Origin of the sequence: Alistipes muris, from assembly GCF_943193205.1 — a bacterium.
Classification (GTDB): Bacteria; Bacteroidota; Bacteroidia; order Bacteroidales; family Rikenellaceae; genus Alistipes; species Alistipes muris.
Window position 1 is genome coordinate 1 of the sequence record NZ_CALPDD010000011.1, and the last position, 57,671, is coordinate 57,671.

The window sequence follows — 57,671 nt, forward strand, 5'->3', positions numbered from 1 at the left end:
AAGATGAACGTTTTCGATAAGCTGAGAGCAAAGACGAACTCGTTCGGGCTTTGCCGAGGCGAGAAAACCTGCATGAAAATGAACTACGAAATCATGCGCATAGCGCTGCCGAACATCGTGTCGAACATCACGGTACCGCTGATGGGCATTGTCTCGACGGCGATAGCGGGCCACTGGGGCGCGGACTCGGCGGCGACGATAGGCGCGCTGGCCATCGGGGTGTCGATTTTCAACTTCATCTACTGGAACTGCTCGTTCGTGCGCATGGGCACGAGCGGCCTAACGGCCCAAGCCTACGGCGCGGGCAACCTACGCGAATGCACGAACATGCTGGCGCGGGCGCTGGTAGTGGCGGCGCTGATGGGAGCGGTGATGGTGGCGCTGCAATGGCCCGTGGGCGAACTGGCGCTGTGGGCGATGAACGGCAGCGCGATGACCCGCGACTACTTCTACGCCCGCATCTGGGCCGTGCCGGCGGGAATCCTGCTGTTCGGCCTCAACGGCTGGTTCACGGGGATGCAGAACGCCGTGATACCGATGTGCACGGCCATTGCGGTGAACGTGGTGCACATTCTGTGCAGCCTGTGGTTCGCATTCGGACTGGACCTGGGAATCGTGGGCATAGCCTATGCGTCGGTGCTGGCCCAATGGAGCGGCGTGGGGCTGTCGGCGCTACTGCTGGTGACGGAATACCGCGCGATGCTCACGAAAATAGACTGGCCGGAAGTGCTGGACCTGCAACCGCTGAAGACCTTTTTCGTCATCAACCGTGACATCATGCTGCGCACGCTCTGCATTGTGGCGGTCTACACCTTTTTCACGGGGGCGTCGGCCCGCATGGACGACCCGGCGCTGCTGGCGGTGAACACGCTGCTGCTGCAACTTTTCACCCTCTTCTCGTACATGAACGACGGCTTCGCCTATGCGGCCGAAGCACTGACGGGCCGCTTCATCGGAGCCCGCGACGGCGAAGCGCTGGGCAAGTGCATGCGCCGCTGCATCTTCTGGGGCACGATGGTGTCGGTGGCGTTCGTGGGAATCTATTTGGTGGGCTGGCGCGAACTGGTGGGCCTTTTCGTGGACGGCACAACCCCGGACGCCGCGAAAATCACGGAACTGGCAGGCCGCTACATAGGCTGGATAATCGTCATCCCGATAGCGAGCGCGATGCCCTTCATCATGGACGGAATCATGGTGGGCGCGACCGAGACGCGCGTGATGCGCAACTCGATGTTCCTCTCGACAGCGGCCTACTTCGGAATCTACTATGCGGGCTACCCGCTGATAGGCAACAACGCGCTGTGGATGGCGTTCACGCTCTACATGTTCCTGCGCGGGGTGCTGCAATACTACATGACCGGGCGGCTGCGGACGATAGAGAGAAAAGCGGGATAAGGGAAATTCACAATTCACAATTCACAATTCACAATTCACAATAAAAATTTCCGACGGGTAGAGCCACCACCGAACAACACCCGAAAAACAAAGCCAGTCTCCGATTCGGAAGCTGGCTTTGTTTTGAATGTCGGAACCGGACTATTTGGAAGTGCGGAACCAATCGACGTCGATCCACCCGGCGTCGTTCTTATGGACCTGGGCATCGGCGAAGTAACCGACCTTGGCGCCGATCCAATGCCCGGCCTCGGCGGTGAAAGCGTCGCCCAACTCGCGGAAGCGCTTGCCGTCGGTGCTGAACGAAAGTCTGCAAACCAGCCGCGGCGTAGCGTCGTCGTTCCACTGCTGCTCGAAACGGCACCGGAACCACACGTCGACGGGCTCGCCCGAAGCAGCGAACGGCAGCGAAGCGTCGGCAGTCTCGGGAGCGCCCTTTTTCATGGCGCGCTTGCAGGTGGTCCGCTCGACGAAGAGCCTGCCGTCGGCATAACGCAGCCCGATGGTGGCATAATCGTGGCCCATGACAATCAACCCGGCGCGGTCGCCCTCGTAGGAGGGATGGAAACGGAGCTTCGTAGTGGCGGTATAGGTCGGGGCGTTGATTTTCTGCAAGAGCAGATTGCCGTTGTCGGAGAGGTTGCGCCAACCCTCGGGGCGGTTGCGGCAATAAAGCCGAAGCTCGCCGTCGGAGGGATTGGAGAAGTACCAACCGAGTTGGGGATTGGCATGCCACTGCCATTGCAGCCCAAGCGTGCGGCCGTCGAACTCGTCGCTGTCGGCAGGCGTGCGGACGGCGCTTTTGACGCGGGAAGCAGGCTTGTGGAAAGTATCGACGGGCTCGCCGATGCCGTCGCCGTTGCGGTCGACGCCGACGATGCACCAGTCGTCGTCGGACCACGTGACGGGCTGAAGATGAACGACCCGCCCGTAGGCATACATGTCGACGAAGTGGACGAACCACGAATTGCCCTCGACGTCGTCGACCAAACCTCCCTGGTGGGGGCCGGGGGTCTTGGTATTGCCCTGGTGGAGCACGGTACGGCACTCGTAGGGACCCCAAGGCGACTTGGAACGCAGGACGATCTGCCAACCGGGCTTGACGCCGCCCGCGGGAGCGAAGACGTAATACCAACCGTTGCGCTTGTAGAACTTGGGACCCTCGACGGTGGGATGGTCGCCGTGGCCGTCGAAAATCAGAACGTCCTCGCCGATGAGCCGCTCGCCGTCGGGCGTCATTTCGCAGACGCTCAACACGCTTTTCAACCCGGCGCACGACCCGGCCCAACCGTGGACCAGATAGGCCTTACCGTCGTCGTCCCACAAAGGGCAGGTGTCGATGATGCCCAGCACCTTCTTGATGAGGAGGGGTTCCGACCACTCGCCGCGCGGGTCCTGCGTCTTGGTCATGTAGATGCCGACGTAGGGATTGCCCCAATAGATATAGTACCAACCGTCGTGGAAGCGGATGGAAGGCGCCCAGACCCCCTCGCCGTGGCGGGGCTTGTCGAAATGGTCGTAGGGCGGCTGCCGGGTGAAGACGGTGTTGACGATTTCCCAGTTCACCAAATCGGTCGAATGGAGAATCTGCAACCCCGGGGCGCAGTTGAACGACGAGGAAGTCATCCAGAAATCGTCGCCCGTGCGGGTGACGTCGGGGTCGGAATAATCGGCGTAGAGCACGGGATTCTTGTACTTGCCGTTGCCCAAATCGGGCGTCCAGACGGTCTGTGCCGAAACGGCAGCGGCCGAAAAAAGGCCGAAAAGCAAAAAGAGTTTTTTCATAGGTCGATGGATTGGAAACGGCCCGTCCAGTCGCTGCGGAACTGCTCGGAACCGGTCTTTTTGGCGAAAATATGCTCGGGCGTGTAGTCGGCGGCCTCGTCGTCGGAGAGCTCGTGCGACCACGCCACGCGGCGGCTGCGGTCGGCACCGGGGCCGCCACAGCGCCACTCGGCGTAGAACGAAGTGCGCTCGCGGGCGGGGTCGCGCCAGTTGTGCCATCCCTCGGGGCGGATGGCGGCGGGAAACTCGCACCGGAGCCACACGGTGCGTGCGGTGGATTTCCAAGGCCGCCCGAGGTAGACTTTCGTCACGCCGTCGGCGGCCGTCACGCGGCAATCGCGGAAGACATAGCCGTACTTGTTGCGCTCGGTGGTCGATGCGGCTGTAATGTAGCTGTCGGCCTTGCAATGGATCGCACAGCCGTCGAACAAGACGATGGAGGGACCGAAGATGAAATCGGTGGTACCCTCGATATACGTATCGACGACATGGACACGCGAGACATAACCCTTGGTGAAGAACGTATCCTGGTCGCCGATGAGCGCACACCGCTCGATTCGGATGCGGTCGCCGCGGGTTTCGAGCGCCACGGCCTGCCCCACCCTGCCGGCGTCGTTGGCGACGGTAAGCCCTTCGAGCCACACGTCGTCGGCCTGGAGGGACATGGTATAACTATCGTAGGTGGTCAGCTCGTAACCGTCGACGACCTTGCCCGAGAAGTCGCTCCAAACGATGCGCACGCTGTCGCGACCGCCCACGCCGACGATTCGGACCTTGTCCTTGTAGACGTCCAAGGCGACTTTCTCGCGGTAAGTACCGGGCATGATGCGCACGGTGCGCCACGCGGCGGGCTTGGAAGGCAACGCATCGAAGCACGCCTGCACGGAGGTGAAATCCCCGCCGCCGTTGCAGTCGACGACATACACGGACTTCTCCTGCGCCGCAACGCAACAGCCGCACAGCAAAGCGAAGAAAAGGAGGATTCGTTTCATTTTACAAAGATTCTTCGCTGACGCTCAGAATGACACGATACTGCGAAAAAGACGATTTTCAATTCTTAATTTTTCATTTTTAATCACAACGTAACGCCCGTCTTGAAGATGGCGATTTCCTTGAACCCGGTCTTCTCGTGGAGCAGATGCTCGCCGTTGGCCGTGGCGAGAACCTTGGCGATGAAACGCTCCAGGACGGCCTGCGGCTCCTCGTCCTCGACGAGCGTTCCGGCGTTGAAGTCGATCCAATTGGACTTGAATTTCGAGAGCTGCGTATTGGTCGAAATCTTCATCGTCGGCACGAAAGCCCCGAACGGCGTACCGCGCCCGGTGGTGAACAACACGAGCTGGCACCCCGACAAGGCGAGGGCCGAAGCGGCGACGAGGTCGTTGCCCGGAGCCTGCAAGAGGTTGAGCCCCTGCCTGCAAATGGGCTGCGTGTACTTGAGCACGTCGACGACCTGCTGGGCCCCGCCTTTCTGCACGCACCCCAACGATTTCTCTTCGAGCGTGGTGATGCCGCCCTTCTTGTTGCCGGGCGAGGGATTCTCGTAGATGGGCTGGTCGAACTTGCGGAAATAACCCTTGAAATCGTTGATCAGGCAGACCGTCCGGTCGAAAACCTGCCGGCTCTCGGCGCGGTCCATGAGGATGGTTTCGGCGCCGAACATCTCGGGCACCTCGGTCAGCACGGTGGTGCCGCCCTGCGCGATGAGCCAATCGGAGAAAAGCCCGACGAGCGGATTGGCCGTGATGCCCGAAAAACCGTCGGAACCGCCGCACTTGAGCCCCACGCGGAGGCAGGAAAGCGGCAACGGCCGGCGCCTGTCTGCGCGGGTCTTCTCGACGAGCTCGCGGCAAATCTCGAAACCTGCGGCGATTTCGTCCTCGACCTCCTGCGCGATGAGGAACTTCACGCGCTCGGCGTCCCACTCGCCGATGGTCTCCTTGAGGGCCGAAACCTGGTTGTTCTCGCACCCGAGACCCAGGACGAGGACCGCCCCGGCATTGGGATGCTTGACCAAAGCGGCGAGGGCCCGCTGCGTATTGGCGTGGTCGTCGCCCAACTGAGAACAACCGTAATTATGGGTATAGACCCGCACGTCGTCGAGGTGCGAACAATCGCACTCGGCCTTGACGCGCTCGGCGATGGCCTGCGCCTGCCCGTTGACGCACCCGACCGAGGGGACGATCCACAACTCGTTGCGGATGCCCATCGTACCGTCCTTGCGGAGGTAACCCATGACCTTGGCGTCGCTCTTGGGATAACCGACCTCGTAGACCTTGGGCGCATAGGCGTACTCCAAGTCGTCGCGGAGGTTGGTTTTGAGGTTGTGGGAATGAATCCACGCACCGGCAGGAATCGGCTCGGCAGCGTGGCCGATGGGATAACCGTACTTGACGATGTTCTCGCCCTCGGCGATGTCGCGCAAGGCGAACTTATGACCGCGGGCGACGGTCTCGCGCAGGGTGACCTGCACGCCGTCGACGTCGAACGACTCGCCGGCCCAAAGGTTGTCGGCGAGGGCCACGGCGACGTTGTCCGCGGCGTTGATTTTCAGAAACCGTTTCATGGCTCTATACTCGAAAAAAGGGGCGGGCACGCTCTTCCTGCGAAGAACACCCGCCCCGGATGAACGATGGGTCTACTTGCTGAGGAACTTGTCCAACGCCTTGGCCATACCCAGTCCGCGGATGTCGGCGAGGTAAGCGGCGACGGCGGGAACGAAGCCCGGCACCTCGGAGAAATCGACGGTGAAGATACCGCTTTCTTTCACGAACTTCGCGACGGTGGCCTCCAAGTCGGCGGGATTCCAGTTCTTACGAATGAAATCGACGAACTCCTGCGTATCGTCGGGCTGGAACCCGCTTTCGGGACCGTAGAGCGACAACAACGCGGCGAACGTGAAACACTCGTGCTGAGCGACGCGCTTGGCCTTGAACCAATTGTCCTTGACGGTGGGATAATTGCGGGCCTCCCATTTCGACAGCGAATTGAGCGAAATGGACTTGAGCATGTGCTTGATATAGGGGTTGTAGAAACGCTCCAGAATCCCGGCGGCGAACCGCTTCAGCTCGGCCTGGTCCTCCTCGATCATGGGAATCACCTCCTCGGCGACCATGTCGTTGATGAACTTCTCGATAGCGGGCGTATTGAACGCGTCCATGACGGTCTCGCAACCCATCTGCAAGGCGATGGGCACCATGCCGGTGTGCGACCCGTTGAGAATGCGCACCTTCTTGTCGCGGAACTGCTTGATAGAGGGCATGAAGATGACGTGCAGACCTGCCTTGTCGAGCGGCAGCTCCTTCATGACCTCCTTGTAACCGGGACCGCCGATAGCCCAGAGGTGGTACAACTCGGCCTTGACGACGAGATTGTCGTCGAAACCTAACTCCTCCTTGATCTCGTTGATGGTGTCGCGCGGGAACCCGGGGACGATGCGGTCGACGAGCGTATCGCAGAAGTGGCAGTTCTGCTCGACCCAGTCGATGAAATCCTGCCCGAGCCTGTTGTACTCGGCGTGCTTGATGACATACTCGTGGAGCGTGGAACCGTTGTTCTCGATGAGCTCGCAGCAGATGATGCAAAGCCCCTTGGAGGGGTCGCCGCCGAAGTGCTTGAAACGCTTGTAAAGCAAGGCGGTCATCTTGGCGGGGTACGACTTGGGCGGGCAGGCCGTGAGGTCGTCGCCCTCCTCGTAACGGATACCGGCCTCGGTAGTGTTGGAGATGGTGATCTTCAACTCGGGCGAGAGGAAATACTGCTCGTACTTCGCATAATCGACATAGGGATTGAACGAATCCATGACGCTCTTGACGAGCCGCACGTTCTTCTTGGGCTGCTTGTTCTCGATACCCTCCAGGTAGACGTGGTAGAGGTTGTCCTGCTTGTGGAGCATGTCGATCATGCCGAGCACCTTGTGCTCGGGGTCGAGGATGGGCTGGCAGATGGCCACGCCCGAATTCATGACGCCCTTCTCGTTGGCGATGTCGATCTGCCAGTCGACGAACGCACGGAGGAAATTGCCCTCGCCGAACTGGAGGATTCTGACGGGCCGCTCCGGCTTGGAGACGGCAGACTTATTGAGCTGCTTGATCATTGCAATTGATTTGAGATTACTTCAACACGATAGGTTTGTACTTGGGCACGAGGCTCTTCATGATGAACCACGCGAACAGGTAAGCCACGGCGCAGATGCAGAAGACGATCATGTAACCTGCGGGCTTGCCACTGAACCCGAAGAACGAGAACGCCTCGCCCTGGGCGGCGGAATAATCGAACAACATACCGGCCCCCTTGTTGATGAGGAACGAACCGATACCCCCGGCCATGGCGCCGATGCCCGTGATGGTGGCGATGGTCGACTTGGGGAACATGTCGCCGATGGTGGAAAAGAGGTTGGCCGACCAAGCCTGGTGCCCGGCGCCCGCGATACCGATGATGACGGCGGGGAACCAGACGGAAAGACCCTGCAACGGCTGTGCGAACAACGCCAGCAAGGGGAAGAAAGCGAAAATCAACATAGCGAGCATACGGCCCGAATAAGGCTCCATACGCTTCTGCTCGACGAAGAACTTGGGCAGGTAACCGCCGCCGATGGAGATGACGGTGACGATGAGGTAGAGCACGAAAACGAGCATCTTACCGGTGGTAGTCTCCATCGAATAACCGCACTCGGAGAAGTAGGCCGGAGCCCAGAAGAGGTAGAACCACCACACGCCGTCGGTGAAGAACTTGCCGACGATGAACGACCAGGTCTGCTTGTAACCGAAGCAACGGATGAACGGAATGGCCTTTTCGTCGTCTGCGGACTTGGTCTCGGCGGGCTGCCCGGCCTCGTCCTGCAACATGTAATCGAGCTCGGCCTGGTTGACGAACCGGGATTCGCGGGGCTTGTCGTACATGAAAATCCAAAAGAACATCCACACGAAACCGAGGGCGCCGATGATGATGAAAGCCATCTCCCAACCCCAAGCCGAAGCGAGGACGGGAATGGAGAGCGGAGCGACGAGCGCCCCGACCGAAGCCCCGGCGTTGAAGAGCGACGTGGCGAATGCACGGTCCTTCTTGGGGAAATACTCGGCGGTGACCTTGATGGCGGCGGGGAAGTTGCCGGCTTCGCCGAGGGCGAGGATGGCGCGGCAGACGAGGAACAACCAAACGCTGACGGTGGCGATGGCTATGGCAGCCTCGGTGCCGTACTCGACGGCGCGCATGGCTTCGAGCGAAGCGTAACCCTCGATGTGCATGGTGGCCCAACCGCAAACGGCGTGGAGACAGGCGCCGAACGACCAGATGCCGATGGCCCAAAGGTAACCTTTCTTGGTACCCATCCAATCGACGAACTTACCCGCGAAAAGGCAGGCGACGGCGTAGAAGATGGAGAAGAAACCCGTGATGGTACCGTAATCGGAATCGGTCCAATGGAACTCGGGGGCGATGAAGTCCTTCCAGGTGAGCGAAAGCACCTGACGGTCGAGGTAATTGACCGTGGTGGCGACGAACAAAAGCAGGCACATCCACCAACGCCAGTTCGTCATGTTTTTCTTGATATCAGTCATTTAAGATTTCCGGTTAAAAGTTTCGGTTGAATCGGGACGGCGGCAGCCGCGCGGCGAAGAACTTCCGCGCCCCTGCTGTCGGGACGCGGGAAGTCCCCGTCTACCCTACTTGCCCCTTACGGCGGCGATGACGCCGAGGGCGAAGCGGCATTTCTCGGTGATGGCTTTCCACTCCTTGGCGGCGATGACCTCCTTGGGGAAGAGCTGCGAACCCATGCCCACGCAGAAGACGCCGGCCTTGAACCACGCGGTGAGGTTCTCCTCGGTGGGCTCGACGGCGCCCGTAGCCATGATATTGGACCACGGCAGCGGCGCCTTGACGTTCTTGACGAACGACGGACCGCCGACGTTGCCAGCGGGGAAGACCTTGGTGAGGTCGCAGCCCAACTCCTGCGCCGTACCGATTTCGGTGACGGAACCGCACCCGGGCGTATAAGGCACGAGGTGGCGGTTGCAAACCTTGGCGACGTCGGGATTAAGGTAAGGACCGACGACGAAATTAGCGCCGTACTGCATATAGAGGGCAGCCGTGGGCGCGTCGACGATGGAACCGATGCCCAACACCATGTCGGGGCACTCCTTGGCGGCGAACTTCACCAACTCGATGAAGACCTCCGAAGCGAAGTCGCCGCGGTTGGTGAACTCGAAAGCACGCACACCGCCCTCGTAACAAGCCTTGAGAACCTGCTTGGCGATCTCGGCGTCGGCATGATAGAACACAGGGACCATACCGGTCTTGCCGATGGCCTCCATGACCTGAGACTTATTGAATCTTGCCATTTTTTATAAAGTGAAAGGTGAAGAGTGAAAGGTGAAAAGTGAAAGGCGATTTACATTCATGCGGGGAAAATACGTCCGGGACTGCCGGACATTTCGCTTTTCACCTTTAACTTTTCACCTTGATTGAACTTATCGCTGTACGCGCCCGTTGGCGTTGCCGCCGGCCAGGCTCTCGACCTCCTCGACCGAAACGAGGTTGAAGTCGCCGTTGATGGTGTGCTTCAACGCCGAAGCGGCCACGGCGAACTCGAGGGCCTCGCCCTGCGTGGGCTTGGTCAGCAGACCGTGGATGATACCGCCGGAGAACGAATCGCCGCCGCCGACGCGGTCGATGATGGGATCGATGTCGTAACGCTTCGACTCGTAGAACTCCTGGCCGTTGTAAATCATGGCTTTCCACCCGTTGTGCGTAGCGGAGAACGATTCGCGCAAGGTCGAAATGACGTACTTGAACCCGAACGTCTCGGCCATCTGACGGAAGATGCCCTTGTAACCCTCGGCGTTGGTCTCGCCGCCCTCGACGTTGGCGTCGGGCTTGAAACCGAGACACAGCTCGGCGTCCTCCTCGTTACCGATGCAGACGTCGACGTACTGCATCAGAGGACGCATGATGGACTGGGCCTTCTCCTTGGTCCAGAGCTTCTTGCGGAAATTGAGGTCGACCGAAACCGTGACGCCGTGGCGCTTGGCAGCCTCGCAGGCCAGGCGGGTGAGCTCGGCGGCCTTGTCGGAGATGGCCGGCGTGATGCCCGACCAATGGAACCACTGGGCCCCCTCCATGATGGCGTCGAAATCGAAATCGGCAGCGTCGGCCTCGGCGATGGCCGAGTGGGCGCGGTCGTAGATGACCTTCGAGGGACGCATCGAAGCACCCGTTTCGAGGTAATAGATACCTACGCGGTCGCCGCCGCGGGCGATGAAATCGGTCCTGACACCGTATTTGCGCAGTGCGTTGACAGCCGACTGACCGATTTCGTGCTTGGGCAGTTTGGAAACGAAATAGGCGTCGTGACCGTAGTTGGCGCAGCTGACGGCCACATTGGCCTCGCCGCCGCCGTAGACGACGTCGAACGAATCGGACTGAACGAAACGGGTGTTGCCGGGCGTCGAAAGGCGCAGCATGATTTCACCCAAAGTGACGATTTTCATAGGGTTATTGACGATTGATTAAAATTGAAAATAATTCTTGGCATTGCGGTAACATACGCCCTCGACGATTTCGCGGCCGATGAACTCGATTTCCGACGCGGGCAACAGACCCTGCTCGATGTCGTTGCCCAGCAGGTTGCAGAGCGTACGGCGGAAATACTCGTGGCGCGGGTAGGAAAGGAACGACCGCGAATCGGTGAGCATGCCGACGAAACGGCTCAAGAGACCCAGTGTCGAAAGGGCGTTCATCTGCTTCTCCATGCCGTCCTTCTGGTCGAGGAACCACCAACCCGAACCGAACTGGATCTTGCCGGCGCCGTAACGGCCGTCCTGGAAGTTGCCGAGCATGGTAGCGACGAGCTCGTTGTCGCAGGGATTGAGGTTGTAGATGATGGTCTTGGTGAGCTTGTCGTTGCGGTCGAGCATGTCGAAGAACTTGGACATGGCCTTGCCCACGGTGAAGTCGCCGATGGAATCGAACCCAGTATCGGGACCCAACTGACGGAACATGCGCGAATTGTTGTCGCGGATGGCGCCGTAGTGGAACTGCTGGGTCCAACCCGTCTCGTGGTCCATGACGGCGAATTCGACCATCATGGCCGTCTTGAACTTGCGGATTTCCTCGCGCGTGAGCTCCGTACCGCCGAACACCTTATTAAAGATAGCGTCGATTTCGGCCTGCGTGTAATCCTCGGCGTAGAACTCCTCGATGCCGTGGTCCGAAAGGCGGCAGCCCACCTGCTCGAAGAACTTGTGACGCACGCGCAGGGCGTCGATGACGTCGGAGAACTTGCGGATTTCGACGCCCGAGACCTCGGAGAGCTTCTCGATGTAAGCGCGGAAATTGGCGGGCACCTCGACGGCCATGGCCTTGTCGGGACGCCATGTGGGCAGCATCCGCACGGCGAAACCGTCCTCGGCGACCTTGATATGGTGCTCCAGCGAATCGACGGGGTCGTCGGTGGTGCAGACGACCTCGACGTTGTAGTGCTGCATCAGACCGCGGGCGAAGAACTCGGGCTTCTGCAACTTCTCGGTGCACTCGTCGTAAATCTTGCGCGCGGTCTGCGGGCAGAGCAGGTCGGTGACGCCGAACGCCGTCTTGAGCTCCAGGTGGGTCCAGTGGTACAAGGGGTTGCGCATGGTATAAGGAACCGTCTCGGCCCACTTCTCGAACTTCTCCCAGTCGGAAGTATCCTTACCCGTGCAGAACCGCTCGTCGACGCCGTTGGTACGCATGGCGCGCCACTTGTAATGGTCGCCCTCCAGCCAGATTTTCGACAGGTTGTCGAAGCGGTGGTTCGAGGCCACGTACCCGGGAATGAGGTGGCAATGGTAGTCGATGATCGGCATCTTGGCGGCGTGCTCGTGGTAGAGCCTTTCGGCGGCACGCGTCTGCAACAGGAAGTTGTCGTCGTTGAACTGTTTCATGATAGGTATTTCGGTTTGGATTTCTACGCGGTTTTCGGAATGTAAAATTAGCACATTATCGGGAAACGCCAATGCGAAAAATTACCAAATTAAGTATAATATTTGCCAGTCCGATATATTAATTTGTCTTTCGGGTTGGCACGGAAGCGAAAAAGTACGTAATTTTGCAGTACAACCAACGCAAACAGATTCAACATCATGATTCGCAAAATCATTCCGGGCGCCGCCCTGCTGGCGCTCGCATCCTGTACGCAGAGCGTGCAGATCGAAGTAAGCAACCCGACGCAACATGCCCGCGAAGCGCAGACCGTGGAAATCGCATGGACGGAACTGCGGGGCGTAAAGCCGGAAACGGTCGTGGTAACGGACGCGGAGGGCAAGCAGATACCCTCGCAGGTGATCTACGCCGGGCACGAAAAACCGCAGGCGCTGATATTCCAGACCGACGCCGAAGCCGGGCAGACGCTGCGCTTCACCGTCGCCGAGGGCGAACGCGAAGCCTACCCGTCGAAAGCCTACGGCCGCCAGGTGCCCGAACGCTACGATGACTACGCATGGGAAAACGACAAGGTAGCCTACCGGCTCTACGGCCCGGCGCTTGAGACCTCGCCCGAAAAACTCATCACCCCGGGCATCGACGTATGGGTGAAGTCGACCGACCGCCTGGTAATCGACGAACGCTATGCCCGCGGCCACTATCACCACGATTACGGCGACGGCATGGACTGCTACAAAGTGGGCGTGACGCTGGGCTCGGGAGCCTCGCTGCCGTTCGCGGGCGGCAAGTTCTGGATGATGGGCCACAACTACGCCGCGCAGCGCACCCTCGACAACGGCCCCATCCGCACGACGGTGGAACTGACCTACGCGCCGTTCGACGTGGACGGCAAACAAGTGTCGCTGGTCAAGACCATATCGCTGGACGCGGGATCACGCTTCTCGCGGATGGAAAACCGCTACACGGGAGCCGCCGAACTGCCGATAGCCGCAGGCGTGGTACGCCACGACGTCAAGGCGTTCGCGCAGGGCGAGGGCTGGTTCGCGCTGCGCGAAGCGGCTTCGGATTCGGCCGACCCGGCGAGCGACGGCGACATCTATCTGGCCATCGTACTGCCGGGCGCCGAAATCCTGCCCGACACGCTGGGCCATGCGCTGGCCGTGAAGACGGCGGCCGACGGCCAACCGCTGGTCTACTACGCAGGCTCGGGCTGGAGCAAAGGCGGTGTGGACGGCATGGACCATTGGACCGCGACCACGGCCGAAGCGGCGGCCGCGCTGCAAACACCGCTCGAAGTACGCATCGTCCGCTGACGAAAACCGACAACCGAAGAGACGACGAGGTCCGGGACCCGCTCCCGGGTCTTGCCGCAAAAAGGCACCGAGAAAATGGAAAACACCCGAAAAATAGTCACCTTCGGCGAAATCATGCTCCGGCTGACGCCGCCCGCGAACCGCCGTTTCGACCAAAGCCCCGTCTACGAAGTCACCTTCGGGGGCAGCGAAGCCAACGTAGCGGTGTCGCTGGCCAACTACGGCGTCCGCAGCGAATTCGTCACGTGCCTGCCTGCCAACAAGATAGCGACGGCGGCCGTCGAAGACCTGCGCCGCAACGGCGTGGAGACCGGCCGCATAGTCCGCGGCGGCGACCGCATGGGGCTCTACTACATGGAAAAGGCGGCGTCCATCCGCTCCTCGCAGGTGGTCTACGACCGGGCGGGCTCGTCGTTCGACGCGCTGCGGCCGGGGATGATCGACTGGGAGGAGACGTTCCGCGATGCGGGCTGGTTCCACTGGTCGGGCATTGCGGCGGCTGTGAGCGCCGACACGGCCGAAGTGTGCGCCGAAGCCATCGGCGCGGCGCGCCGGCTGGAGCTGACGGTCTCGTGCGACATCAACTACCGCAAAAACCTATGGCGCTACGGCAAGACGGCCCGCGAAGTGCTTGTGCCGATGATGGGCGAATGCGACGTCCTTTTCGGCACGGACGACGAATACGCCACGGTAGCGGGCATCGGAGTCCCGACGCTGAAAAACCGCGAAGCGAACGACAAACTCGACCCGGCGGACTACGAAGCGGCAGCCCGGGAGACGGCGGCACGCTTCCCGAACTGCCGCATGGCGGTATTCGCCCTGCGCAACGTACTCAACGCCAACCACCATACCGTATCGGGCACCCTCAGCACCGAGGGGCGCCTGCTGACGACGCGGGTCTACGAAATCGAACCTGTGGTCGACTGCGTGGGCGTGGGCGACGCGTTTGTGGGCGGCATCATATACAGCCTGCATGCGGGCCGCACGCCCCAACAGGCGCTGGACTTCGGAGCCGCGGCCTGCGCGCTGAAGAACACCGTACCGGGCGACTACAACCGCTTCACGGTCGAAGAAGTCGATGCCCTGGTGGGCGGCAGTGCTTCGGGCCGGATTGCGCGATAAGGAAATTTTTTGGGCCACAGAAACGGCCGCGCCACCGATCAGCGCCATACCCGCAAAAACGGCCGCGCCTGCGCGGCGTATGAAAAACCACCCTACGACGCCCCGAAACGAAAAGGCTGTCCCGACAATCGGGACAGCCTTTCTAACAAACGGCCGGACGGCCTACTGATTGGCCTGGGCCTGCTGGAACAAAGTGTTGTAAGTGTTGTACTTGTCCATGATGCCCTCCTCGTCGCGCAGACGGAAGCAAAGCTGCTTGAGCAACTGAATCGTCTCGAAGTGGTCGGGCTTGAGCTGGTGCGCCTTCTCGAAATAAGGCACGGCGGCGAGGTAAACCTCGGTCACGGCCTTCTGGTCGGCATCGTAGGCCGACTGGCTGTTGTAAGTGTTCTTACCGATGGCGTCGTTCATAGCGTCGCCCTTGACCGTGTACATGTAACCGAGGAAATAATAACCCTCGAACATCTCGGGCTGCAACTCCACGACCTTGGCGAACGAAGCGATGCTCTCGTCGTAGTTCTTCAACGCGAAGAACGTACGGCCGCGGCTGAACCACAAGTCGATATTCTCGGGATTCTCAGCGATGGCGCTCTCGATCATGGCCACCAAATCGGCCGGGTCGCCGACGTTGGGCTCCGAAGTGTAGAGCTGCATCAGCCCTTCGAGAATCCGCTCGTTCTTGGGGAACTTCTCGATACCGGTGAGCAACGCATCCTTGGCGCGCGTCACGAAAGCGGGATCGTTGTCCTTCTGACCGTAATAACTGTGGAAGAGGTAATAATAGATATTGCCCTCCTCGTCGGTATAACCCCGATCGAGCGCCATGTTGAGGTACTCGGAACCGAGCGCGAACGATTCGGGGTGGTTGGCGCCGTCGAACGTACGCAGGTAACCCGCATAGTAGAGCAGCACGGGGTCGGCCTGCCCGTAAGCGGGACCGGACTGCGCCTCGAAAGCCTGCATGTAAGCGTCGGCAGCAGCCGCGGAATTGCCCAGGTCGAGCTCGGCATTGCCGGCCATCGAACAATAATCGCTGACCTGCTTGAGTCCGGCCTTGACCTTGTCGCCCGCCTTGGGGTCGATTTCGTAAGCCTTGTTGTAAGCCTCGATGGCCTGCGGAACGGCGTTGTCGACAATCTGGCGGGTCTGCTTCCAGGTAGCGACCTTACCGTTGCGGATATAGACCGTGAAATAGGGATACTCCCACGCTTCGCAGGGCTGCCCGCCGATTTCGGCCGCACTCACCGCTTTCGGCTCGCCGACGGCCAGCTTGAGCATCGGAGCGTCCATGTTGGGGAAGAGGTTCTTGGTAGGCTCGGCAGCCGCCTCGTAGAACGCCTTGCCGCGGTTGATCCACGTCGAAGCCTTGCCGTTCTTCTTGGCGTCGGCGATGTCGGCATTGCTCTTTTCGATCTTGGAGCGGAAAGCCGATTCGTTCACTTTCTGGGCGTTCGCAACGGGAGCTGCCAGCATCAACGCTGCAAAGGCCATCCAAATCGTTTTTTTCATAAGTATGGAATTTAAGGTTTTACATAGGTATGAGACTATTCCTCGGCGGGCTGCTGACCCTCGGCCGCGGGAGCCGCACCGGATTCGGGAACACCGCCCTCGGCAGGCTGCTGGTCCTCGGCCGTTTCGGGCTCCTCGTCGGAAGCAGGCACGGCCATGACCGAAGCGATGGCGTCGCCCTCGCGGAGGTTGATGATGCGCACGCCCTGCGTAGCACGCCCGGCCAGACGAATCTGCCCGACGGAAGTACGGATGGTGAGACCCGAACGGTTGATGATCATCAGGTCGTTCTCGTCGGTGACGGACTGAATGGCAATCAACTTGCCGGTCTTCTCGGTAATGTTGATGGTCTTCACGCCCTTGCCGCCGCGGTTGGTGATGCGGTACTCGTCGAGGTCGGTACGCTTGCCGTAACCGTTCTCGCTGAGCACCAACACGTCGCGCTTGTCGTCGGGCTCGATGCAAATCATACCGACCACCTCGTCGTCGCCCTCGAGCGAAATACCGCGCACACCGGCGCCGACGCGCCCGATAGGCCGCACCGTAGCCTCGTTGAACCGGATGGCCTTGCCCTCCTTGGCGGCGATCATCACCTCGGCCGACCCGCTGGTGAGCTTGGCCTCGATGAGCTGGTCGCCCTCGCGGATGACGATGGCGTTGACGCCGTTCTGCCGCGGCCGCGAATAAGCCTCCAACTTGGTCTTCTTGATGGTACCGTCCTTGGTACACATGATGATGTAGTTGCTGTCGACATACTCCTGGTCGTCGAGCCGCTTGACGTTGATATAAGCGCGCACCTTATCGTCGGGCTCGATGCGGATGACGTTCTGGATGGCACGCCCCTTGGACGAACGCGCCCCCTCGGGAATCTCGTAGACCTTGAGCCAATAGCAACGCCCCTTCTCGGTGAAGAACAACATGGTATTGTGCATCGACGCGACGTAGATGTGCTCGATGAAGTCCTCGTCGCGCGTAGCGCTGCCCTTGGCGCCGACGCCGCCGCGATGCTGCGTGCGGTACTCGGCCAACGGCGTACGCTTGATATAACCCATGTGCGAAATGGTGATGACCATGTCGTCGTCGGCATAGAAATCCTCGGGGTTGAACTCCTCGGAAGCGTAGACGATTTCGGAACGCCGCTCGTCGCCGTACTTGGCCTTCATCTCCAACAACTCGTCCTTGATAATCCGGAACTGCAACGATTCGTTTTCGAGCACCTCCTGCAAATGGGCGATGAGCTTCATCAACTCGTCGCGCTCGGCAATGAGCTTGCCGTGCTCCAACCCGGTGAGGGCGCGCAGACGCATCTCGATGATGGCCGAAGCCTGGATGTCGGAGAGGTCGAAGCGCTCGATCATAGTCTGCTTGGCGGCGTCGGGAGTCTGCGACGAACGGATGATCTGCACGATTTCGTCGATGTTGTCCTGCGCGATCAACAGACCCTGCACGATATGCAGGCGCTCCTCGGCCTTGCGCTTGTCGAAACGCGTGCGGCGCACGACGACGTCGTGGCGGTGGTCGATGAAGTGCTTGATAAGCTCGCGCATGGAGAGCAGCTGCGGCCGCCCGTTGACCAACGCGATGTTGTTGACGGCGAACGACGTCTGCAACGGCGTATTCTTGAACAACGTATTGAGCACGACGCTGGCGACGGCATCCTGCTTGAGGATGACGATGATACGCAGGCCGTTGCGGTCGGACTCGTCGTTGATATAGGAAATACCCTCGATCTTCTTGTCGTTGATCATGTCGGCGATTTTCTTGATCATCTCCGCCTTATTGATCATGTAGGGAATTTCAGTGATGACGATGCACTCGCGGCCGCTGGGCGTATGCTCGATTTCGGTCTTGGCACGCATGACGACGCGGCCGCGGCCCGTGAGCATGGCCTCCTTGACCCCCTCGTAACCGTAGATGATGCCGCCCGTGGGGAAGTCGGGGCCCTTGACGTAGTCCAGGAGCTCCTCGCCCGTGATTTCGGGATTGTCGACATAGGCACAGCAGGCGTCGACGACCTCGGAGAGGTTGTGCGGAGCCATGTTGGTGGCCATACCGACGGCGATACCGCTGGCGCCGTTGACAATCAACAGGGGAATCTTCGTAGGCAGGACCGTAGGCTCGTCGATGGTGTCGTCGAAGTTGAGCGTCCAGTCGATGGTCTCCTTGTCGATGTCGGCCATCACCTCGTCGGTAATCTTGCGCATGCGGGCCTCGGTATAACGCATGGCCGCAGGCGAATCGCCGTCCATCGAACCGAAGTTACCCTGGCCGTCGACGAGCGGATAACGCATCGACCACTCCTGGGCCAGACGCACCATGGCGTCGTAGACCGAACCGTCGCCGTGGGGGTGGAACTTACCCAGCACGTCGCCGACGATACGCGCCGACTTACGCGTGGGCTTGTCGGAATAGAGGTTCAACTCCGCACTCATATCGTAGAGGATGCGCCGGTGCACGGGCTTCAGACCGTCGCGCACGTCGGGCAAGGCACGGGAGACGATGACCGACATCGAATAGTCGATGTAGGCCGACTTCATCTGCTCCTCGATGTTGATGGGGATGATGCGCCCCACCAACCCGGCATTCTTTTCTTCTTCAGTCAACATTTCGGGTTCTGGAATTTCATAGTATTCAACGAACAAAAATACGATTTATTTTCGTTCTGAGCAATTTTGCGCTGCAAAAATACGCTTCGCGGGAAGATATTTTTCCGGCAACACCCGTTTTTCGGCACTTTTCAGCCCGTTTGACGGCACAAAAAAAATTCCCCGACAGGGTGTCGGGGAAAACAAAACCGCGGGCAGGTCGTACAGACCTTATGGCGGATGAAAAAGCTACTCCTCCTTCACGAGGTTGAACTTGGTGGAAATCTCCTTCTGCTCGATGGCCTGCCGCAGATTGAAACGCTTCTTCTGCGCGATGTAACCCGGCTTCTCGCAGACAACCTCGATCTGCACGTTTCCTGAATTATTGAATGTCAGCCCCTTGACGTCGAACGTCTCGGTGGTCTCGTAAGGCGTGGAACCCACGTAGTTCTGATTGGTGTTCTTCACCTCGGAAGTCGACGAAACGATGCGGGTCGAGACATCGGCACCCTTGGGCGTCGAATCGACATACCACCGGATGACGGTCGATTCGAGCGCCGTATTGCCGGCTCCGGTCACCTGCTTGTTCTTTTCGAGAGCCGGCGAAGCGGCCCGCTTGAGGAAGAAAGCAATCCGGTCCCAGTCGATGTCCTTCAACGCATTGGCATAGGCCGTATTCAAGGCCCTGGCCCCCGCAAGAAAATCATTGCCGTTGCCGCCGAGGCTGGCACGGCCTACGGCCACAACGCTGGGATAGACCAACTTGCGATCCTGATCGTGGACCTCGACATTCAGCTGGACAGTACCCGACCAACCCACTCCCGAAAGGAAACCGAGGTTGAACTCGCGGACCGAAAGCGTCAGCATGTAGTCGGTCGCAACGTCGGAATCGAGGTTGAAACCCATCGTGCGCATATAACGGCGCGTGCTCTCCGAAACGAACGATACGATTTCGGGGTCGGTCTGCACCTGCGGAAGCGTGGTGGCACTGGCGTCGTACTTCTGAAGCACACGGCTGTTGGAACGCGCATCGCGCACGTTGAGCCGGACGCCGTAGTCGAGTTCGACATAACGGTTGGCCTGCGGCTCCTCCGTGAGCGCCAGGTTAATGATCCGAGGACCGGGAGCGACGAAGTTCTTCACGGAGGCGCACGAAGCCAAGCCCAGCAGCATGGCGGCACCCGCAATCCAAAAGACTTTCTTCATGGCTAACGGTCCGTTTTAAGTTTGATGATCTTAGCAGTAACGGTCGACTTGTAAGTGATACTGCGCGTACCGGTCTGCTCGACATTCGTGGAAATGGTCGGCTCGATGACCGCATCGGCGCCGTACTCGCGCGCCAGATTGACCAGTCGATAGAGAGCCACCCGACGGACAACAACCTCGGGCTGCGTGATGTCGGTAGTCGTTCCTGCGTAATCGTTTTGCAGATACCCCAGTCTCAGAATGCCGCTGTGCTTGCAGGCCAGGCCGAACTTGCCGGTCGTGAACTGCATCGAGAAGTCGCCGTCGGAATCGACGATTTCGGTTTTGGAACCGTCCCTGTCGTAGGAATAAACGACCGTGGCCTCGGCTGTAAGCGTATTGAGAATTTCGTAATCCGAACGTTCGAGATTCAGGTCGGCCAGCGGAGCCGTATCAATCGTGTTGACGGCCCGAGGCATGATGACACGCTTGATCGAACCGCAGGAAGCAAGGCAAACGGCGCAGCAAGCCAAGATTAAAAGTTTTTTCATTTTTCGAGTTTGTTTGTTCGTGATGATTATTTCCGAAGTCCTCGAATCGGAAGATACGGACAAACAAAAAGCGCGGACTTCTTCGCAAGATGCCGGATTCTGCGGTCTTCCACAACCTTGTCCCCGAACAACGGAATAAAGCCCACGCTGGGATACAGCATGGGCGTCAAACTTTATTCCTTCGGGGACATTCGTGATAAGTGGAAGTTTCAGAATCCCGAAATACAAGCTAACGCCTTTTGTTTATATGTCCTCGGATGTTATTGTTCCATAGGCAAAAAAATGATGAATTTTCGACGAAGATAAAGGAAAGCCGGCAAAAAACAAAATTTTCCGTGCGATTCGGTAAGACAAGCCTCGGGCTTGCTTACCGGAAGTCGATCCACTCGTAGTCGGGATAGGCGGCGCGGTCGAAAGTGCGGAGCGGCCCGTCGAACGGCCCGAACCGAAGAATCCGCACCGTAACCTGCCCGCCGTCGAAGTCGTAGACGATGGACTGCGGACGGAGGGATGCCGTCGCAACGACAAGCGTAATATTGCCTGTCGGAGCACCGCTCCCGGCCGCGGGTGTCAGCTGCACGGCCGTCGCGCCGTCGCGCTCCCACAACAGCGAGGGTACATATTCGCTGTCCAGAAAATCGAACGCCCGGACCGGATTGTCGAGCAGGCTGCGGCTGGCGGCGTCCGTCTCTCCGACGATGATTTCCCTGCGGCTGTTGCTGACCTCGAAACGGGTGCTGCCGTCGGCGAAAACCTCGTTATCGCCCATGACAAGGTAATAACTGTCGCCCGAGACGAAATAAGAGCCCGTACCCCGGTACTCCCCCATCGCCACCTCGAAACCGATTTCGTACCCTTCGAGCGCACGCATCTGCGCCGAGAGCGCCGCCACGACCTCTTCAGCCCGGCTCTGCGCCAGCACGGCCGGCGGCAACAACATACAGACGACGCCCAACAAACAAACAACGGCTTTTTTCATAGGTGCAAAATTAGGTTCTTCGCTGACGCTCAGAATGACAAAATTCGCTCGGAGCGGCAAAATCCGGTCAGAACACCCCCAGCTCCTGCAACTTGGCTTCGAGCGACGGGAGGTCGTGGTAGAGGATTTCGCGGGGCTTGGCGCCGATTTGCCGCCCGACGATGCCGGCCCGTTCGAGCTGCATCATGATACGCCCGGCGCGGTTGAAACCCACCTCGTAATTGCGCTGGATCATCGACGTGGAAATAGAACCGCTCTCCACGGCGCCGCGTGCGATGCCCGCGAAAAGCACGTCGTACTTGACCGGAGCCGAAGCCTCCTCGCTGCCCATCCCGCTTTCGCCCCCCTCGGGCACGTAGTCGGGCAACAGATAAGGCGCGGTATAACCCTGCTGCTTGGAAATGTACTCGACGATACGCTCGACCTCGCGCGTCTCGACCAACGCGCACTGAATACGCGTCAGCTCGCCGTCCTTGGAGAAAAGCATGTCGCCGCGGCCGATGAGCTGGTTGGCGCCGGGCTGGTCGATGATGGTCCGCGAGTCGATCATCTGCATGACGCGGAACGCGATACGGGCCGGGAAATTGGCCTTGATACCTCCGGTGATGACCTTGACGTCGGGACGCTGCGTGGCGATGATAAGGTGGATACCCACGGCGCGGGCTTTCTGGGCCAGCCGCATGACGGGCCGCTCGACCTCGCGCGCCATCATGATAAGGTCGGCGAACTCGTCGACGATGACGACGATGTAAGGCAGATAGCGGTGGCCTTTCTCGGGATTGAGCCGCCGCGCCGTGAACTTCTCGTTGTACTCGACGATGTTGCGCGCTCCGGCCTGGCTGCACAGCTCCAAACGGTTGTCCATCTCGATGCAAAGCGAATTGAGCGTGTAGACCGCCTTCATCGGGTCGGTGATGATGGCCTTCTCCTCCGACTCCATCTTGGCGAGGAAATGGCGTTCGAGCTTGGCGTAGAGCGAGAATTCGACCATCTTGGGGTCGATCATCACGAACTTGAGCTGTGCCGGATGCTTACGGTAGAGCAACGACGTGATAATAGCGTTCAGCCCCACCGACTTACCCTGTCCGGTAGCACCCGCGACGAGCAAGTGGGGCATCTTGGCGAGGTCGAACACGTAGTTCTCGTTCTGAATCGTGCGCCCGATGACCACCGGGAGCTCGGCCTTGGACTCCTGGAAACGCACCGACCGCACGGCCGAATACATCGACACGACCTGCTTGTCGCGGTTGGGCACCTCGATGCCGATGGTTCCCTTGCCGGGGATGGGGGCAATGATGCGGATACCCAACGCCTTGAGGCTCTGGGCAATGTCGTTTTCGAGACCCTGGATTTTGGAAATCTTGACCCCCTGCGCCTGCACGATTTCGTAGAGCGTGACCGTGGGGCCCACCGTCGCCTTGATGCGCTGGATGGGGATGCCGAAATACTTGAGGGTCTCCTCGATGCGCGACTTGTTCTCGAAAATCTCTTCGCTGCTTACCTCCGAATCGGAAACATAGTCTTCGAGCAGCGTCACGGCGGGTTTGCGGTAGTGGATCAGGTCCTTGAGCGGGTCGTAGCTGTCGGTCGGAATGGCCTTTTCGTCGACCAGCCGGGCGCGGTTGGTTTCGACCGTGACCACCACCCCCTCGGCCGGAGCTTCGGACGACGCAGGCTGTACCGGCTGCGCGGTCTTGGGCACGGTCACAAGGTAGGGTTCGCCGGGGTTCTGCGGCTCCTCCTCGACGGGCTCCGGTTCGGCGGCAGGCGCCTGCTTGGCCGCCATCGTTATTTCGGTGAACGGTCCGTGGACCACGGGCTTGGGCACCGCAGGCTGGTCGAGCTCGACCAATCCGCCACGGCCCATGACGACACGGCCCTTGCGCGAGAGGTCGAATTCGAGGAACTCATCGTCCCCGGCCACAAGAACGGGCCCGGCAGGCTCCTCGGGCACCTCCTCCGGCTCGGCGGGCGCATTGCGCACGATTTCGGTGAACGGGTCGTCGCTCTCCTCGGGCATCTCGGCCACGGACGCACGCCGCGGCTCGGCAGAGACGGGTTCGGCATACCGCCGGGCCGCCACCGGTTCGGTGCGCGGCGGAATCGTATAGGGGGCTTCCTCCTGCTGGTAAGCGGGCTCCTCCTGCGGAACATCGAACCACGGTTCCTCCTCCTGCGGCACAGGATTCTGCGCAGGAGCAGGGGTTTGCACGGGCTGCGCAGGCGGCAGGGGCGTATCGTAGAAAAACTCCTCGTTGTCGGACTGCGCGGACGAAGCGACCCTCTGCCGGAAACTTTCGACGAGCCGCTCGCCGCGGCCGACCACGGCCTGTCCGGCGGAATTGACCGTATTGATGAAATTGCGGTTGATGAAAACGCCGACCAGAATCCAGCACACCAACAGCAGAATGACCGTTCCGAAAGTACCGATGCGGCCGCTCAGCAATTCGGCCACCGCGATGCCGAAAGCACCGCCCCACCCGGTCGAACAACAAAGACTGCCGCGGGTTCCGGCCACGAAACCCAGGGTCAGCGAACCGAGAATCATGACCAGGCACAGCGCGAGCACCGAGTGGTTGAGCAACATGGGGCGCTGGCGGATGATGCGGATGCCCACGAGCATCAGCACGACGGGCACCAGGATGCCGCAGACGCCCAGCGAACGGTCGACCAGCAAGATGCCCAGCCGGGCCCCTGTGCCGCCGCACCAGTTGCGGACCGTCTCGCGAAACAGCTCGGGCTCCTCGCTCGACTTGCGGAGGATACTCTGGTCGGCCTCCCAACAAAAAAACGAAGAAAAGAGCGCCACGGCGGCGAACACCCCGACGCAGAGCAGCAACAAGCCGACGATCCAGCGGATGCTGTCGGTGTTGCTCCGCTGAACCCGCTGCCGTGCATTGGGCGAAGTGGTGGTGTTTCGGGATGCCATGACCTGACTGAGAATTCGACCGAGCGAAGGTAGCAAAAATTTTCGGATTTCCGGACCTGCAACGCCCGAAATCTGACGGAGGGAATCAGCCGCGCGAACCCATCGCTTTCATTTCCAGGCGCGAACGGTAGGCTTCGTCGGCGAAAGTGAGGAACTCGCAAGCGGGCACATGGTCCGCGGCGGCCCGAAGCCCGTAGCGGTCGAGCAACTCGGCGACGCGACGGGCGACGGCGGGCGACGGGTCGACGATGGCGACGCCGCGCCCCGCGACGATGCGCTCCAACACGGGCAGCAGGAACGGATAATGCGTACAGCCCAGCACAATCTGGTCGGCGCCGCGCTCCAACATGGGCTCGACGGCCCGGCGCACGCACTCCTCGGCTTCGGGCGTCGCTTCGCGGTCGCTCTCGACCAACTCGACGAATCCCCGGCCGGGAGCCGTGACGACCTCGATGCCCCTGCCGTAGAGCGCGGCCGTGCGGCGGAACAAGTCGCCGTCGAGACTGCGCTCGGTGGCCAGCACCCCCACCACCCCACTACGGGTGGCCAAGCAGGCGGGCTTGACGGCAGGCTCCATGCCGACGATGGGCATGGGAGCGTATTTCCCGCGCAGGAAGTCGATGGCGGCGGCCGTAGCGGTATTGCAGGCGACGACCACGAGCTTGCACCCCCGGGCGACCAACGCGGCGACCGCCTCGTCAGCGAGCCGGACAATCTCCTCGCGCGGCCGCGACCCGTAGGGGCAGTTCTTACCGTCGCCCAGGTAGAGGAGCGATTCGCCGGGCAGCGCACGCCGCACCTCGCGCCAGACGGTCAGACCGCCCAGCCCCGAATCGTAGATGGCTATGGGAGCGCTATTCATAATTAAAAATCGAGAATGAAAAATTAAAAATCTTTCGGCCGCAAGGGTCGGAATCCGCAGAACGTACCAGCCAGAACCGGGGACCCTGCCGATGAAGTCCGAAACGCCGCCGGGGCCGATTTTTCATTCTTCATTTTTCATTTTTAATTTTGCTTAATATGTTTTCCGCCACTTCGTCGTCCGACAAGGCGTCGCAGTCGAACACCCACCGGGCCTGTGCGTAGCAAGGTTCGCGCTCGGCGATGTCGCGGGCCATGAAGCCGACCAGCTCGCCGTCGGACAAACCCCGCAGGCGGGGCCGCTTCTGCCGTCCGTAGGGTGAAAGGCGCCGCGCGATCTGCTCGGCGGAGCGCCGCAGGTAGACCGTTGTTCCGGCTTCGTTCATCCGGGCCATGTTGTCGCGCCACAGCGGAAGCCCTCCGCCCGTGGAGACCACCCTCGTCGCGGGGTCGGCGATCAGCCGTTCGAGCACTTCGCGCTCGACCTCGCGGAAACGCTCCTCGCCCTCGTAGCGGAAGATGTCGGCGACGGTCGCTCCCTCCCGCTCCTCCACCGCCCGGTCGGTATCGACCGCCTCCACGCCGAGCCGCCGCGCAATCTTGCGCGCAAGGGTGCTCTTGCCGCAACCCATGTACCCGACCAAGAAAAGCGGACGCATAACCGTCGGAAGTCAGAACAAATCCAACTGCTCGGGGTCGATCACCTCGTCGGCATCGCCGCGGGGCCGTTCGACCTCGAAAGCCACTTCGTCGGAGACCGACGCCTGCGCAGCACCGGCCTGCGGCGCCGAAACCTCGGAATCTTCCGGCCCCTCACCGGCAAGCCCGGCATCTTCGGCAAGGTCGAAATCCGCCGCGGCCGTCTCCTCGTCGTCCGGCCCGGGTTCGGGCTGCGGAGGAAGCGCGGGCTCGATGAACCGCAGCGACGCGACCTCGAAAGTAGTCAGCCGCTTGCCCTTGGCGCGGTGGCTCTTGACCCCCACGAACCCGTCGACGTCGATTTCGTCGGCCGGGCGCGAAGCATGGGCCCCCTTGTAGGTTATCTCCAGGCGGGCGCCCGCGCGGTCGGTGACGCAGACGAAGTCGGACTGCCCCTCCTCGTCGAGGAAGAACTGCAACTTGTCGGTGGCTTCGGCCGTGAAACGCTTCATATAATAATAACCCTGCGCGCGGTCGAAGTAGCAGACGCTGTAAACGCATCCGGCCTCGAAGCGGTCGACCCGCACGGTCTCGTCGGGGAAGTGCTGGGCGAGGTCGTAACCGGTAATATAATATTGGTTCCTGGAGGTCCAGACAATCAGCTTGTCGTCGCCCTTGAACTCGCCGAGGAGCTTGCCGCGCCCGTCGGCGTTGAGCCGCCGCACGTCCTCGTCGAACCAGACGCTCTGGCCGCCGAGCGTCGAGACGCCGCGCTCCTTCAAGACGATTTTGTGGATGCCGTAGCGCGAGAAGAGGTTGCCCTGGCTCTGGCGCCCCTTGATGGCGAGGGTCGAGAAATCGAGGTCGACGATCACCTTCTTGAGCCGCGGACGGGGCTTGAAGTAGACCTTCAGCACCTCGGCCTCGCCGTTGGGGTTGACCGACATGTAGAGAATCTCGCTGCGCGGCGTCCCCTTGGTCATGTCGTATTCCTTGTCGCGCGTGACGGACTTGATGGCGCAGCGCTTCATCAGAATCGGACCATTGCGGCCGTCGCGGTAGAGCACGTTGTAGATGGTCCGCTCGTCGTTGCGCTTGAAGACGCCGATGTAATAGATGCCCTTGTCGAAGAACGCCTTGTCCGAGACCTTGGTGATGACGTAGCGGCCGTCCTTGGTGAAGACGATGACGTCGTCGATGTCCGAGCAGTCGCAGACGAACTCGGCGTCCTTCATCGACTTGCCGATGCCGAAGAAACCCTCGGCACGGTCGACGTAGAGCTTGGCGTTCGTGACGGCGACTTTCGTAGCCTCGATGGAATCGAACTCGCGCAGTTCGGTGCGGCGTTCGTGGCCGGCGCCGTATTTCTCGCGGATGCGGCGGTAGTAGGCCACGGCGTAGGCCGTGAGGTGCTCGATGTCGTGCTTGGTCTGCGCTATCTGCTCCTCGATCTGCTTGATCTCGTTGTCGGCCTTTTCGGTGTCGTAGCGCGAAATGCGGATGAATCGCAGTTCGGTGAGCCGCTGCACGTCGTCGATGGTCACCTCGCGGCGCAGCAGCTTCTTGAACGGCGCCAGCCCCTTGTCGACAGCGGCATAGGCCGCTTCGCGGGTCTTGCACCCCTCGATAAGCTGGTAGAGCTTGTTTTCGATGAAGATGCGCTCGAGCGACGCAGCGTGCCAAGCCTCGTTCAGCTCGCCGAGCCGGATTTCGAGCTCGCGGCCCAGCAGCCACTTGGTGTGGTCGGCCGAACGGCGCAGAATCTCCCGCACCCCGAGGAAATGGGGCTTCTCCTCCCAGATGACGCAGGCGTTGGGCGAGATGGAGACCTCGCAGTCGGTAAAGGCGTAGAGCGCGTCGATGGTCTTGTCCGACGATTCGTCGGGAGCCACCTGGATGACGATTTCGACCTTGTCGGCCGTGTTGTCGTCGACCTTGCGGATCTTGATTTTGCCCTTTTCGTTGGCCTTGATAATCGACTCCTTGATGGATTCGGTGGTGGTGGTATAGGGTATTTCGGTGATGGCAAGGGTGCGCTTGTCGATTTTCGAGATGCGCGCCCGCACCTTGACCGCCCCGCCCCGCAGACCGTCGTTGTAACGGCTCACGTCGGCCGTGCCGCCCGTGGGGAAATCGGGATAGAGCTCGAAGTCGCGCCCCTCCAGATGGGCGATGCAGGCGTCGATAAGCTCGTTGAAGTTGTGCGGCAGAATCTTCGACGCCAAACCCACGGCGATGCCGTCCGACCCTTGGGCCAACAGCAGCGGGAACTTGATGGGCAGCGTGACGGGCTCCTCGTTGCGGCCGTCGTAGGAACGCATCCACTCGGTGGTCTTCTTGTTGAAAACCACGTCGAGGGCGAATTTCGACAGACGCGCCTCGATGTAACGGCCTGCGGCGGCCTCGTCGCCCGTGAGGATGTTGCCCCAGTTGCCCTGGCAGTCTATCAGCAGCTCTTTCTGCCCCAGCTGCACGAGGGCATCCTTGATGGAAGCGTCGCCGTGGGGATGGTACTGCATGGTCTGCCCGACGATGTTGGCCACCTTGTTGTAGCGGCCGTCGTCGACGGTCTTCATGGCGTGGAGAATACGCCGCTGCACGGGCTTCAGACCGTCCTCGACATGGGGCACGGCGCGTTCGAGGATGACATACGATGCGTAATCGAGGAACCAGTTCTTGTACATGCCTGTGAGCTTGCGCACCCCGCCCTCCTCCTGCGTCAGACGGTCGTACTTGCCGCTCCTGGCCGGGGCGGCAGGCGCTTCGGCATCGTCCGCATCGGATGCGCCGGCGGGTGCTTCGGCAGCCCCGTCGCCGACGGTTCCGGACGCCGCGGGCTCCCCGTTGAACTCCTCTTCGGGATGGATTCTATCTTTATCTTGAGACATCAATTCTGAATTATGAATTGTGAATTATGAATTACGAAAGAGCCAGGTCCTGCTCCACGAGGTCTTCCTCGATGCGCAGGTTGTCGATGATGAAGCCCTGCCGCTCGAAGGTGTTCTTGCCCATGTAGAACTCCAGCAGGTCGTGGATGGGGTCGTCCTTGGTGATGCGCACCCGGTCGAGCCGCATCCCCTCGCCGATGAATTCGCGGAACTCGTCGGGCGAAATCTCGCCCAGACCTTTGAAGCGCGTGATTTCGGCGTTGGCGCCGCACTGCTTGAGCGCCTTGAACCGCTCCTCCTCCGAATAACAATAATGGGTCTCCTTCTTGTTACGGACGCGGAACAGCGGGGTCTGCAAGATATAGAGGTGGCCGCGGCGGATGACGTCGGGGAAGAACTGGAGGAAGAACGTGGTAATGAGCAACCGGATGTGCATGCCGTCGACATCGGCATCGGTGGCGATGACGACCTTTTCGTAACGCAGGTTGTCGATCTCCTCCTCGATGTTGAGCGCCGCCTGCAAGAGGTTGAACTCCTCGTTTTCGTAGACCACCTTCTTGGTGAGCCCGAAGCAGTTGAGCGGCTTGCCGCGCAGCGAGAAAACGGCCTGCGTACGCACGTCGCGAGACTTGGTGATGGAACCCGACGCCGAATTGCCCTCGGTGATGAAAATCATCGACCGCTCGGCCAACTCGCTCTTGTCGGTGCGGTGAATCTTGCAGTCGCGCAGCTTGCGGTTGTTGAGCGACACCTTTTTGGCGGTCTCGCGCGCCTTTTTCTGGATACCCGAAATGGCCTTGCGCTCCTTCTCGTTCTCGACGATTTTCTTCTGAAGAATCTGCGCCGTCTCGGGGTGCTTGTGGAGGTAGTCGTCGAGGTGCTTGGTCAGGAAATCCATCACGAAGTTGCGCATCGAAACCCCGGGCTCTATCTCCTTGGAACCGAGCTTGATTTTGGTCTGCGACTCGAAGACGGGGTCGGTGACCTTGACCGAAATGGCGGCGATGATGGAGGTGCGGATGTCGAGCGGGTCGTAGTCCTTGCGGAAAAACTCCTTGACGGTCTTGGCGATGGCCTCGCGGAACGCCGCCTGGTGGGTACCGCCCTGCGAAGTGTACTGGCCGTTGACGAACGAATAGTAATTCTCGCCGTAGCCCGTGCCGTGGGTGATGGCAATCTCGATGTCGTCGCCCGACAGATGGACCGGGGCATAGAGCGGGTCCTCGGTCATGTTCTCGTTCAAGAGGTCCAGCAGACCGTTCTTGGAGACGTAGGCCGTGCCGTTGAAATTGAACGTGAGCCCCAGATTGAGGTAGGTATAGTTGCGGACGAGCTGCTCGACGTATTCGAGGTTGTAATCGTAGGGACCGAACACCTCCTCGTCGACCCGGAACCGAATCAGCGTACCGTTGGGCTCGCCGACGCCCGACTCCCAGCGGTCGCTCTGCTCCAACCCCTTGGCGAAGGTGACGGTGCGGGCCTCGCCGTCGCGCACCGACCGGGCCTCGAACTCGGACGAAAGCATGTTGACGGCCTTGACGCCGACGCCGTTGAGACCCACGGTCTTCTTGAACGCCGAACCGCCGTACTTGCCGCCCGTATTCATTTCGGAGACGGCCGCCGAAAGCGACTTGAGGGGGATGCCGCGCCCGTAGTCGCGGACCGTCACGACACGGTCCTCGATGGTGATGTCGACCTGGTGCCCGGCGCCCATGATGAACTCGTCGACGGAGTTGTCGACCACCTCCTTGATGAGGACGTAGATACCGTCGTCGGCCTGCGAACCGTCGCCCAGCTTACCGATATACATACCGGGCCGCAGGCGGATGTGCTCGCGCGGCGAAAGGGTCACGATGGCGTCGTCGCCGTAGTTTTCGGGGGAATTATTGGTAAGTAAATCTGCCATAATATCGAATTAAAAATTAAGAATGAAGAATTAAAAATCGAGCCCCGACCGACCGGAACCGACCGGGATAGGGCGAAATTCAATTTTTCATTTTTAATTTTTCATTTTTAATTTCCGCCAGGGCGGCCGCCATGTCGTCGTGGACCTGCTGTGCCAGCTCGTGGACCTCGGTTGCGGCGACCGCAGCGGCTTCGACGGGCGGCAGCACGCGCACGGTGATGCGGTTGCGCCAGTTGAAAAGGAAATTCTTCTTGATGAGTGTCGCAGTCCCGTCCAGCACCACGGGCAGAATCCCCACCCCGGCCTCCTTGGCCAAGGCGAAAGCCCCGGTTTTGAAACGGTGTATCTCGCCGTCCTTGGAACGCGTACCCTCGGGGAACACCGCCACCGAAGCGCCGCGGCGAATCCATTTGCACCCCTCGCGCACCATCTGCTCCTTGGCTTCGGCGGCACGCCCGCGGTCTATGCAGATGTCGCCGTGCAACACGAGGAACTGCCCGAAGAAAGGCACCTTGAAAATCTCGCGCTTGGAAACCCACCGGAAATTGAGCGGGATGCAGTAAAGCGCCGGGATGTCGATTACTGTGTTGTGGTTCAGCACGATGACATAGCTCTTGCTCCGGTCGGCGTACTCGCGGCCGATGACCCGCTGCCGCCAGAACGGCGGAATGAAAAAGAAGATGCGGACCAACACGCGCGAAAGTTCGTGGACCGTGCGGCGCGCCTTGTCGAACGGCCAGCATACGACCAGCGCGACGGCCGACAGAAGCATGAAGACCGTGCACAGAGCCACCAGAAACAGATAATATAAAGCACTCAACATAACGTTCGGGCAAAGGAAATTCGGTTCAATATCGTGCAAAAGTAGGAATTTTTCCCGGAATAACCACCGGGCCGTGGCGTTTTCTCGTAATTTCCCGCACATGCCCGAACAGCGGCAGGACCCTGCCCCGACGAACAACGGCACCGATTAATTAACTTTATATAAATAGGTATCGAAAATTTTCGCAAAAATCAAGTACTTTGCATTGCATAGTATAATTATTTTATCATATCTTTGCACTGTCGAGATATAACGAACAGAAAATAATCAACAACAAAAGATATGAAAAAACTGGCCGCCTTCATCGTGATTGTAATAATGACCGTTCTGCGGGCCCTCGGGGCGCAAAACTACCCTGCCACGGGCCGCGTGGTGACCGAAGAGGGCCAGGCCGTGGAATATGCCACGGTCGTGCTGCTGCAAAACGGCGAACAGGTAACCGGCATGGCCACCGACACCGAGGGCCGCTTCGCGCTGAAAGTTCCGGCGGGCGACTACACCCTCTCCATCCGGTTCATCGGATTCGAGCCGCTGGAACGCGAGGTGCGCATCGAATCGCCGACCGACCTGGGCGACCTGACACTCAGCGCCGCCGCCACGCAAATCGACGATGTAGTGGTAAGCGCCCAGCTTATCCGCCGCGAAGCCGACCGCTTCGTGGTCGACGTAGCCAACACTCCGGCGATGCTCGGCCGGGACGGCATCGAAGCGCTCAAGCTGGCACCGGGCATCTGGATGGACGGCGACAAGATTTCGATCAACGGCAAATCGGGCTCGAAAGTCTACGTCAACGACCGCGAACTGCGCATGGAGCCCGACCAGCTGCTGAGCTACCTCCAATCGCTGCGGGCCGAGGACATCCAGAAAATCGAGGTCATCCCGATGGCCGGGGCCGACTACGACGCCGATTCGTCGGGCGGCGTCATCCACATCACCCTCCGCAAGCGCCGCGAACAGGGCACCGAGGGCTCGGTATCGCTGGCCGCCCAAGCGGGCGAATGGAGCCATGGGCTGAAGCCGCAAGCCAGCGTCAACCACCATTCGGAACGCTTCGACTTCTACGCCAATGCCTGGGGCCACCTGCAAAACGCCACGTTCCGCTCCGACGAACTGACCCGCTATACGGCAGGCGACACCCGGCTCGAATCGCACTCGCGCACCAAGGGACGTCCGCGCAACTACGGATTCAAGGCGGGCGGCATCTGCGAACTGACCCCGAAACACAGCATCGGGCTCGAAGCCGACTACTGGCGCACCAACGAACCGGGCATCAACGACACCCACACCGATTTCACGGCCGCCGGCATCCCGACCCGCACCGAGAGCCGCTACGATGCCCACAACCGGCAGAACAACCTTTCGGCGACGTTCAACTACATCTTCAAGCTCGACACCGCGGGCTCGACCCTCAAGCTGCTGGCCGACTACAACCTCCGCTCCTCGGATTCGGGCAACGACAATTCCAGCCGCATCGCCTCGCCCGGCGGCACGCTCGATTCGCTCTACCGCAACCGCTCGACGGCGCACTACAACGTTGCGACCGCCACGCTGGCCCTCGACAAGCATTTCGGCCCGAAATGGACGCTGCGGGCCGGAGCCAAGTACACCTACAACGACATGCGCAACCATGCGCTCTACGAATACCGCCCGGCCGAAACATGGCTGCGCGACGAGGCCCACAGCTTCCGGCTCGACTACACGGAACATATCGCGGCGGTCTACGGCATTGTTGCGGCGAACCTCGGCCGCTGGAGCGCGGTGGCCGGACTGCGCGGCGAATACACCCGCACGGCGGGCAAGAACGACGGCACCCGGCAAGACTATTTTTCGCTCTTCCCCAACGCCAGCGTCTCCTATGCGCTCACCCGCGACGGCGCCTACTCGCTCATCGGCCAGTATGCCCGCACCATCGGACGGCCGCGCTTCTGGTGTCTCAATCCGCAGCGCGTGCAGATTTCGGACTACACCTATCAGACGGGCAACCCGGAACTCGAACCCTCCTACAAACACGATGTAAGCCTGACCCTGGTGCTGGCCCACAAATATACGCTCACGGGCGGCGTGACGGTCCAGACCGACGAAATCCAGCAGACCATACAGCCCGACCCGACCAACCCCGACATGCTGCAAATCGTGTGGGTCAACTTCGACACGACGAAAAGCTACTACGCTTCGGCCAGCATCCCGCTGCAGCCGACCCGCTGGTGGTCGGTCAACCTCAACGGAACCTACATCCGCCAAGGCCAGCGCATCGGCCGGAACAGCCCCGAAGAACACTACAATTTCGGCTACGCGAGCGCCTCGATGACCTTCACCCTGCCGGCGAAGTTCTACATCGACCTCTCCTACCGCTACCAGAGCCGCGTGGTGCTGGGCAACTGCTGGGTCGAAGAGATGCACTTCACCGACGCCGGCATCAAGAAACGCTTCGGCGACAATCTCACGGTTGCTTTCACGGTCCGCAACCCCATAGCCCCACCGGTTCAGAAAATCGGAGCCCGCGGTGACGGCTTCGTACGCCATGTCGACGCCGTCCAAACCTGGAACAGCCGCACCTACCAACTGTCGCTGAGCTATCGCTTCCGAACGGGCAAGGCGTTCCGCCACCGAAACGTGGAAGCAGGCTCGGCCGAAGAAAAAAGCCGTCTGTAACGAATACAGACGGCTGGAAACTGTCGGGCGACCGCGCCTAAAACTCCACGAAGGGCGCCTGTGCGGCGGCGGCATCGGCCGTGAAGTAAGGCTTCTCGCCGAAACCGAACATCCTGGCGACGATGACGGCGGGGAATCTGCGCACAGCAACGTTGTAACCCCGAACCGTCGTATTGAAACGCTCGCGTGCCACGGCGATGCGGTTTTCGGTGCCCTCCAACTGCGCCTGCAACTCCTGGAAATTCTGGTTGGCCTTGAGGTCGGGATAACGCTCTGCGACCACGAGCAGCCGGCCCAAAGCCGAACGCACACCCTCCTGCGCCTGCTGGAACCGGGCCATGGTCTCGGGCGTGAGCTCGTCGACCGAAAGATTGACCGACGTAGCCTTGGCACGGGCCTCGACCACCCCTTCGAGCGTTTCACGCTCGTGGGCGGCATAGCCCTTGACCGTATTGACCAAGTTGGGAATCAGGTCCGAACGGCGCTGGTACTGCGTCTCGACCTGCGCCCAGGCGGTTTTCACCTCCTCGTCCATGCGGACGAAACCGTTGTAAGTCCGGTAAAACCAGAATGCGCCGAGCACGACCACGGCCGCCACGGCAATCCAAATCCATTTTTTCATTGCGCTATAATTTGAAATTTATAAGTCGACGCATCATTGCAAAGGCTGTTCAACCCGCAACAATCTATCGGTTTAGGTAGCTTTCCGAGCTCCGCTCCGGCGTTCTTTTGCCGCTTTTTGTTCCGGCAAAAAGCGGCGGAAAAACCTCTCCTCACGGCGTCTCCGCCTACTGCGGACGAACTAAAAGCTACTCCGGGCGCCTGACGCGGGTTTGCAAGCAAACCGGCCCCTGCGTCGACGCTTTTAATCCGTCCTCCGTTTAACGGCTACAACGCCAAGTGAGGAATATTTTGCATCTGCTATTCTGAAGTCCATATTGCAGATATTTGACCACTATAATATCCGTAAATACAACATTATCACCACCTTGAACCTGCGCCGCCCCCGCCGAACGAACCGCCGCCGAAACCACCTCCGAACGAACCGCCCGCTCCGCTTCCGAAGCCGCCGCCGAGCCCACCGCCGAAACCGCCGATGAAAGGCCCGCTGCCGAAACCGTTGCCGCGCGAATTGCGGACGCTGCGCTTGACGACCTTGCCGCAATTGGAGCAGACGAACGTATATTCGATCTGCTCGTAACGCGGCGTGACGGACAACACCTGTTTGTCGCGCAGTTCCAGCGTGCGTTTCCTGCACCGGGGACAACGCCTGCTTTGGCTGTCAAGCAAGACCAGCACCAACACAAGCATTCCCCCAAGAGTGCAGAGAATCAACAAAGTCAGCCAAAGCGGCAATTCTTCCTCCTCCGGCTCGGGGCCGAAGTCGAGCTCACCGTTACGAAGCAACTCGGCCACGGCCTCGACCCCCGCCACCATGCCTGCGTCGTAGTTGCCCTCGCGGAAATAAGGCAACATGAAATTGAGCTGAACTCGCTTGCAGAGGGCATCGGGCAAGACGCCCTCCAGGCCCGGTCCTGTGACGAAACGGATTTCGTGCAGGCGCTCGACCAGCAAAATCCCCAGTCCGTTGTCGACATCCTTGCGACCCACGCCCCAACTGCCGAACAGCTGCATGGCGAAGGTAAAGGGGTCGCCGCCCTCGATGTCGTCGAGCGCCGCCACAGCCACCTGCGCAAGCCCCTGCGCCCGCAGCGCGGCACACACCGAATCGATCCGGGCCACAGCCGCATCCGAAAGAATTCCATCGGGGTTGGAGACATAGCGGGTCCTGTCGGCAAGCTGCACGTTGGGCACCTCGCCGGGCTTCCACGTACGCGCGCCGACCGTCGCGGAGACGGCCGCCAGCAGCACTATAAGGATAAAACGTTTCATATTCTGAGCGAAGATACGAAAAACCCTGCAAAAAAAGCGCCCCGAACGGACGCTTTTTAACAAGAACCGCGACCGGACGGCCTATTTGCGTCCGTTGCGGCGGAATTCGACCACCAACGCCGAGCGTGCCGGAACGAAGGTGGAATCGCTCACCGTGACCTGCTCTCCGGTCAGCACGTCGTGCCCCTGCACGGAGAGCGACTGCGCGATTTCGGCGTAGTGCGACCATGGCACCGCCTTGCGGCCGCGCGAATTGTTGACGAAGACGAAGACAGCATCGGTATCGTCGTAACGGAAATAGGCATAGGTGTTGTCGCGCGCGGCGAAATGGAGCGTCCGCCCTGAATGGATGACGGGCTTGGTCTTGCGCCAGTTGAACAGGCGGCTCGTGTGCTCGTAAAGCTCGGCCGCGGCCCCCTTGCGCTGTGCAGGGTCGAACAAGTCGACCGCATCGCCGGCCCAGCCGCCGGGGAAGTCGATGCGCAGCCCGCCGTGGCCCTGCGAGAGGTCGGCGGAGCGGAACAGCAGCTCGTCGCCCGCGAAGATCTGAGGGATGCCGCGCATCGTAGCCAGCAAGGTCATGGCGATTTTGGCCCGCCCGACGTCGCCGCGCACCAAGTCGGCCACGCGCTCGGTGTCGTGGTTGCCCGCGAAAATCATCATGCGCGAAAGGTCGTGGTAGACGAAGTCGTCGGACAAGGCGTTGTAGACCCGAATCATCCCCTCGCCCCAACGGAGCGAATCGGAGGGCAGCGCGGCGCAAATGGCATCGCGCAGGGGAAAGTCCATGATGGACGGCAGGTGCGAATCGAAGCCGTCGCGGTTGGGGTTGCCGCCCTGCCAGTAGGCGAGCTGGGGCACGTCGGCCGTCCAGCACTCGCCGACGATATTGAGATTGGGGTACTCACGCAACACGGCGGCGCACCACTCGCTCATGGGGCCCTTTTCGTTGTAGGGATAGGTATCGACGCGCAGCCCGTCGAGGTCGGCGAACTCGACCCACCACACGGCCCACTGCTGGAAATAACGCAGCAGGAACGGATTGTCGAGGTTCATGTCGGGCATCATGCGGTCGAACCAACCGCCCTCCTGCACCCGCAGGTCGTACTGAGAGGCGTTGGGGTCCATGTTGGCCGAAAAGAGGTTGTTGGTCTGCGTGTACTCGGGAAAACGGTGCACCCAATCGGCGAAGGGCAGGTCGGCCATCCACCAATGGGCCGCGCCGCAATGGTTCGTCACGATGTCCATGATGACCTTGAGCCCGCGGCGGTGGCAGGCGGCCGCATAGTCGCGGTAAAGGTCGTTCGTACCGAAACGCGGGTCGATGCGGTAATAGTCGGCGCAAGCGTAGCCGTGGTACGACGCGGCGGGCTCGTTGTCGAGCAGCAAGGGCGTGGCCCAGACGGCCGTGGCACCCAGCCCGGCGATATAGTCGAGGCGGTCGATCATCCCCTGCAAGTCACCGCCGTGCCGTCCGAAGAAAGCGCTGCGGTCGGCCTGCTCGGCCGTGTCGGGCGTCGAATCTATCGAAGGGTCGCCGTTGGCGAAACGGTCGGGCATCAGCAGGTAAATCATATCGGCCGTGGTGAAGCTCCTGCGGTCGGCCGAACCGTCGCGGCGCGCGGCGAACTCGTAAGCGACCTTGAAGCTCTCCCCGCCGCGCGAAAAGACCAAGTAACGGGTACCGGGAACCGCTTTGGCATCGACCTCTATGTCGACGAACAGGTAATTCGGGCTGTCGGCCTTGTGGACGCCAGCGACGCGCACGCCCTGCGGTCCCTCGACGCGGACGGCGCATTCGGCGATGCGCTCGCCGTTGACGAGCAGCTGGAGCGGCGTACGCATGCCCACCCACCACGAAAGGGGCTCGACGCGGGCCACGCGGGCCCCGGCATCGCCGACCGACCGGGGGTCGAACTGCGGAACGCTGTTGCAGGAAATCACCGCCATACACACCAGAAATATGAGAAAACGAAGAAGTTTCATAAGTTTTATCGGGTCAGAATCCGGTAACTCCAGGGCGCCATGTCCTCGGCGACCCACTCCGGAAGGTTATATTCGGCCCCGGTCATCGCGTCGGTGTAGCGTCCGGCGTAGATACCGGTGGCGTACTCGGCGCGGATGGCATAGGGCGACAGGTTCATGATGGCGACGACGCGGCTGTCGGGCGTCTCACGCACCAGCGTCATCAGGCAGTCCTCGGCGTTGTTGCGGATTTCGACCATCTCGCCGCCCGTCTCCCCGGCCGCCAAGGCGGCGTTTTCGTGCCGCAACTTTGTGAGACGCCGATAGAAACGGGTGAAGCCGTTGAGCTCGTAGACCGGAATGGGGTCGCGGTCGAAAAAGGCGAACGCATGGTCGTAACCGACCTCCTGCCCGGTGTAGACGAGCGGCAGGCCGCGCGGCACGACGAACGAGAAGACGGCCATCGCCTCGCGGGCGTCGCCGAAGCGGTCGAACTCCGAACCCGACCACGAATTCTCGTCGTGGTTCGAGGTGAAAGCCAGCCGCATGGCCGAACGGGGATAACGCTCGCGGTCGGCATAGATGTAGTCGCGCAACGCGGTGACGCGGGTTCGCTGCTGCGCCACGTCGACCATCAGGTGGTGCATTTCCCACGCATAGCAGGCGTCGAACGCCCCCTCCTCGAAGAGGTTGGTCTCCTCGGCCTCGGCGAGCATGAAAAGATCGGGCTTCGTCCGCCTGAGCCGCCGGACGGTGGTGTTCCAGAACTCCACGGGCACGAGCATGGCCATGTCGCAGCGGAAACCGTCGACATGATGTTCCCGCAACCAGAATTCCATCGCTTCAGCCTGCGCATCCCACACTGCGGGGTTGGAATAGTCGAGCTTGGCCGTATCGGTCCAGTTCCACGGCACGGCGGGACGCCCCTGGTCGTCGTAGACGTAGAAATCGGGGTGCTCCGTAATCCAACGGGCATCGCGCGCGGTATGATTGGCCACCCAGTCCAACAACACCTTCATGCCGAGCCTGTGCGCCTCGGTCACGAACGCGTCGAAATCCTCCAAAGTCCCCAACTCGGAGTTGACGGCGCAGTAATCGCGAATCGAATAGTACGACCCCAACGACCCCTTGCGGCCATCCTCGCCGATGGGACAGACGGGCATGAGCCACACGGCGTCGATGCCCAGGTCGCGCAGAAAAGCGAGCCGGGCGGCCGCCGCACGCAACGTACCCTCGTGCGTGAGCTGGCGCACGTTCATTTCATAAAGGACGGAACGGTAACTCCAATCGGGATGCAGCATTAAAAAATCGAGTTTAATTGACCAATATCAGGTATTCCCACGGACCGAGGGCGAACTCCTCGCCGGGGACGATCGTGCGTTTCGCTCCGGTCATGGCGTCGGTGTACTCGCCGCCGACCTCGACGGTCGGAATGACGGGCTGCTGCCTGGCCGAGAGGTTGAACAAGCAGACCACCTTGTTGTCGCCCGCCGTACGTGTGAAGGCCATCAAATCGCTGACGGCACCGCCCATGTAAGCCATTTCGCCGCCAGCGGCACCGCTTGCCAGTGCGGGATTGTCATGACGCAGGGCATTGAGCTTCGTATAGAACGCCGTCCACCGGTTGGGCTCCCACGCCGGGACGGGGTCTTTCTCGAAGAAAGCGAACCGATGGTCGTAGCCGATTTCCTGGCCGGTGTAGATGAGCGGCAGGCTCTGCGGCAACACGTAGGTCAGCGCGGCCATCGTTGCGGCGGCATCGCCCATGCGCTCGAACTCGGTGCCGGCCCACGAATTCTCATCGTGGTTGGAGGTGAACATCATGCGGAAAGCCTGCGCGGGATACTCCTCGGCGTATTTACCCAACAATTCGCGCAGGTCGGCGGCCGACTGTTTGCCCTGCGCAATACTGTTGAGCAGATGGTGCAGCTCCCAGGCATAGGTGGCGTCGAAGCCGTCGGCATGGAACTGCGGACCCTCGGCCTCGGCCAGCAGGAACAAATCGGGGCGCACGGCGCGCAGGCGCACGAAAGCATCGGTCCAGAAGTCGTCGGGCATCTCCTTGGCGGCATCGCAGCGGAAGCCGTCGACGCCCTTGTCGGTCCAGAACTTCAGCACGTCGAACATAGCCTCGCGCACGGCGGGCGTGGCGTAGTTGAGCTTGGCTATGTCGGTCCAGTCGTACTGTACGACGGGAACTCCGGTCGAATCGCGCACGTACCACTCGGAGGGCATCTCCGTCACCCACGCATGGTCGGGCGAGGTGTGGTTGGCCACATAGTCGAGGATGACGCGCATGCCCAGCTTGTGGGCGCGGTCGAGGAACCGCTCGAAATCGGCCATCGTACCGAACTCGGGGTTGATGGCGCGGTAGTCGCGGATGGCGTAGTAGGAACCCAGCGACCCCTTGCGGCCCTTTTCGCCGATGGGATAGACGGGCATGAGCCACACGATGTCGACGCCCAGCTCGCGCAGGCGGGGCAGCTGCCGTTCGGCGGCGGCGAAAGTGCCCTCGGGGGTGAACTGGCGCACGTTCATTTCGTAGAGTACGGTGCTGCCGGCCCACTCGGCAGGAGCCTGGGGACGGGAAGTGCAGGAAGCGGCCAGAAGCAGCGCCGCGAACAGCAGGTTGAAAAGTCGTTTCATAGTCTTATTTTGTTTCGGTCAGTATCTCGAATCCGGCGGCCGGGAGCTCTACGCAAAGACGACCGTCGGGCCGGAAGCCGAAAGCGGCTCCAAAGTTAGCTTTTAATTTTCGATTTTCATCGAAGCGGGCGGGCAGAATGCACTCGGCCTGCTGCGGGCGGTTGCCCGTGTTGAGCGCGACGATGACGAACTCGCCCATGTAGGCGCGGGCGAAAATCCACACCTCGTCGGTCAGCGCGAGGGTCGTCATGTCGCCGTAGAGAAGCGGCATCGACGTGCGGCGCAGGCCGACCAACGCGCGGGTCAGCTCGCGCTGCGCCTGCTCGCGGGGCGAATAACCGTCGAAACGCATCATCCGGCGGTTGTCGGGGTCGTTGGCCCCCGGTTCGCCGTACTCGTCGCCCTGGTAGATGCAGGGCACGCCGGGAAGGGTGCAGTTGAGCGCCTGAATCAAAGCCAGCTTGCGGTAACCGATGCTGTCGCCCACGCCCACTTCGCGCGTCCATCCGGCCGCCTTGTGGTCCTCGTCGGGCGAGAGGGCGCCCCCGGCCAGCGAAATCAAACGGGCCTTGTCGTGGTTGCCCGTGATGTTGCCCATCGTATGGTGGGCGCCGTAGGCGGCGAGCGACTGCTCCGCGACGGCGGCCAGGTGCCGCACCGAACGGCCCCGCGTGAGGACGTCGAGCGCCGTATGGTAGACGTTGAAATCGAACTGCGCGTCGATCATGCCGCTGCGCACGTAGGAACCTATCAGCTCGGGCGAACCGTAGGTCTCGCCTATCTGCCACAGGTCGCGGTCGGGAAAGCGCTGCTTCATCTTGCGGGTGAGCATGCGCCAGTAATTCTCGGGGATGTGCTTGCAGGCGTCGTGGCGGAAGCCGTCGAGGTCGTATTCGGCGACCCAGTAGAGCGCCGAATCGGTCATCGGACCGCACACCTCGGGCCGCTCGAGGTCGAGCGTGGGAATGTGCTCGTCGAACCACGTAGTCAGCCGCTCGTCGTCCCACAGCTCGAGGTTCTTGCGGCCGTCGGGCAGATAGAGGGGCGTCACCCAGTCGGGATGCGCCTGCAAGACGGGCGAATGGATGTGCAGGTGGTTGGCCACGTAGTCGAGGATGACATTCATCCCGTGCGCATGAGCGACGGCGAGCAGCGCATGGAGGTCGTCGGAGGTGCCGAAACGGTCGTCGACGCGGGTGGTATGGATGGGCCAGTAGCCGTGGTAGCCCGAAAAACGGGTGAACGGCTCCTTGTTGAGCCCCCACGCGTCGCGCGGGTTCTGCGTGACGGGCGAAATCCAGAGCGTCGTGACGCCGAGCGAATCGAAGAATCCGGATTCGATGCGCTGCGCGATGCCGCGCAGGTCACCACCCTGGTAATCGACCTGCGGCAGCACGTCGGGACGCCGCAACGGCGCATCGTTGGAGGGGTCGCCGTTCTCGAAGCGGTCGATCATCAACGAGTAGAGCACCTGCGCCTGTTTGTCGTGGCGCGTGAGCTGCGCCGCATCGGTCACGGGGCGGCCGTCAGCCAACGGAATCAGCAGGTCGTTGAAGCGGGCATCGTCGGCCGCGGCGAAAATCCGCAGCCACGAACGCCCGGCGGCGCGGGCGTCGGCCGGAATGCGGACGGTCAACCCGTCGTCCGAGAGGGTCACCGCCTTGTCGGGCAGACGGCAGTTCTGCCACAAAGCCACCGCCTTGCGGGGTTTCTGCGAAGTTTTCACGAACACTTTCCGGCCGTCGCACCCCTCGCTGAAGGCCCACGCTTCGGACCTCGGTCCGCCGAGCGCGGCCACGGAGAGAGCACGCCCCCCGGTCCACGCCTCGAACGTGGCGACGAACGGCCCCTCGGGCGCCGTGACGACGAACTCCGACCAGTCATCGGCGGCCGGAACCACCTCCAGCGCTGCGGAAGTGACCGAATCGGCCTGCTCCCACTGCGGGAAGTAATCGGTCAGCAACAAACGGTTTTCGCCCGCCTGCAACAAGGCGGGGACGACGGGCTGCGCATTTCCGGCAGCGGGCAAATCCGGGAAAACCCGGCTGCGGCAGCCGCACGCCAGCGCGGCGGCGGCCAACAAAAAGACGAAACGTTTCATCGGGACTGCATTTCCAGGATAATCGAAGAATAAGGCGGCATCGTGAGCGTATGGCTGTCGCCCTGCGAAGAGAGCGCCACACCGTTCATGTCGGCCACGGGAGCTGCGACAGCCCCCTTGAACGCATAGCTGCACTGCGTGGCGGAGACGTTGTGCACGACCAGCAACTTCTCGCTTCCGGCCGTGCGGTAGAAAGCCATCACCTGCTTGTCGGCCGACGAAGCGTCGTCGAACCACTCGGGCAACTCGATGGCGCCCTCGGCCAACGCGGGATAGGTGTTGCGCAGGCGCATGAACTTGCGGTAGACGTTGTAGAGCGATGCGGCGCTTTCGGCCTGCACGGCCACGCTGCCCACGCCCGTGTCGGTGTTCTTGGTCGACGAAATCCAGGTCGGACGCTCCGCATCCTCGGCCTTGGGCTTCCAGAGCATCGGCTCGCGCACGTTGCGGTCGCCGCCCTTTTCGGTCTTGTCGCCGAAGAAACCGAGCTCCTCACCGTAGTAGATATAAGGCGAACCCACCGACGTGAGCAACACGGCCGCAGCCATCTTGCAGCGTTGGAGCGAGACGGCGTGCGAACCTCCGACCTCGGTGCGGGCGCGGCTCTCGTCGTGGTTGGAGAGCTTGGTGGCCTGGATGAAATCGGGGCGCTCGGCCGCAAAAACCTCGCGCTCGGCGATCATGTCCTTGGGGAACCACTTGGCGTGGTCGTTCTTGAGGGCGTAGAGCAGGCGGTCGGCCCACGCCGTGAAGTCGAACAGCGCAGGCAATCCCCTGTAATACCCGGCCATCTGCTCGGTGGCCATCCAGCACTCCCCTACCATGTAGATGTCCTTGAACCCGAGAGCCGATTTGCCCTGGAAATGGGCGTTGAGCTCGGAATAGAACTTACCCAGCCACGTGGGATTCTCGTCCGAAGTGTCGCTGTCGTAGATGTGCTTCACGGCGTCGAGCCGGAAGCCGTCGACCCCCTTGCCGACCCAGAACTTGGCGGCGTCGGTCAGCGCGACGAACGCACCGCTCTGCTCGCACGAAGCGGCGGGACCGTAGTTGAGGTCGGGCATCGAACGGTCGAAGACGCCCTGATAGAACCAGTCGGTCGTACCCGACGGCACGGCGATCCACCCCGGTTTGGCGGTCTGCGAAAAGTGGTAGAAATCACGGTAAGGGCTGCCCGCACTCTTGCAGGCCTCGACGAACCACGGGCAATAATGCGACGTGTGGTTGGGCACGAAGTCGAGGATGACGCGGATTTTACGCTTATGAGCCTCGGCGACGAGGTTTTCGAGGTCGGCGAGCGTGCCGTAGTCGGGATTGACGGCCGTGTAGTCGATGACGTCGTAGCCGTGCTCCGAATCGCAGGTGTAGATGGGCAGCAGCCAGATGCCCGCCACGCCCAGGTCGTCGAGATAATCGAGTTTGGCCGTGACGCCGTTCAGGTCGCCGATGCCGTCGCCGTCGCTGTCGGCGAACGAACGGACATAGATTTCGTAGAAGACCCCGGCGCGCTTCTCGCCGTCGAAAGGCCGCGCGTCGTACTGCGACACCTGGTCGACGATGTCCTTGCCGGAAGGTTCGGGAGAGGGACCGGGGATGCCGCCCGGTTTGTCGGAGTTGCAGGCCGCCGCCAGCAAGGCGGCACAAAGCAGGAAATAACGTAGCATGGCAGAATATTCGGTTAGGATAGTAGAAACCGGCGTGCCGGTCAGGGCACGCCGGTCAAAGAACGGGGCGCCTATTCGGCCGCCGTCAAAGTCAGCTTGTGGGGCGTGTGGGTCAGGTCGAGCGCAAGGTCGAACTTACCGGCCGTGACGGTCACATCGGCACCGTTGTGAACCATGTTGTCCAACGCGCCGCCGAGATTATACGTCCATTCGCCGTTGAAACGCACCTTGATGACGCCGTCGACGAAGGTGACGCCCGCCGCCTTGTAGAGACCGTCCGTGGCGTCGCGCAGCAACTCCACCTGGTCGTCGGACCAGCCGTCGGCACCGAAAGCGCTGCCGATCAGGCCGACTTTAGTGAGCGGCGTAGCTTTGGCGGTCATGGCGTCGAGGTCGACATCCCAGCGGTAGAGACCGTCGGCGATCATCATGTTGTCGCCTGCACCGAGCGTGAATTCGTTGTCGGCACCCTCAACAGCCTGTCCGGGCACCCAAGTGCTTCCGTAGGTGAACTTGAAACCGTGGGTCAGCCCGTACATCGAGACATAGCCCCAATATTTGCCGGTCTCGATGTCGCCGGCCAGCTGCGGAGCCGCATCGGCCTTCCAGTCGATGTCGCCGAAGTCGCCCGTCACGCCGATAGTCTCGGGGAAGAGCACCGGGTCGGCCGTACTGCCGTCGATGGAGAGGGTCATGGGCGAAGTAGTCAAGTCGAGCACGAGCTCGTGTTCGCCCTTGGCCATGTTGAGCATGGCGCCGTCGAGCACGAGACTGCCGCAGCTGCCGCCCAACACGGCCGGATAATCGGTGCCGCCGCACGTAATCGTGCCGCCGTTGAGCTGAATCGAAATCTTGCCGGGCTTCTCGAACTCGTGGGTCAGCGTCCATTTACCCGCGCCGTCGGCCGTCATGGCGATGGGCGCATCGACCCCCTTGGGCAGGACGGCGGCGGCGGTGATTTCGGTGTCATAGAGCACTTGGGTCGTTTCGTCCGAGAGGTCGACGGCATAGAAACGCAAACCGGCCGTGGCGGCAATCGACGTAGCTTCGGCCCCGCCGGCGAAAGTCTCCAGCGCAGCGGCCGTACCGCCGTACTGCGTACCCAGCGGCGACTGCAAGCGCGCGAGCAACACCTCGGGCGACGCGGCGCCGACGAAGTTCATGAGCCCGTAGAACTTGCCCTCCTCAAGCAACGTGAGCGCCGGGGCCTCGAAGTAATTCCAGCCGTTGACCGAATGGGCCACGTAGAGCTTTCCGGCATCCTCGGTCACCTCGCCCACGGCCACGGAATAGGGATAATCGAAAATCGAGAGCTTGAAGCTGACGATTCCGCCCGCAGCCGTCGCGAGGGACTGGCCGCCGAATTCGAGGTTCTTTTCCTCGCCGCCGAGGGCGAGCCCGTCGACGCCGCTGAACTTGAGCGTATAGCTCTCGCCCTCGCTGACGTCGGCGATAGCCACCCACGTCTTGTCGGCGGCATTGTAGACCATCTTTTCATCGCGGTCGCCAAGAGCCACCGATACCGTCACCGGCTCCATCGTAAAAACCAGCTTGTCGATGTCGGCCGTCACGTAGTAGAGGTTGGCGGCGACGGAAATGTTCTTGGCGCCCCCGTCGGTCGAAATCGTACCGGCTTCTTCGCCCGCACCGTAGTTGGTGCCGTCCCAGTTGGGCTGCGACGCGAACTTGAACTCGCCGTCGGCCGGGAAGAAGACGAAACCGCGGAAGATGCCGTCCTCGCCCTGCAACACGCGCGACATGGAAGCGTTGGTAGCCCAGTTGTTGTACGAACCGATCAGATGCAGGTAGGTCTTCTTGTCGTAGACGAAATGCACCGCCCGGGGCTGCGCCATGCGAGCATCACCTGCGGCCGAGAGGGCCTCGACGCTGAAAGTCACGTCGTAGGAACCTGTCAGAGCGATGCCCACGGCATCGAACAGCGCGACATTGGTCGTCGAGAAGAAGCAGGCTTCGGTCGTACCCAGAACGACGTACTCGCCTGCGCCCGACTTGGCCGAAACGGTGTACCCGACCCCCACGGACGCCCCGAACTTGGCGGGCGACCACACCAAGGTGAAAGTCTCGTCCGCAGTAGCGTTGTTGACCGTCACGGCGCTGTGCGGAGCGATGACGGGATCGGCCGACCCTACGGTCATCTCCTCGGGGTCGTGGCTGCAAGCCGCGGCCAGCGAAAGCAACGCGGCGGCCGACAAGATATATTTCAGAATTTTCATGATATTGTCTGTTTTTTAGGGTTTGGAAGGCCGGCGGCAACCCGAAGGCACCGCCGGCCCGGCCGATGGTTATTCGACTTTCGCAACGACAGCCGACACGGGCGACGGGTTGGTCGTATCCTCGGCCAACGCGGCGATGTCGCCGTGGAAGTCGATGGCGAAACGCACGTTGCCCGTCAAAGTGGTCGAGCAGTTGCCGCCGTTATAGTTGATATGGTCGAGGTTGTCGCCGCCCCAGCTGTCGGCCCACGCGTGGTTCAGGCGGAACTTGAACTCGCCGCCCGTGAAAGCAGGAATCGTGCACTCCCAAATCTGAGCGTTGACGGCGGCGTTGTGCGCAGCCTCATAAGCCGGATACCCGGGGTCTTCAGCATCCACGGGTGCGGCGGGCAGTCCGGCGAGCCTCAGCTCGACGTCGTCATCGGCCCAACTATTGTAAGCACCGACCACGCTGATGGCGGTAATCGGGGTCAGCTTGGCGCTTCCGGTCGAGTGGTCGGAAGTGAGGGTCACCTTGACCCAGTAGGTACCGGGCGCCACGCTCAGGTTGCCCGACCCGCCGCTGTTCCCGAGCGCATCGAGACTGTCGCCGAAGTTGCCGCCGTCCCATCCCGGGGTGTCGGTGAACTTGAACTCGCAGACTGCGGCCGTCGCACCGGCCGGAACCAGGTAGACCGGACCCTCGTAAACATCGCTGTTCTCGGCCGTCTCCCACAGCACGGGAGCCGTTGCGGGCGTCCAGCCCTGATGCCCGCCGGGCACGTAGAGCGGACGGCGTATCCACGGCGCCGAAGTCGACTTGACGGTGGTGATGTCGAGCCCGATGACGTTCGACTTCTTGGTATAGGCGCTCTCCTGGGCGGTCGAAATCGACGACACCACGTAGAAGAAGACCGTCGAAGTCTCGTCGGCAGGCACGTTCAGCCCCTTGCTGTTGACCAACGCGTTGTTGAGCGTCTCCTTGCTGAGGGTATAGGAAGTGGTGGCGGATTCGCCTACCTGGTAGGGCTCCTCCTCACCGTAGACGCAGTAGAGCGAATAGGCCACGGCGGCGGGATAACCGTAATCGGCGGCACGCCACGTGAAAGTGACCTCCGACGAGAGGTTGTCGGCGTCGACGAGGATGTCGGAATGTTCGTCCAGCACGGGCGCAACGACCGCATCGGGCGCCAAGGCGCAGGTCTTGTCGACCTCCTGGCACGCCAGCAGCGACAACGCCGCCGCAGCGCAGGATATGTATCTGAGAAATTTCATCGTTTGCAATGTTTGGAGTTGAACACTAATAGCCGGGGTTCTGCACCAGATTGCCGTTGACCAGCAGGTCGTCGGACGGAATGGGGAAGAGCCGGAGGTGGTCGGCGAGCGCCTGACCCGATGCGACGCCGCCCTTGAACGGCCACAGGTAGTTGCCCGACGTGAAGCGGTCGAAACGGATGAGCGTCGTGCGGCGGAAGCCCTCCCAATAGAACTCGCGGGTGAGCTCGGTGAAAATGTTGTCGAGCGTCACCGGACCCGAAGTCTGCGAGATACCCGCGCGCTTCTGGATGTCAGCGACATAACCCACGGCCGCAGCATCGGAAGTCGAACCGCCGTCGATGCGGGCCTTGGCCTCGGCATAGGCGAGGTACATTTCGGCCGCGCGAATCATCGGGAAGTCGATGGAGACGAACAACTCGAGTTTCGAGTAATCGGTATTGGGGTCGAGGAAACGGTTGTTGTTGAATTTCCAGACATGCCAGCCGGCGGTGAAGTCGGAACCGTTCATCGTCTTGTCATCGGAGAAACGGAGCGACACGAGCGCGCGGTTGTCGACCGAGGTGAATTCGGGCTCCTTGCCCGTCTCGGCCGCGTCGGCCTGGCCCTGTCCTACGAGGTTGGACACGAACTGCGTCGAAGTGACCAGACCCGCCCACGCTTCCGACGTACCGAGCCGCAGGTTGTCGCCGTCCTTGAGATTGCCCTGGCTGGCGGCGATCAGATAAGTGGCACCGCCGTAGGACTGGGTTTTGGTAGCGTCGTAGCACGAAGCGTAGACAATTTCCTTGCGCGCATCGGGGTTCTCGCCGTTGTCGCCCATGAAGAGCGCTTCGTAGTGGTTGGCCAACTCATAGGCGGCGATCACCTCCTTGGCGGCATCCATGGCCTCGGTATAGATGGCGTTGTCCTCCTTGCCCAGATAAGTCTTGTGGTTCAGGCACAGACGGGCCAGCAGACCGTAGGCGGCACCCTTGTCGATGCGCGGATAGACCTGCGTATGCGGAGCCTTGAGGTGGGAATTCTCCCCGGTCAGCTCCTCCAACTCGGACTTGAGCCAACCGAAAAGCGCCACGGGATCGGTCTGCTTGGGCTTGGCGGCACCCACGGCCTCGGTTTCGAGGACGAAAGGCGGGTTGCCGAAGCAATCGAGCAACACCCAGTAAGCGTAAGCACGCAGGAAGCGGACCTCGGCACGCTCGGTCGCCACCTCGGGGTCGCCGTCGTTGGTGTTGCGCAAAAACTCGTTGGCATACGAAATCATCATCATGCCACGCGTGTAAGCCGCATAGATGGCGTCGTTCTTGGTCGAGGTCCAGGTGTCGTTGCAAATCTCCTTGACCCAAGCGTCGGACCAGACGCAGTGGGCCTCGTCGGTCGAGAGCGTCTGGATGGACCACCATGCACGCAGGAACTCCGAAGCTCCGGCGTCGCCGACCTGGATGTCGGCATTGCCTGCGCCGGACTGTCCGACGAGGGTGAAACCGCCGTAGATCTTGGCCAGCTGGCCCTTGCGCAAAACGGGATTGGAGTAGATTTCGCCGTTGGGAACGGTCGTATCCGAAAGCGGGTTCTGTTCGAGGTCGCCCAGACAAGAGGTGAACGACAGAGCCGCGCAAAATGCGAATAAAATATGTTTTTTCATGGTCGTGAACTCCTCGGATTAAAAGTTGATGCCTACGCGCAGGCTATAGATGCGCGGACGCGGGTAGACGTTGCCGTCGATACCACCGGCCACCGACACTTCGGGGTCGAGGCCGCTGTATTTCGTCAGCACGAAGACGTTCTGCACGCCTGCGGCCACGCGAATGGACAGCCCCTGCTTGGCCACGTTACGGAACGTGTAGCCCAAGTTGATGTCGTCCATGCGGAAGAACGACGCATCCTCGAGGAAGAGGTCCGACAGACACTGGGGCGTCGAAGCGCTCGACGTGAAGCCGTAGCGCGAAGCAACGGGCTGCGTGTTGGTCAGAAAGCCCTTACCGATCAGATCGCGGTAGTACGACGTGGCCGAACGGCGCATGACGTCGTTGAACATGTAGTTGCCCACCGTACCGTGGCCGTTGAAACCGAAGTCCCAGTTCTTGTAGGTCAGCTTGAGGTTGATACCGTAGTAGAAGTCGGGGTTGGGGCTCTTGTTGGTCATGTAACGGTCGGCGTTGGTGATCTGACCGTCGCCGTCGCGGTCCACCAAGGCGTTTTCAACGGCGTTGCCGTCGGCGTCGTAGACCTGCTGCCACAGGTAGAAGGTATAGGGCGCATAACCGACCACATGGCGCTGGGCCGTGTTGCCCGTACCGCCGCCGGCACCGCCCACGTCGATGGCATCCGAAGGCAGGGCCGTGATTTCGGTGTTCTGGAACGTACCGTTCAACCCGATGCTGAGGTGCCAGTCTTTGGTCTGCACGGGCACGAAGTTGAGCGAAACCTCGACGCCCTTGTTCTTCATCGAACCGATGTTCTGATAGACGTAGTTCGAGAAGTTGCCGCCCAGCGGCACGGCCACGCGCGAAAGCATGTCGTCGGTCTTGCGGTAATAGGCATCGACCGAACCGTTGATGCGGCCGTTGAGGAACCCGAAGTCGAGACCGACGTTGTAAGTGGTCGTCTCCTCCCACTTCAGACTTTCGTTGTATTCATGGGGCTTGAGCGGGAAATACCACTCGTCGGGGCCCAGCGGATACTGCGTGGCGGGGTCTTTCGAGATTTCGGCATACGAACGGGCCGCATAGCGGTCGTCGAAGTCCTGCTGGCCCGTGACGCCCCAGCCCAAACGCAGCTTGAGGGCCGATACCACGTCGGAATCCCTGAGGAATTTCTCCTGCGCGATGTTCCACGCGGCGGCGGCCGAGGGGAAGTAACCCCAGCGGTTGTCGCCCACGAAACGCGACGAACCGTCGGCACGCATGGTGAAAGTGAAGAGGTAACGCGAGTCGATGGAATAGTTCAGACGGCCGTAGAACGATACCAACACGTCCTGGTAAGCCGAATGGGTGAAGTTGATGAGCTTGGAATCCCACGGACGGGTCTCCTCGGTGGGCGCGATGCGGCCGTAGAAGTGCGAATCGGTCGAAGCGTAGTTCTCGGCCCACGAATAACCGGCCATGGCGCTGAAGTTGTGGATGCCCCACTCCTTGGCGTAATTGGCGTAGAACTCAAGCAACTGGTTGCGGTGGAGGTTCTTGTAGTCCTCGAAGCGGCCGAAGCCCTTGTAGGCGCTGTCGCCGTCGCGGTTGGCCATGATCGAACCGGGATTGTTGCCCTTGTCGCCCGAGGTGGTGGTGATGTCGAGACCGAGGTTGAGGTTGAAACTCAGCTCTTCGAGCCCGTGGACCTTATAGTCGAACTGGAGGTTGCCCAGCGCACGGTACGAATGGTTGCCGTCCCACTTGTCGTAGAGCAGCGACAGCGGGCTGGTGTCGGCCAGGTTGCTCTCCCAGTTGAAATAACCGTTGTTGGTGGCGTAGTCGACAGCCCCGTCGGCGGTCCGGTGGTAGGGGTCCTGCGTGGGGTCGAAGTAGACCGCCGCGCCGATGGCACCGCCGTCGGCATAGTTGCCGCGGTTGTAGATACCCTTGGCGTTGAGGTTGACCGTCAGATGGTCCTTGAAGAACTTGGGCGACAGGTTGAGGTCGACGGTCACACGCTGGTTGTCCGACGTCTTGAGCGTACCGCCGTCGTAGGTGTAGCCGACCGATGCGCGGTAAGGCAACTTGTTCTGAAGCGCCGAACCGTAGACCGACACGTTGTGGTCGGTGGCGATGCCGACCTTGTAGATGAGGTCCTGCCAATCGGTGTCGGCCGTGCCGAAGAGTGCCGAAGACTTGTCGGCCAAGTCGGGATAGGTGCCGAGAATGTACTCCTTGAACTGGGCGGCGTTCATCATCTCCATGGTCTTGTGGTTATGCTTGACCGAGACGCTGCCGTTGTAGGAGACGCGGGGCTTGCCGCCCTCGCCTTTCTTGGTGGTGATGAGGATGACGCCGTTCGATGCGCGCGAACCGTAGATGGCCGTGGCCGAAGCGTCCTTCAGAACGGTGAACGAAGCGATGTCGTTGGGGTTGACCATCGCCAGTCCGTTGGACATGCCCGGGCCTGCGTCGTTGGCCACGGGTACGCCGTCGATGACGATCAGCGGGTTGTTGCTCGCCGAGAGCGATGCGCCGCCGCGGATGCGGATTTCGGCACCTGCACCGGGAGCTCCGTTGCCCGAGACGATGTTCACGCCCGGCACCTTGCCGCGCAAGAGTTCCTGCGGCGAAGTAAGGGCACCGCGGTTGACTTCCTCGGCCTTGACGGCGATGACCGAACCGGTCATGTCGTTCTTCTTGACGGCGCCGTAACCGATGACCACCACCTCGTCGAGCGACATGAGGTCCTCCTCGAGCACTACGCGTGCCAGGTCGGCCGACGAAGCGACGCGCTCCAAGTTCTTATAGCCGATGAAGCTGATTTGGACGGCGGAATTACCGTCCTTGACGGACAGCACGTACTGTCCGTTGAAGTCGGTCGACGTACCGTTGGTGGTTCCCAGCTCCACCACGGTGGCTCCGATGACCGGATTGCCGGAAGCGTCGACGACGACGCCTTTGACCTCGTAACTGCCCTGCCGGGCGAGTGCGAGGGGGGGGGTGCAGACACATAAAATCATGACACCCAAACACATAGCCAGAATTTTTCGCATAAAGCCGTTTGTGTTAGTGAATAATAGGTTGTTGGATTGTATCGTTTATTTCATAGAACGTTCGGTCCGACCGTCGACTTTCAGCCGTTCGCCGCAAAGCAGGATTTCGACGGGCTCGCCCTCGCAGGAAACAATGGCGCGGTTGTGCGTCGCTTCGACCGAGAGCACCCGGCCCCGGTAATCGATGCGGAACGCCAGCCGCTGCCATGCCTCGGGCAGACGGGGCTCCAGCGACAGCACGCCGTCGACGATGCGCATGCCGCCGAAACCCTCGACCACGGCCAGCCACGAACCGGCCATGGAGGTGACGTGGCAGCCCTCCTCGACCTCGCGGTTGTAGTCGTCGAGGTCGAGACGCGCCGTGCGCAGATAAAGTTCGTAGGCCTTGTCCATCAGCCCCAACTGGGCGGCGAGAATCGTATGAACGCAGGGCGACAACGACGATTCGTGCACCGTGCGGGCTTCGTAGAAATCGAAGTTGCGGCGCAGCGTACCCTCGTCGAACCTGTCGCGGAACAGATAGAGCCCTTGCAGCACATCGGCCTGCTTGATGAAGCACGAACGCAGGATGCGGTCCCACGACCATTTCTGATTGATGGGCCGCTCCGCGGGGTCGAGGTCCTTGACGAGCACCTGCTCCTTGTCCAGATAACCGTCCTGCTGGAGGAAGATGCCCAGTTCGCGGTCCTCGCCCAAGTACATGTTGCGGTCGATTTCGAGCCACCTGGCCGTCTCGGCCTGCTCGTCGAACGAGCGCTTCGCGCAGATGGCGGCGTAGGCTTCGGGGCTGTTCTCCCGCACCCACGCGACCGCCTCGGCCGCATAGCGCAGGCACCAGCAGGCGATGTAGGAGGTGTACCAGTTGTTGTTGACGTTGTTTTCGTACTCGTTGGGACCCGTCACGCCCAGCATGACATACTGCTTGCGGGCTTCGGACCAGGTGATGCGCTGAGCCCAGAAACGGGCTATCGACAGCAGCACTTCGGCACCGCCCTCGGCCAGGTAGTTTTTATCGCCTGTGTAACGGATATAATTGAAGATGGCGTAGGCGATGGCACCGTTGCGGTGAATCTCCTCGAAAGTGATCTCCCACTCGTTGTGGCACTCCTCGCCGTTGATGGTGACCATGGGATAGAGCGCGGCCCCGCTGTGGAAACCCAACTTGGCGGCGTTCTCGATGGCCTTGTCGAGCTGGTTGTAACGGTAGACGAGCAACTCGCGCGCCACCTGCGGCCCGGCCGTCGCCATGTAGAACGGCAGGCAGTAGGCCTCGGTGTCCCAATAGGTCACGCCGCCGTACTTCTCGCCCGTGAAGCCCTTGGGGCCGATGTTCAGGCGCGTATCGACGCCTGTGTAGGTTTGCAGCAACATGAAGATGCAGAAGCGGATACCCTGCTGGGCGGCATCGTCGCCCCCGATTTCGATGTCGCAGCTGTGCCAGCGGGCGGCCCACGCGGTCTCCTGCTCTTTGAGCAGGGCGTCGAACCCGGCGGCGGCACCGTCGGCCGCCACGGCGCGCGCGGCGGCCATCAACTCGCCGGGCTTGTGGTTGAGCGACGAGCAGATGCCCGCATATTTATAAAGGACAGCCCACTCGCCCGCCTCGCGGCGAACGGAAGCCGAATGGCAGACCCGCTCGGGCTTGGTATCGCACCGAAATTCGGCGCCGTCGAGCACCACGCGCTGGGCCCATGCCACGTCGAAGCCGCTTTTCTTGGTGCGGCTCTGCACGGCGTCGCCGTCGGTAGCCACGGGCTCCCAGAACTTCTCGTCGTAATTAGCATCGGTGTTGCGCACGTCGGCGTCGATGAACGGCGCGAAAGTGATTTCGGCCGCCTTGTTGAGGGGCCGCACCGCATAACGGATGACGCCCAGCTCGCGGCGCTGCAACGAGAGGAAACGCACGATTTCAGCCTCGACCTCCACGCCCGACGGCATCCGCACGGTCATCCGCCGTGTGAGCACCGAACGCCGCATGTCCAGCTCGCGGCGGAACGCGAGCACCTCGACGCGGGCCAGGTCGAGCGGCTCGCCGTCGACTTCCACCCCCACGCCGATCCAAAACGCCGAATTGAGCACCTTGGCGAAGTATTCGGGATAACCGTTCTTCCACCACCCCACACGCGTCTTGTCGGGATAGTAGATGGCGCCTATGTAGTTGCCTTGGAGCGATTCGCCCGAATAGGGCTCCTCGAAATTGGCCCGGCCGCCCATCACGCCGTTGCCCAGCGCGAAGAGCGATTCGGACGACTTGACGCGGGCCGGGTCGAAACGCTCCTCGACGAGCAACCACGGGTCGGTCTTGATAAATTGGTTCATATCGGAATTAGTCAATTTGGTTACGTAACATCTCCAACGTGAAGCCCTCGAAGGTGGGCAGCTGCATGGTGGCCTTGCAGAGCAGCGGACTGCCGCCCACCCCCACCGAGCGCATGCCGGCGCGCGTGGCGGCTTCGATGCCTGCCGCGGCATCCTCGAAGACCACGCACGCGGCGGGCGCTTCGCCGGCCAGTTCGGCCCCCTTGGCGAAAACTTCGGGGTCGGGCTTGGCCTTGCTCACGAGCGTGCCGTCGACGATGTGGTCGAACAAGGGACGCAGGCCACAGCGGTCGAGGATGACCCCGGCGTTCTTCGACGCGGAACCCAGCACCACTTTGACCCCACGGGCCTTGAGCTCCTGCAAAAACGGCAGGACGCCCGGCAACACTTCGTCAGCGGTCATGCGGCCTATGTACTCCAGATAACGGGCATTCTTCTCGGCGGCCAGGCGCTCCTTTTCCTCGGGCGTGAAACGCTCTTCCAACCCTCCGGCACGCAGCACGATGTCGAGCGACGCCATACGGCTGACGCCCTTGGTGGCTTCGCCCTGCTCGGGCGTGAACTCGAAACCCAACTCACGGGCCAATGCGGCCCAGGCAAGGTAATGATACTTGGCGGTGTCGACTATAACCCCGTCCAAATCGAAGATACAGCAGGTAATCATAGGATGATAACTATTTTTCGCGGACGAAACCCACCGACACGGCGGCCAACAACATGAAGACTCCGGCCAGCGCAATCATGGCCAACGGCTGTCCGCCGAACAGATACTTCACGATCAGACCGCCCGTCAGTCCGACGACGATCTGCGGCACCGTGATGGTGAAGTTGAAGATGCCCATGTAGACCCCCATCCGGCGCGCCTCGACGGACTGCGAGAGGATGGCATAGGGCATGGCCAGGATGCCGGCCCACGCCACGCCGATGCCCGCCATCGGAATCATCAGCGCATATTTGTCGCTCAGGAAACAGAGCCCGACGAACCCGGCGGCGCCGCACAGCAGGCAAAGCGCATAGACGAACTTGTTGCCCCACTTGGACGCGATGCCCGCAATGAAGAGCGACGCGATGCAGGCAGGCACGGGATAGGTGCCGTTGAGCACGCCGACCCACGTTTGGGCCTCGCCCTCGGAGAGGAGCACGCCCCCGTCGGTCGCCACGCCGGTGATGGCAGGCTTGAGGTAGGTCCACATCAGAAACAGCGCGGCCCATGAAAAGAACTGCACGACGCCCAACTGCCACATGACCCGGGGCACATTGCGCATCAACTCCATGAACGAGGGCTTTTCAACCGTCTCCCCGACCGTCCCGTCGTTATAGCGGGCGAACTCCTCGGGCGGATACTCCTTGGTCTTGAACGCGGTGACAAGCACCGTCAGCAACAAGATAGCCCCACCTATATAATATGACCACGCGATATGCTGCGCGACCTGGCCGGGCACCACCTCGTCGGAGACGCCGCAACGTGTCAGAATGAGCGGCAGCACAGCCCCGACGATGGCCCCGAGGTTGATGAGGAACGTCTGGACCACATAGCCCTTGGTCTTCTGCGAATCGTCGAGCATGTCGGCGACCAAGGCGCGGAACGGCTGCATGGTCACGTTGAACGACAAATCCATGAACAACAGGATGAACGCCCCCATCGCGAGCGGCGCGAAAGCCAACAGCAACGGAGCGTTGGGCATCAAGGCCAGCGCCAGCGCCGAAACGACGGCCCCGCCCAGGATGAACGGGATGCGGCGCCCCCAGCGGGTCCAGGTCCCGTCGGAGAACAACCCGACGATGGGCTGGATGACGAGCCCGGCCACGGGTGCCGCGAGCCAGAAATAACTCAGGTGCGAAAGGTCGGCGCCCAGCGACTCGAAGATGGTCGACGTATTGGAATTCTGCAACGAATAACCGATCTGAACGCCGAGGAACCCGAAGCTCAGATTCCATATCTGCCAAAAGGACAAGCGCGGTTTTTTCATCATTGGTTCGTGTAGTTTTCGGTTTCGGTATATAAAACTATATAAAAATCCGCAAATCCCCCGCCGCCCCGCCGACGAACTGCACGATTCGCCCGACGAACGGCCGGTTCCGCAGGACGAATGCAATGAATAATTATGAGAACAAGGAAGCAGATTCTTCGTCAAGGCTCCGCCTTTCCTCAGAATGACAGCAGAATGTCATGTTGAACGGAGCGAACCAACGAACGAAGCATGGGCATAGCCTGCAAGCAGTCTCTGCCATGCAAGGAGGAGGAAAACAAGCGCAGCGCAGTTAAACATCTATTCCTAATTCCGCGAAAAGAAAGATTCTTCGCTGACGCTCAGAATGACAAGGCAACAAAAGGCAAGATGACTAAAAAAACTTATCCATTTCACCGCCGGATTTGGAATTTCCGCCGAAAAACACTAATTTTAGATTCGGATTCGTACAATCCCGGACCATGAAGCGACCTTCGATAACCATTCCTGCGGTCATCCACCTTTTTGCGGCGGCGCATGTCGCCGTGGCGGTGCTGAGCCGAATTTTCAATTACGTCGACGACGTACCGCTTACGGTGCTGACCCTCTCGATGATCCTTATCGTCTCGGTGCGGCGCGGGCTGCGGGTCGAACTGGTGGCCACGCTGGCACTCATCTGCATCTTCGTCGCCTACCTGTTCGGCATCTACGGCGCCCGCTTCTTCGAGCAGCTGCTCGGATGCGGAATCGCAGCCCCGGCCATCACGACAGCCATAGTCACCGAGCTGATAGGCTGGCTGACCTACGCTTTCGCCCGCTCGCGCAATCCGCAGACCAGCCGCCGCATGCAGTGGTCGCCGTCCACGCGGCAAATCGTCGTCAGCGTCGCCGCCATCCTCCTGTTCCGCATCTTCTACACCAGCCTTT

Annotated in this window: 38 protein-coding genes (1 of these 38 running past the window's edge); 5 read left to right on the forward strand and 33 right to left on the reverse strand. The window is 61.1% G+C overall.

All coding sequences use genetic code 11. The features are described 5' to 3' along the window. The first annotated feature begins 72 nt into the window (after positions 1–72). Positions 73–1,395, forward strand: coding sequence for an MATE family efflux transporter (locus NFR47_RS06945; protein ID WP_251214849.1), 1,323 nt, complete (start codon positions 73–75; stop codon positions 1,393–1,395). 141 nt (positions 1,396–1,536) lie between these two features. On the opposite strand, the gene NFR47_RS06950 is transcribed toward NFR47_RS06945, so the two are convergent. The 8 genes from NFR47_RS06950 to uxaC form a co-directional block, all read right to left on the reverse strand. After that, the gene (locus NFR47_RS06950; protein ID WP_251214850.1) at positions 1,537–3,177 is read right to left on the reverse strand and encodes a glycoside hydrolase family 43 protein; all 1,641 of its coding nucleotides are present in this window, start codon (positions 3,175–3,177) and stop codon (positions 1,537–1,539) included. Beyond that, positions 3,174–4,169, reverse strand: a complete 996-nt coding sequence (locus NFR47_RS06955) for a pectinesterase family protein (protein WP_251214851.1) — start codon at positions 4,167–4,169, stop codon at positions 3,174–3,176. The genes NFR47_RS06950 and NFR47_RS06955 overlap by 4 nt, the downstream gene beginning before the upstream one ends. 83 nt (positions 4,170–4,252) lie before the next feature. Next, positions 4,253–5,743 carry a UxaA family hydrolase gene (locus NFR47_RS06960; protein WP_251214852.1) on the reverse strand — a complete coding sequence of 497 codons (1,491 nt, stop codon included), beginning with the start codon at positions 5,741–5,743 and terminating at the stop codon, positions 4,253–4,255. A 72-nt stretch (positions 5,744–5,815) separates the two neighbouring features. Continuing rightward, positions 5,816–7,273 (reverse strand): tagaturonate reductase, encoded by a 1,458-nt coding sequence (locus NFR47_RS06965; RefSeq protein ID WP_251214853.1) that lies wholly within the window; start codon positions 7,271–7,273, stop codon positions 5,816–5,818. A gap of 16 nt (positions 7,274–7,289) precedes the next feature. After that, the gene (locus tag NFR47_RS06970) at positions 7,290–8,714 is read right to left on the reverse strand and encodes an MFS transporter (RefSeq protein WP_370647413.1); all 1,425 of its coding nucleotides are present in this window, start codon (positions 8,712–8,714) and stop codon (positions 7,290–7,292) included. A gap of 126 nt (positions 8,715–8,840) precedes the next feature. Further along, positions 8,841–9,515 (reverse strand): bifunctional 4-hydroxy-2-oxoglutarate aldolase/2-dehydro-3-deoxy-phosphogluconate aldolase, encoded by a 675-nt coding sequence (locus tag NFR47_RS06975; RefSeq protein ID WP_251214855.1) that lies wholly within the window; start codon positions 9,513–9,515, stop codon positions 8,841–8,843. 129 nt (positions 9,516–9,644) lie between these two features. Continuing rightward, the gene (locus tag NFR47_RS06980) at positions 9,645–10,664 is read right to left on the reverse strand and encodes a sugar kinase (RefSeq protein ID WP_251214856.1); all 1,020 of its coding nucleotides are present in this window, start codon (positions 10,662–10,664) and stop codon (positions 9,645–9,647) included. An 18-nt stretch (positions 10,665–10,682) separates the two neighbouring features. Next, positions 10,683–12,095 (reverse strand): glucuronate isomerase, encoded by a 1,413-nt coding sequence (uxaC, locus tag NFR47_RS06985; RefSeq protein ID WP_251214857.1) that lies wholly within the window; start codon positions 12,093–12,095, stop codon positions 10,683–10,685. A 198-nt stretch (positions 12,096–12,293) separates the two neighbouring features. Between uxaC and NFR47_RS06990 the strand changes: the two genes are divergently transcribed. Then, on the forward strand, positions 12,294–13,406 hold the full coding sequence (locus NFR47_RS06990; RefSeq protein WP_251214858.1) for a DUF4861 family protein: 1,113 nt from the start codon (positions 12,294–12,296) through the stop codon (positions 13,404–13,406). Between the two features lie 75 nt (positions 13,407–13,481). Then, complete coding sequence (locus NFR47_RS06995) at positions 13,482–14,528, forward strand: sugar kinase (RefSeq protein ID WP_251214859.1); 1,047 nt, start codon at positions 13,482–13,484, stop codon at positions 14,526–14,528. Positions 14,529–14,690: 162 nt separating this feature from the next. Here NFR47_RS06995 and NFR47_RS07000 read toward each other — a convergent pair whose 3' ends face one another. The 11 genes from NFR47_RS07000 to NFR47_RS07050 form a co-directional block, all read right to left on the reverse strand. Continuing rightward, positions 14,691–16,037, reverse strand: coding sequence for a tetratricopeptide repeat protein (locus tag NFR47_RS07000; protein ID WP_251214860.1), 1,347 nt, complete (start codon positions 16,035–16,037; stop codon positions 14,691–14,693). A 35-nt stretch (positions 16,038–16,072) separates the two neighbouring features. Further along, positions 16,073–18,643 carry a DNA gyrase subunit A gene (gyrA, locus tag NFR47_RS07005; RefSeq protein ID WP_251214861.1) on the reverse strand — a complete coding sequence of 857 codons (2,571 nt, stop codon included), beginning with the start codon at positions 18,641–18,643 and terminating at the stop codon, positions 16,073–16,075. 228 nt (positions 18,644–18,871) lie between these two features. After that, on the reverse strand, positions 18,872–19,828 hold the full coding sequence (locus tag NFR47_RS07010; RefSeq protein ID WP_251214862.1) for a YajG family lipoprotein: 957 nt from the start codon (positions 19,826–19,828) through the stop codon (positions 18,872–18,874). Between the two features lie 2 nt (positions 19,829–19,830). After that, entirely contained in the window at positions 19,831–20,358 is a 528-nt protein-coding gene (locus NFR47_RS07015; protein ID WP_251214863.1) for a hypothetical protein, read from the reverse strand. 367 nt (positions 20,359–20,725) lie between these two features. Beyond that, entirely contained in the window at positions 20,726–21,337 is a 612-nt protein-coding gene (locus NFR47_RS07020; protein ID WP_251214864.1) for a hypothetical protein, read from the reverse strand. 67 nt (positions 21,338–21,404) lie between these two features. Continuing rightward, on the reverse strand, positions 21,405–24,266 hold the full coding sequence (locus NFR47_RS07025; protein ID WP_251214865.1) for an FtsK/SpoIIIE family DNA translocase: 2,862 nt from the start codon (positions 24,264–24,266) through the stop codon (positions 21,405–21,407). Positions 24,267–24,351: 85 nt separating this feature from the next. After that, positions 24,352–25,128 carry a glutamate racemase gene (gene murI / locus NFR47_RS07030; RefSeq protein WP_251214866.1) on the reverse strand — a complete coding sequence of 259 codons (777 nt, stop codon included), beginning with the start codon at positions 25,126–25,128 and terminating at the stop codon, positions 24,352–24,354. Between the two features lie 130 nt (positions 25,129–25,258). Beyond that, positions 25,259–25,786: a shikimate kinase gene (locus NFR47_RS07035; RefSeq protein WP_251214867.1), complete on the reverse strand. Its 528-nt coding sequence runs from the start codon at positions 25,784–25,786 to the stop codon at positions 25,259–25,261. Between the two features lie 12 nt (positions 25,787–25,798). Next, complete coding sequence (locus NFR47_RS07040; protein WP_251214868.1) at positions 25,799–28,654, reverse strand: DNA gyrase/topoisomerase IV subunit A; 2,856 nt, start codon at positions 28,652–28,654, stop codon at positions 25,799–25,801. Positions 28,655–28,685: 31 nt separating this feature from the next. After that, positions 28,686–30,560: a DNA topoisomerase IV subunit B gene (locus NFR47_RS07045; RefSeq protein WP_251214869.1), complete on the reverse strand. Its 1,875-nt coding sequence runs from the start codon at positions 30,558–30,560 to the stop codon at positions 28,686–28,688. 79 nt (positions 30,561–30,639) lie between these two features. Further along, complete coding sequence (locus NFR47_RS07050) at positions 30,640–31,383, reverse strand: lysophospholipid acyltransferase family protein (RefSeq protein WP_251214870.1); 744 nt, start codon at positions 31,381–31,383, stop codon at positions 30,640–30,642. A 282-nt stretch (positions 31,384–31,665) separates the two neighbouring features. On the opposite strand from NFR47_RS07050, the gene NFR47_RS07055 reads away from it, so the two are divergent. Then, a complete protein-coding gene (locus tag NFR47_RS07055; RefSeq protein WP_251214871.1) occupies positions 31,666–34,035 on the forward strand; it encodes a TonB-dependent receptor in 2,370 nt (789 codons plus the stop codon). Between the two features lie 37 nt (positions 34,036–34,072). Here NFR47_RS07055 and NFR47_RS07060 read toward each other — a convergent pair whose 3' ends face one another. The 14 genes from NFR47_RS07060 to NFR47_RS07125 all read right to left on the reverse strand — a co-directional run bounded on the left by NFR47_RS07060 (position 34,073) and on the right by NFR47_RS07125 (position 56,765). Next, positions 34,073–34,657: a LemA family protein gene (locus NFR47_RS07060; protein WP_251214872.1), complete on the reverse strand. Its 585-nt coding sequence runs from the start codon at positions 34,655–34,657 to the stop codon at positions 34,073–34,075. Positions 34,658–35,016: 359 nt separating this feature from the next. After that, positions 35,017–35,928, reverse strand: coding sequence for a TPM domain-containing protein (locus tag NFR47_RS07065; protein ID WP_251214873.1), 912 nt, complete (start codon positions 35,926–35,928; stop codon positions 35,017–35,019). Positions 35,929–36,009: 81 nt separating this feature from the next. Further along, on the reverse strand, positions 36,010–37,914 hold the full coding sequence (locus NFR47_RS07070) for a glycoside hydrolase family 13 protein (protein ID WP_251214874.1): 1,905 nt from the start codon (positions 37,912–37,914) through the stop codon (positions 36,010–36,012). Between the two features lie 5 nt (positions 37,915–37,919). After that, positions 37,920–39,194 (reverse strand): alpha-amylase family glycosyl hydrolase, encoded by a 1,275-nt coding sequence (locus NFR47_RS07075; protein WP_251214875.1) that lies wholly within the window; start codon positions 39,192–39,194, stop codon positions 37,920–37,922. A gap of 13 nt (positions 39,195–39,207) precedes the next feature. Beyond that, complete coding sequence (locus tag NFR47_RS07080; protein ID WP_251214876.1) at positions 39,208–40,539, reverse strand: alpha-amylase family glycosyl hydrolase; 1,332 nt, start codon at positions 40,537–40,539, stop codon at positions 39,208–39,210. A 4-nt stretch (positions 40,540–40,543) separates the two neighbouring features. After that, positions 40,544–42,640 (reverse strand): alpha-amylase family glycosyl hydrolase, encoded by a 2,097-nt coding sequence (locus NFR47_RS07085; RefSeq protein WP_251214877.1) that lies wholly within the window; start codon positions 42,638–42,640, stop codon positions 40,544–40,546. Continuing rightward, a complete protein-coding gene (locus NFR47_RS07090) occupies positions 42,637–44,304 on the reverse strand; it encodes an alpha-amylase family glycosyl hydrolase (RefSeq protein WP_251214878.1) in 1,668 nt (555 codons plus the stop codon). Before NFR47_RS07090 ends, NFR47_RS07085 begins: the two co-directional genes overlap by 4 nt. Before the next feature lie 71 nt (positions 44,305–44,375). Next, positions 44,376–46,538, reverse strand: a complete 2,163-nt coding sequence (locus NFR47_RS07095; RefSeq protein WP_251214879.1) for a SusF/SusE family carbohydrate-binding protein — start codon at positions 46,536–46,538, stop codon at positions 44,376–44,378. 69 nt (positions 46,539–46,607) lie between these two features. After that, positions 46,608–47,792 carry a SusE domain-containing protein gene (locus NFR47_RS07100; RefSeq protein ID WP_251214880.1) on the reverse strand — a complete coding sequence of 395 codons (1,185 nt, stop codon included), beginning with the start codon at positions 47,790–47,792 and terminating at the stop codon, positions 46,608–46,610. 25 nt (positions 47,793–47,817) lie between these two features. Then, entirely contained in the window at positions 47,818–49,437 is a 1,620-nt protein-coding gene (locus tag NFR47_RS07105) for a RagB/SusD family nutrient uptake outer membrane protein (RefSeq protein ID WP_251214881.1), read from the reverse strand. 18 nt (positions 49,438–49,455) lie between these two features. Next, positions 49,456–52,476 carry a SusC/RagA family TonB-linked outer membrane protein gene (locus NFR47_RS07110; RefSeq protein ID WP_251214882.1) on the reverse strand — a complete coding sequence of 1,007 codons (3,021 nt, stop codon included), beginning with the start codon at positions 52,474–52,476 and terminating at the stop codon, positions 49,456–49,458. Between the two features lie 45 nt (positions 52,477–52,521). Next, positions 52,522–54,795 (reverse strand): family 65 glycosyl hydrolase domain-containing protein, encoded by a 2,274-nt coding sequence (locus NFR47_RS07115; protein WP_251214883.1) that lies wholly within the window; start codon positions 54,793–54,795, stop codon positions 52,522–52,524. Between the two features lie 7 nt (positions 54,796–54,802). Then, positions 54,803–55,459, reverse strand: a complete 657-nt coding sequence (gene pgmB / locus NFR47_RS07120) for a beta-phosphoglucomutase (protein ID WP_251214884.1) — start codon at positions 55,457–55,459, stop codon at positions 54,803–54,805. A gap of 10 nt (positions 55,460–55,469) precedes the next feature. Beyond that, entirely contained in the window at positions 55,470–56,765 is a 1,296-nt protein-coding gene (locus NFR47_RS07125; RefSeq protein ID WP_251214903.1) for an MFS transporter, read from the reverse strand. Between the two features lie 461 nt (positions 56,766–57,226). On the opposite strand from NFR47_RS07125, the gene NFR47_RS07130 reads away from it, so the two are divergent. Next, a protein-coding gene (locus NFR47_RS07130; RefSeq protein WP_251214885.1) for a sensor histidine kinase crosses the window boundary here: on the forward strand, positions 57,227–57,671 show its start. 929 nt of this gene lie beyond the right edge of the window; 445 of the gene's 1,374 nt are visible here — the first part of the coding sequence; it begins with the start codon at positions 57,227–57,229; its stop codon lies beyond the right edge, outside the window.

Bases quoted from the DNA above. Each gene is read 5' to 3' on its own strand.
- NFR47_RS07055 (WP_251214871.1), top strand. From the start codon at position 31,666: ATGAAAAAACTGGCCGCCTTCATCGTGATTGTAATAATGACCGTTCTG.
- NFR47_RS06960 (WP_251214852.1), bottom strand. From the start codon at position 5,743: ATGAAACGGTTTCTGAAAATCAACGCCGCGGACAACGTCGCCGTGGCC.
- NFR47_RS06970 (WP_370647413.1), bottom strand. From the start codon at position 8,714: ATGACGAACTGGCGTTGGTGGATGTGCCTGCTTTTGTTCGTCGCCACC.
- NFR47_RS06945 (WP_251214849.1), top strand. From the start codon at position 73: ATGAAAATGAACTACGAAATCATGCGCATAGCGCTGCCGAACATCGTG.
- NFR47_RS07075 (WP_251214875.1), bottom strand. From the start codon at position 39,194: ATGCTGCATCCCGATTGGAGTTACCGTTCCGTCCTTTATGAAATGAAC.
- NFR47_RS07090 (WP_251214878.1), bottom strand. From the start codon at position 44,304: ATGCTACGTTATTTCCTGCTTTGTGCCGCCTTGCTGGCGGCGGCCTGC.
- NFR47_RS07080 (WP_251214876.1), bottom strand. From the start codon at position 40,539: ATGAAACGACTTTTCAACCTGCTGTTCGCGGCGCTGCTTCTGGCCGCT.
- gyrA (WP_251214861.1), bottom strand. From the start codon at position 18,643: ATGTTGACTGAAGAAGAAAAGAATGCCGGGTTGGTGGGGCGCATCATC.
- NFR47_RS07085 (WP_251214877.1), bottom strand. From the start codon at position 42,640: ATGAAACGTTTCGTCTTTTTGTTGGCCGCCGCCGCGCTGGCGTGCGGC.
- NFR47_RS07040 (WP_251214868.1), bottom strand. From the start codon at position 28,654: ATGTCTCAAGATAAAGATAGAATCCATCCCGAAGAGGAGTTCAACGGG.
- NFR47_RS06980 (WP_251214856.1), bottom strand. From the start codon at position 10,664: ATGAAAATCGTCACTTTGGGTGAAATCATGCTGCGCCTTTCGACGCCC.
- NFR47_RS06995 (WP_251214859.1), top strand. From the start codon at position 13,482: ATGGAAAACACCCGAAAAATAGTCACCTTCGGCGAAATCATGCTCCGG.
- NFR47_RS07070 (WP_251214874.1), bottom strand. From the start codon at position 37,914: ATGAAACTTCTTCGTTTTCTCATATTTCTGGTGTGTATGGCGGTGATT.
- NFR47_RS07050 (WP_251214870.1), bottom strand. From the start codon at position 31,383: ATGTTGAGTGCTTTATATTATCTGTTTCTGGTGGCTCTGTGCACGGTC.
- uxaC (WP_251214857.1), bottom strand. From the start codon at position 12,095: ATGAAACAGTTCAACGACGACAACTTCCTGTTGCAGACGCGTGCCGCC.
- NFR47_RS07000 (WP_251214860.1), bottom strand. From the start codon at position 16,037: ATGAAAAAAACGATTTGGATGGCCTTTGCAGCGTTGATGCTGGCAGCT.
- NFR47_RS07025 (WP_251214865.1), bottom strand. From the start codon at position 24,266: ATGGCATCCCGAAACACCACCACTTCGCCCAATGCACGGCAGCGGGTT.
- NFR47_RS07035 (WP_251214867.1), bottom strand. From the start codon at position 25,786: ATGCGTCCGCTTTTCTTGGTCGGGTACATGGGTTGCGGCAAGAGCACC.
- NFR47_RS07100 (WP_251214880.1), bottom strand. From the start codon at position 47,792: ATGAAATTTCTCAGATACATATCCTGCGCTGCGGCGGCGTTGTCGCTG.
- NFR47_RS07105 (WP_251214881.1), bottom strand. From the start codon at position 49,437: ATGAAAAAACATATTTTATTCGCATTTTGCGCGGCTCTGTCGTTCACC.
- NFR47_RS07010 (WP_251214862.1), bottom strand. From the start codon at position 19,828: ATGAAGAAAGTCTTTTGGATTGCGGGTGCCGCCATGCTGCTGGGCTTG.
- NFR47_RS07095 (WP_251214879.1), bottom strand. From the start codon at position 46,538: ATGAAAATTCTGAAATATATCTTGTCGGCCGCCGCGTTGCTTTCGCTG.
- NFR47_RS07110 (WP_251214882.1), bottom strand. From the start codon at position 52,476: ATGCGAAAAATTCTGGCTATGTGTTTGGGTGTCATGATTTTATGTGTC.
- NFR47_RS06975 (WP_251214855.1), bottom strand. From the start codon at position 9,515: ATGGCAAGATTCAATAAGTCTCAGGTCATGGAGGCCATCGGCAAGACC.
- NFR47_RS07020 (WP_251214864.1), bottom strand. From the start codon at position 21,337: ATGAAAAAAGCCGTTGTTTGTTTGTTGGGCGTCGTCTGTATGTTGTTG.
- NFR47_RS07015 (WP_251214863.1), bottom strand. From the start codon at position 20,358: ATGAAAAAACTTTTAATCTTGGCTTGCTGCGCCGTTTGCCTTGCTTCC.
- NFR47_RS06990 (WP_251214858.1), top strand. From the start codon at position 12,294: ATGATTCGCAAAATCATTCCGGGCGCCGCCCTGCTGGCGCTCGCATCC.
- NFR47_RS07045 (WP_251214869.1), bottom strand. From the start codon at position 30,560: ATGGCAGATTTACTTACCAATAATTCCCCCGAAAACTACGGCGACGAC.
- NFR47_RS07060 (WP_251214872.1), bottom strand. From the start codon at position 34,657: ATGAAAAAATGGATTTGGATTGCCGTGGCGGCCGTGGTCGTGCTCGGC.
- pgmB (WP_251214884.1), bottom strand. From the start codon at position 55,459: ATGATTACCTGCTGTATCTTCGATTTGGACGGGGTTATAGTCGACACC.
- NFR47_RS06955 (WP_251214851.1), bottom strand. From the start codon at position 4,169: ATGAAACGAATCCTCCTTTTCTTCGCTTTGCTGTGCGGCTGTTGCGTT.
- NFR47_RS07065 (WP_251214873.1), bottom strand. From the start codon at position 35,928: ATGAAACGTTTTATCCTTATAGTGCTGCTGGCGGCCGTCTCCGCGACG.
- NFR47_RS07125 (WP_251214903.1), bottom strand. From the start codon at position 56,765: ATGAAAAAACCGCGCTTGTCCTTTTGGCAGATATGGAATCTGAGCTTC.
- NFR47_RS06950 (WP_251214850.1), bottom strand. From the start codon at position 3,177: ATGAAAAAACTCTTTTTGCTTTTCGGCCTTTTTTCGGCCGCTGCCGTT.
- NFR47_RS07115 (WP_251214883.1), bottom strand. From the start codon at position 54,795: ATGAACCAATTTATCAAGACCGACCCGTGGTTGCTCGTCGAGGAGCGT.
- NFR47_RS06965 (WP_251214853.1), bottom strand. From the start codon at position 7,273: ATGATCAAGCAGCTCAATAAGTCTGCCGTCTCCAAGCCGGAGCGGCCC.
- murI (WP_251214866.1), bottom strand. From the start codon at position 25,128: ATGAATAGCGCTCCCATAGCCATCTACGATTCGGGGCTGGGCGGTCTG.